The 41,206-nt window shown below is 46.0% G+C and carries 38 protein-coding genes and 1 pseudogene; 21 read left to right on the top strand and 18 right to left on the bottom strand.

Annotation, left to right across the window (positions count from 1 at the left end; genetic code table 11):
* Positions 1 to 184: 184 nt before the first annotated feature.
* Both cidR and J7E78_RS25485 read left to right on the top strand, forming a co-directional pair.
* A complete protein-coding gene (gene cidR / locus J7E78_RS25490) occupies positions 185 to 1,069 on the top strand; it encodes a cidABC operon transcriptional activator CidR (RefSeq protein WP_215079134.1) in 885 nt (294 codons plus the stop codon).
* Positions 1,070 to 1,125: 56 nt separating this feature from the next.
* Positions 1,126 to 1,389 (top strand): annotated as a pseudogene (locus tag J7E78_RS25485) (nitrilase-related carbon-nitrogen hydrolase); the annotation flags it as partial.
* A gap of 269 nt (positions 1,390 to 1,658) precedes the next feature.
* Here the strand turns inward: J7E78_RS25485 and J7E78_RS25480 are convergent.
* Positions 1,659 to 2,516: an alpha/beta fold hydrolase gene (locus J7E78_RS25480; RefSeq protein WP_215079132.1), complete on the bottom strand. Its 858-nt coding sequence runs from the start codon at positions 2,514 to 2,516 to the stop codon at positions 1,659 to 1,661.
* Between the two features lie 197 nt (positions 2,517 to 2,713).
* Between J7E78_RS25480 and J7E78_RS25475 the strand changes: the two genes are divergently transcribed.
* Complete coding sequence (locus tag J7E78_RS25475) at positions 2,714 to 3,607, top strand: LysR family transcriptional regulator (protein ID WP_215079130.1); 894 nt, start codon at positions 2,714 to 2,716, stop codon at positions 3,605 to 3,607.
* 36 nt (positions 3,608 to 3,643) lie between these two features.
* Here J7E78_RS25475 and J7E78_RS25470 read toward each other — a convergent pair whose 3' ends face one another.
* From J7E78_RS25470 to J7E78_RS25455, 4 genes are all read right to left on the bottom strand, one after another.
* On the bottom strand, positions 3,644 to 5,617 hold the full coding sequence (locus J7E78_RS25470) for an LTA synthase family protein (protein ID WP_251035266.1): 1,974 nt from the start codon (positions 5,615 to 5,617) through the stop codon (positions 3,644 to 3,646).
* Between the two features lie 169 nt (positions 5,618 to 5,786).
* Positions 5,787 to 6,284 (bottom strand): antibiotic biosynthesis monooxygenase family protein, encoded by a 498-nt coding sequence (locus J7E78_RS29745; protein ID WP_215079128.1) that lies wholly within the window; start codon positions 6,282 to 6,284, stop codon positions 5,787 to 5,789.
* A gap of 92 nt (positions 6,285 to 6,376) precedes the next feature.
* Complete coding sequence (locus J7E78_RS25460; protein ID WP_215079125.1) at positions 6,377 to 6,691, bottom strand: hypothetical protein; 315 nt, start codon at positions 6,689 to 6,691, stop codon at positions 6,377 to 6,379.
* Positions 6,681 to 6,893 carry a helix-turn-helix transcriptional regulator gene (locus tag J7E78_RS25455; protein WP_036612923.1) on the bottom strand — a complete coding sequence of 71 codons (213 nt, stop codon included), beginning with the start codon at positions 6,891 to 6,893 and terminating at the stop codon, positions 6,681 to 6,683. The genes J7E78_RS25460 and J7E78_RS25455 overlap by 11 nt, the downstream gene beginning before the upstream one ends.
* Positions 6,894 to 7,062: 169 nt before the next feature.
* Between J7E78_RS25455 and J7E78_RS25450 the strand changes: the two genes are divergently transcribed.
* The 3 genes from J7E78_RS25450 to J7E78_RS25440 all read left to right on the top strand — a co-directional run bounded on the left by J7E78_RS25450 (position 7,063) and on the right by J7E78_RS25440 (position 12,114).
* On the top strand, positions 7,063 to 9,372 hold the full coding sequence (locus J7E78_RS25450) for an ATP-dependent DNA helicase (RefSeq protein WP_215079123.1): 2,310 nt from the start codon (positions 7,063 to 7,065) through the stop codon (positions 9,370 to 9,372).
* 301 nt (positions 9,373 to 9,673) lie between these two features.
* Positions 9,674 to 11,155 (top strand): alpha-amylase, encoded by a 1,482-nt coding sequence (locus tag J7E78_RS25445; RefSeq protein WP_215079121.1) that lies wholly within the window; start codon positions 9,674 to 9,676, stop codon positions 11,153 to 11,155.
* A 326-nt stretch (positions 11,156 to 11,481) separates the two neighbouring features.
* Positions 11,482 to 12,114: a hypothetical protein gene (locus J7E78_RS25440; RefSeq protein WP_215079119.1), complete on the top strand. Its 633-nt coding sequence runs from the start codon at positions 11,482 to 11,484 to the stop codon at positions 12,112 to 12,114.
* Between the two features lie 73 nt (positions 12,115 to 12,187).
* Here J7E78_RS25440 and J7E78_RS25435 read toward each other — a convergent pair whose 3' ends face one another.
* A complete protein-coding gene (locus J7E78_RS25435; RefSeq protein WP_215079117.1) occupies positions 12,188 to 12,931 on the bottom strand; it encodes an MBL fold metallo-hydrolase in 744 nt (247 codons plus the stop codon).
* A gap of 203 nt (positions 12,932 to 13,134) precedes the next feature.
* On the opposite strand from J7E78_RS25435, the gene uxaC reads away from it, so the two are divergent.
* The gene (gene uxaC / locus J7E78_RS25430; protein ID WP_215079115.1) at positions 13,135 to 14,577 is read left to right on the top strand and encodes a glucuronate isomerase; all 1,443 of its coding nucleotides are present in this window, start codon (positions 13,135 to 13,137) and stop codon (positions 14,575 to 14,577) included.
* 361 nt (positions 14,578 to 14,938) lie between these two features.
* On the opposite strand, the gene J7E78_RS25425 is transcribed toward uxaC, so the two are convergent.
* The 3 genes from J7E78_RS25425 to J7E78_RS30125 form a co-directional block, all read right to left on the bottom strand.
* Positions 14,939 to 15,616: a hypothetical protein gene (locus tag J7E78_RS25425; protein ID WP_215079112.1), complete on the bottom strand. Its 678-nt coding sequence runs from the start codon at positions 15,614 to 15,616 to the stop codon at positions 14,939 to 14,941.
* A gap of 31 nt (positions 15,617 to 15,647) precedes the next feature.
* Entirely contained in the window at positions 15,648 to 16,475 is an 828-nt protein-coding gene (locus tag J7E78_RS25420) for an ATP-binding cassette domain-containing protein (RefSeq protein ID WP_215079110.1), read from the bottom strand.
* Between the two features lie 61 nt (positions 16,476 to 16,536).
* Entirely contained in the window at positions 16,537 to 16,791 is a 255-nt protein-coding gene (locus tag J7E78_RS30125) for a helix-turn-helix domain-containing protein (RefSeq protein ID WP_397330617.1), read from the bottom strand.
* Between the two features lie 506 nt (positions 16,792 to 17,297).
* Here J7E78_RS30125 and J7E78_RS25410 point away from each other — a divergent pair.
* Genes J7E78_RS25410 through J7E78_RS25400 form a run of 3 tightly spaced genes read left to right on the top strand, consistent with a single transcriptional unit; the run spans position 17,298 to position 21,438 of the window.
* Complete coding sequence (locus tag J7E78_RS25410; protein WP_215079106.1) at positions 17,298 to 17,840, top strand: MarR family winged helix-turn-helix transcriptional regulator; 543 nt, start codon at positions 17,298 to 17,300, stop codon at positions 17,838 to 17,840.
* The gene (locus J7E78_RS25405) at positions 17,837 to 19,564 is read left to right on the top strand and encodes an ABC transporter ATP-binding protein (RefSeq protein ID WP_215079104.1); all 1,728 of its coding nucleotides are present in this window, start codon (positions 17,837 to 17,839) and stop codon (positions 19,562 to 19,564) included. The genes J7E78_RS25410 and J7E78_RS25405 overlap by 4 nt, the downstream gene beginning before the upstream one ends.
* The gene (locus J7E78_RS25400) at positions 19,561 to 21,438 is read left to right on the top strand and encodes an ABC transporter ATP-binding protein (RefSeq protein WP_215079102.1); all 1,878 of its coding nucleotides are present in this window, start codon (positions 19,561 to 19,563) and stop codon (positions 21,436 to 21,438) included. The genes J7E78_RS25405 and J7E78_RS25400 overlap by 4 nt, the downstream gene beginning before the upstream one ends.
* A gap of 103 nt (positions 21,439 to 21,541) precedes the next feature.
* Here the strand turns inward: J7E78_RS25400 and J7E78_RS25395 are convergent, their stop codons facing one another.
* A complete protein-coding gene (locus tag J7E78_RS25395; protein ID WP_215079101.1) occupies positions 21,542 to 22,135 on the bottom strand; it encodes a YcjF family protein in 594 nt (197 codons plus the stop codon).
* Positions 22,136 to 22,455: 320 nt separating this feature from the next.
* On the opposite strand from J7E78_RS25395, the gene J7E78_RS25390 reads away from it, so the two are divergent.
* A complete protein-coding gene (locus tag J7E78_RS25390; RefSeq protein WP_215079099.1) occupies positions 22,456 to 23,352 on the top strand; it encodes a diacylglycerol/lipid kinase family protein in 897 nt (298 codons plus the stop codon).
* Between the two features lie 40 nt (positions 23,353 to 23,392).
* Here the strand turns inward: J7E78_RS25390 and J7E78_RS25385 are convergent, their stop codons facing one another.
* Both J7E78_RS25385 and J7E78_RS25380 read right to left on the bottom strand, forming a co-directional pair.
* Entirely contained in the window at positions 23,393 to 23,983 is a 591-nt protein-coding gene (locus J7E78_RS25385; RefSeq protein ID WP_215079097.1) for a GNAT family N-acetyltransferase, read from the bottom strand.
* Between the two features lie 91 nt (positions 23,984 to 24,074).
* Positions 24,075 to 24,701: a TetR/AcrR family transcriptional regulator gene (locus J7E78_RS25380; RefSeq protein ID WP_215079095.1), complete on the bottom strand. Its 627-nt coding sequence runs from the start codon at positions 24,699 to 24,701 to the stop codon at positions 24,075 to 24,077.
* A gap of 178 nt (positions 24,702 to 24,879) precedes the next feature.
* Here J7E78_RS25380 and J7E78_RS25375 point away from each other — a divergent pair, with 178 nt between their 5' ends.
* Positions 24,880 to 27,111 (top strand): MMPL family transporter, encoded by a 2,232-nt coding sequence (locus tag J7E78_RS25375; protein ID WP_215079093.1) that lies wholly within the window; start codon positions 24,880 to 24,882, stop codon positions 27,109 to 27,111.
* Positions 27,112 to 27,379: 268 nt separating this feature from the next.
* On the top strand, positions 27,380 to 28,333 hold the full coding sequence (locus J7E78_RS25370; RefSeq protein ID WP_017691781.1) for a nucleoside hydrolase: 954 nt from the start codon (positions 27,380 to 27,382) through the stop codon (positions 28,331 to 28,333).
* A gap of 1 nt (position 28,334) precedes the next feature.
* Here J7E78_RS25370 and J7E78_RS29550 read toward each other — a convergent pair whose 3' ends face one another.
* The 3 genes from J7E78_RS29550 to J7E78_RS25355 form a co-directional block, all read right to left on the bottom strand.
* Positions 28,335 to 28,655 (bottom strand): hypothetical protein, encoded by a 321-nt coding sequence (locus tag J7E78_RS29550; protein ID WP_251035265.1) that lies wholly within the window; start codon positions 28,653 to 28,655, stop codon positions 28,335 to 28,337.
* A gap of 289 nt (positions 28,656 to 28,944) precedes the next feature.
* On the bottom strand, positions 28,945 to 29,676 hold the full coding sequence (locus tag J7E78_RS25360; protein ID WP_215079091.1) for a DUF3105 domain-containing protein: 732 nt from the start codon (positions 29,674 to 29,676) through the stop codon (positions 28,945 to 28,947).
* Positions 29,677 to 30,055: 379 nt separating this feature from the next.
* The gene (locus J7E78_RS25355; RefSeq protein WP_215079089.1) at positions 30,056 to 30,970 is read right to left on the bottom strand and encodes a hypothetical protein; all 915 of its coding nucleotides are present in this window, start codon (positions 30,968 to 30,970) and stop codon (positions 30,056 to 30,058) included.
* Between the two features lie 366 nt (positions 30,971 to 31,336).
* On the opposite strand from J7E78_RS25355, the gene J7E78_RS25350 reads away from it, so the two are divergent.
* From J7E78_RS25350 to J7E78_RS25320, 7 genes are all read left to right on the top strand, one after another.
* The gene (locus tag J7E78_RS25350) at positions 31,337 to 31,681 is read left to right on the top strand and encodes a Na-translocating system protein MpsC family protein (RefSeq protein ID WP_017691786.1); all 345 of its coding nucleotides are present in this window, start codon (positions 31,337 to 31,339) and stop codon (positions 31,679 to 31,681) included.
* 249 nt (positions 31,682 to 31,930) lie between these two features.
* Entirely contained in the window at positions 31,931 to 33,001 is a 1,071-nt protein-coding gene (locus tag J7E78_RS25345; protein ID WP_215079138.1) for an ABC transporter substrate-binding protein, read from the top strand.
* Between the two features lie 141 nt (positions 33,002 to 33,142).
* Positions 33,143 to 34,081 (top strand): nucleoside hydrolase, encoded by a 939-nt coding sequence (locus J7E78_RS25340; RefSeq protein ID WP_215079087.1) that lies wholly within the window; start codon positions 33,143 to 33,145, stop codon positions 34,079 to 34,081.
* A gap of 221 nt (positions 34,082 to 34,302) precedes the next feature.
* Positions 34,303 to 35,124 (top strand): ABC transporter permease, encoded by an 822-nt coding sequence (locus tag J7E78_RS25335; protein ID WP_036612869.1) that lies wholly within the window; start codon positions 34,303 to 34,305, stop codon positions 35,122 to 35,124.
* Positions 35,125 to 35,128: 4 nt separating this feature from the next.
* Positions 35,129 to 35,920 (top strand): ABC transporter permease, encoded by a 792-nt coding sequence (locus tag J7E78_RS25330; RefSeq protein WP_215079085.1) that lies wholly within the window; start codon positions 35,129 to 35,131, stop codon positions 35,918 to 35,920.
* Positions 35,921 to 35,938: 18 nt separating this feature from the next.
* Positions 35,939 to 36,997, top strand: coding sequence for an ABC transporter ATP-binding protein (locus J7E78_RS25325; protein ID WP_215079083.1), 1,059 nt, complete (start codon positions 35,939 to 35,941; stop codon positions 36,995 to 36,997).
* Between the two features lie 175 nt (positions 36,998 to 37,172).
* Positions 37,173 to 38,912 carry an adenine deaminase C-terminal domain-containing protein gene (locus J7E78_RS25320; RefSeq protein WP_215079081.1) on the top strand — a complete coding sequence of 580 codons (1,740 nt, stop codon included), beginning with the start codon at positions 37,173 to 37,175 and terminating at the stop codon, positions 38,910 to 38,912.
* A gap of 178 nt (positions 38,913 to 39,090) precedes the next feature.
* Here the strand turns inward: J7E78_RS25320 and J7E78_RS25315 are convergent, their stop codons facing one another.
* Both J7E78_RS25315 and J7E78_RS25310 read right to left on the bottom strand, forming a co-directional pair.
* Positions 39,091 to 39,522, bottom strand: coding sequence for an SMI1/KNR4 family protein (locus J7E78_RS25315; protein WP_215079079.1), 432 nt, complete (start codon positions 39,520 to 39,522; stop codon positions 39,091 to 39,093).
* 153 nt (positions 39,523 to 39,675) lie between these two features.
* On the bottom strand, positions 39,676 to 39,939 hold the full coding sequence (locus J7E78_RS25310; RefSeq protein WP_251035264.1) for a hypothetical protein: 264 nt from the start codon (positions 39,937 to 39,939) through the stop codon (positions 39,676 to 39,678).
* Positions 39,940 to 40,225: 286 nt separating this feature from the next.
* Here J7E78_RS25310 and J7E78_RS25305 point away from each other — a divergent pair, with 286 nt between their 5' ends.
* Complete coding sequence (locus J7E78_RS25305; protein ID WP_215079076.1) at positions 40,226 to 40,963, top strand: HAD family hydrolase; 738 nt, start codon at positions 40,226 to 40,228, stop codon at positions 40,961 to 40,963.
* Positions 40,964 to 41,093: 130 nt separating this feature from the next.
* Here the strand turns inward: J7E78_RS25305 and J7E78_RS30120 are convergent, their stop codons facing one another.
* On the bottom strand, positions 41,094 to 41,189 hold the full coding sequence (locus J7E78_RS30120) for an IS3 family transposase (RefSeq protein WP_215079136.1): 96 nt from the start codon (positions 41,187 to 41,189) through the stop codon (positions 41,094 to 41,096).
* Positions 41,190 to 41,206: the final 17 nt, after the last annotated feature.

Below are 41,206 nucleotides of genomic sequence, written 5' to 3'. Positions count from 1 at the left end.
AAGCTCAAATTACTTCATTACCGGAATGGCTCCTTATATAATCAACGTAATCGTTTAAGTTAAAATGAAAATGAATGGAAACGTTGTTTGCTATCATAAATTTTACATGGCATTCTTTCATGAGTAAAATGCATATTAAGAATGTTTACTATTCCATTTATCTATGAGAGGTGGGGATCAGCCGATGGATATCCGCCATTTGCAATATTTTCTGGAAGTTGCCCGGCAGCAGAGTTTCACAAAAGCCGCCGAAGTTTTATATATCACCCAGCCCACGATCAGCAAGACGATCAAGAGTCTTGAAGAGGAATTAGGGATCACGTTGTTGGACCGTTATGGTAAAAAGGTGGAGCTAACCGATGCAGGCCATGTGTTTTTTCGGCAGGCGCTTGAGATTGAAAAATCATTCCGCAGTCTGTCATCCGAATTGGACGATCTGATGAACTTGAAGAAAGGCCATCTGCGGATTGGCTTGCCGCCGATGGTAGGATCAAGCTTTTTCCCCATGATCATTGGCGAATTTCACAAAGCCTACCCGCAGGTGACCATTCAGCTGTTTGAGGATGGTGCCAAAAAAGTGGAGGCTGATGTGATCAGTGGTGCACTGGATATTGGCGTTGCCGTACTGCCAACCGTGGATGAGCTTTTGGATCATTTTGTGTTTGTCAAAGAGAAACTGAACCTTCTCGTACACCCTTCACATCCACTTGCGGGAAAAGAGTCGGTTGCGCTGCATGAACTGGAAAACGACGCCTTTGTGCTGTTTCGGGAAGATTTTGCATTGCATGACCGGATTATTGTGGCCTGCCAGCATGCCGGGTTCCAGCCTCGGGTGGTATATGAGAGCTCCCAGTGGGATCTGCTCAGCGCGATGGTTGCCGCCAATCTGGGTGTAGCCTTATTGCCGGAGACGATCTGTCGTGAGGTGGACCATATGCGCGTACGCATCATACCCGTGGTGGAACCGGTGATTCCATGGCAGCTCGGGATGATCTGGCGGAAGGACCGCTATCTTTCATTTGCCACGAGAGAATGGATCGGATTTACACAGTCGATGCTGGGTGAGTAAGGGAGCCAAATAGAAATATCCCCATGGAAGCACAATCATGGTGGAGGTGTACGAACATGAAACTGCGGGTATCCGCTGTACAATACCAATTGCAGACAATCAGATCATTTGAGCAGTTCGCCGCTCAGGCTGAGCATTACATACGGACAGCGAGCGAATACGGAACCGAATTTGTACTTTTCCCGGAATTTTTCACAACACAATTAATGTCCATTGGAGACAAACAAGGCAATGCACTGACGATTGAGGATCTGCCGAACTTTACGCAGCAATATGAACAACTATTCACATCACTTGCTGCCAAGTACGGCATGCACCTGTTCCTGAATCGATATTATGCGGTGTTACCGAACAAACCGCAGGAGTGGCTTGCCATGGTAGATCAATTGGATGCTTGCAAGTCGGTTGCACTACTGCCGTTGTAAAAGGGAGCAGGATAGAACATTAGAAAATGGTGACGTCGCAAGTACCATGACGAATGATAACAGTAATACAAAAGCCCGTAGAACAGGCCATTATTGGACCTGCTTCTACGGGCTTTTTCTATTTCACTAGTTCAAGGTTGAGATTGAGCCCATTTAAGTTTGTCTTAAAATATCTTTTTTAAGAATTGGTGAATGAGCTCATGGATCTCGGTAACATGTGTTTCGAGAGCAAAATGCCCAGTATCAAGTAAATGCACTTCTGCAGATGGGATATCGCGCTTATAAGCTACAGCTCCAGCAGGAAGAAAGGCAGGATCATTTTTACCCCATACAGCTAGAAGATGAGGTTGATAATGGCGGAAATAGGTCTGAAAGTCAGGATAACGATCCAAATTTGTTCTATAATCAAGGATCAAATCCAGTTGGATTTCTTCAGCTTCCGGACGCGACATGTAGGCAATATCCAGTGAATATCCGTCTGGTGAAACAAGGCTGGGATCAGTGCCATGAAAATACTGAAAGTTACGGATAGTTTCGGGGGTCAAGGAACTACGACATGCTTCACGGTTTTCAGGTGTTGGAGAGTGCCAATAAGTCTCCCAGGATCCCCATGCGTCACTAAACCCTTCGATATATGCGTTACCATTCTGACTAATAATTGCTTGAACCTGTTCCGGATGAGCCACTGCCAAACGATAACCAACAGGTGCCCCATAATCAAACACATACAATACATACTTTTTGAGAGCTAATACTTCAGTAAAACCTTCAATAACTCGGAACAGGCTGTCAAATGTGAAGTCAAATTGACCAAGCGGTGGAGTCGTTGTGAGACCAAACCCGGCAAGATCAGGGGCAATGACGCGGTACTGCTCAGCCAGTTTGGGAATTAGGTCGCGAAACATATGACTTGAGGATGGGAACCCGTGTAATAGTAAAATAACCTGACCATCTTTAGGACCAGCTTCGCGGTAAAAAACTTCGACATCTCCAACCTGCTGTTGCTGATAACGAATCCTCATTTGCACATCTCCTTCTGGATTGAATAAGTGGCCAAATACAATGCCTCTCATTTTTTTCAAATTCAAAGCGTTATATTTTTATTGCGATGGCACTCGTAAAACGGGTGATGATTTTATAGTATAATTGAAATGTTTATGTGACTAACGAATAGATTAGATGCTAGCTATTTCAAATTAAAATACAAAGGGTGAAAGATGTGATCAATTCCTTAGAGGGTCGTTTTTTTCAGGCATTTATTGCGTTGCTTGAAGAGAAGAGTTTCAGCCGAGCTGGGGAGCGCTTAGGTTATGTCCAGTCCACAGTAACAACTCATATTCAACAGTTGGAGAAGATCTGCGGACAGAAATTGTTCCATCGATTTCCACGAGGGGTAGAACCTACGGAAGCTGGAAAAGTATTTTCCAAATATGCGTATCAGTATGTCCACTTAAGTGAATCCCTTAAAGAAAGTATGAACGAAATGAATCAGCCCTGTGGAACAATAAATATTAGATTACAGGAATCCTTTTTTCTTACACGGATGCTTCCATTTGTACAGGAATATACGAGAAACGTTCAAAGCGTAAATTTGCGGATTGAACAAGGGACGCATCAAGATATTCTGAAAGGTGTGCTGGATTATGCGCTGGATTTTGGCATTGTTCCGCAAAACCCTGAGCGACATGACATTCTCTTTTATCCGATTATGGAAGAGACTATTGTTTTTGCTGCATCCGAGGATTTGGCTCGGAAAGTGGAAAGTGCAGGGGCGCAGATTCTAAACGAAGAGGTTTTTATCAGCAGTGGCACGTCTTGTTTGTATCATACGACTGCTGTTGATGTTTTAAAGAATCAAGGGGTTGTGGTTAAAGATGCCTTAGAGCTATCAAGTCTTGAGATGATCAAGCAACTTGTATGCTGCGGTAAAGGTTTTGTCTTGGTCCCTGAAATAGCGATTAAAAACGAACTAAAGATGGGTAGCCTAAACATTCTTCCTTTTACTTCTAAAATAAGTTTTACACATGGTTTGATTGTTCATAAAAATCGTGAGCGTAGTTTTACTACCCAAAATTTTCAATCGGAACTACTGAATTATTTTAAAGAATATTGATCGATCAGCTCTTGTAGTCTCTGAAGTGACTTCGCGTCATTTTCGGTCCGGTAGCTGGCTTAAATAACTGTTGGACAAGTGTGCAAGATCCAATGCCCGATCATATTGTTCCTTCGTTATAAACCGCGAAGAGGACACCACACTGTTATTGGGCGTGGCTAGTGTAGGATATCCCTTTTCTCCCGAATTCTTCGGCATCTTGTCTGAAGGAACATTCATCTGCTGTTGCCCGGCATTCTGTCTGCCCGCATCAGCCAGGGAATAATGCGTTCCGTCCCCGTATCCTTTCGCCGGAATGAAGAGAGAAGCATCGTTTAGCACCGACCCGGAAGGAAGGTAATAACGTTCGGGTAGGAGATTTCCCCCTTCACGCAACAAATCCTGTCCAAAGTGTAATTGGTCATCTAACGATACTCCGGTTAGACCGGCAATCGTTGGCAGAATGTCCACCTGGCCTCCGATCTGTTCCAGTTGTACACCCGGGGTAACGCCCGGGGCCGAGATAATGAGTGGAATATTAATCATATCTGCTGAAGTGTATTCCCGACCATACAACTCTTTCATAAGGACTTTGTCATCCCGATCCAGTGAGTAGATGGGAAGCCCCAGGTGATCCCCGTACAAGACAAACACGCTATTTTCCCATAATCCCCGTTCTTTCAATCCAGCAATCAACTGTCCAACTGCCTGATCTGCATAATGCTGTGATACCAGATAGTCACCGGGCAACGTATCCTTGTAACGCTCAGGCAGGGTCAGCTTCACCTTGTTTTTAGGCAAAGTGTACGGGTGATGGGCTGACATGGAGATGATATGGGCATAGAAGGGATCACCCGAAGAATGCATGGATTCCAGCTTATCCAGTGTTTTGGAATACAGTACTTCATCCGAGGCCGAAAAGGCGATAGAGTCCTGTGTGCCGAAATAATCGATATCATAATACTGGTCGAATCCAAGTGCCTTGTATAACTGATCCCGATTCCAGAATCGAACATCATTTGTATGGAATGTGGCTGTCTGATATCCGCTCGCTGACATTAGCTTGGGTAGACTCGGCAGAGCTTTATCCGCATATACAGTCGTTGCTGCCCCGTTCGGTGGGGTGTAGAACGATGTATTCACTACAAATTCTGCATCTGATGTATTTCCTTGTCCCACTTGCTGATAAAAGTTGGGAAAATACAGGCTCTGTCTAGCCAATTCATTCAGGTTTGGCGTGATCTCCTGTCCATCGACCTCTAATCCAATCAGGAAGTTCTGGAACGATTCCAACTGGAGCATAATCACGTTGCGTCCGCTTGCCGCACCCTGCTCCACAATCGCAGGAAGTTCGGTCGTTTGCTTCAACTGGTCGATGTCAGCCTGATCAATGTGAGCGATGGGCACAGGTTTATCAGGTCGATCCAGGATCGTGTACGCCTCGTAACCGAGGATGCCCATCTGTTCTGCTTGTGTAAGCTCACTCATGCTGGCCCGATTGGGATAGATGTTGAGCATGCACAGGATCATGGACAGGGTCAGAATGACCGAGGCAACCCGTCTTCTGGCACGTCGTTCAAGTGGAATACGGTTCGGGCGTTCTGTACTCCCGAGCTTGATCCGGCGACGTATGAGTATCCCCCCAATGATCAGAACGTCTGCAAAAATAAACAAATAATAGGGGTCAAGCAAAGAGAACATGCTGCTCTTGACCGAGGTCACCTGATTCACTTGTGCCAACGCGTGATAGTTAACGATTACACCATAATATTTGTAGTACATGATGGCTGCAAAGAAAATCCCTGAGAGCAGTAGATCCACGGCAAGGTACATCCACATCCGTCGCTTGGCAGCAAACCACTCAATCAGACAGAAGCCGATCCAGATGAGCGGCAATTCGGTCAGCAGTGGTTTCCAGACAGGGATGTCATCGAAGATAACGATCCAGGCCAGTGAACTTTTGATCATCATGATAATGGTAAAGAATATAAATGGTCCGCTTAGAAATCGGGTGAGTGAACTGCGTGACAAGGTACCGCCTTCCCTTCCGAAGTTTCATTTAACAAGTATTATCCTATCTCAGCAAGGCTGTGTCAAAAATGAGAGCATTCAACAATTGACGGCAAAAAACCTCTTCCATGCAGGAAGAGGTTTGAAAGACATGGGCTACTGCGATAAAAGCCAGATGTGACCCATTCCGTTATTCTATAGTGTACGTTGTGACGTAAGAAGGTCTGGGGAACATGGTAGGCTTCTGTGCGGTCAGCCCTTCGCTTGTACTGCGGTTTCGGTGAGCGTGACTATATGCTTGGGATTCCTGCCAGCCTTTGAAGTGTTCTTCCGACTGCCAGAGTGTAAGTACGACATACGTGTCATCCTTCAAAGGACGAAGCACACGAATACCGACAAAGCCAGGCTCGTCTTCTACCTTGCGGGCACGGTTCTTAAACCGTTCTTCAAAATCGTTACGACCATCTTCTGTGACAGGGATATTGTTGAGAACAGCGTAACCACCGCCAGTCCAGGAACCTGCGGCATCGAAAGCTTCATATGCGGCTATTTTATCATCAGACTCGATATTCATCAGGCGTTCAGCGGATTCAATAGCCAGGCGCACCTGATCTTCGCTTCGCAAAGTTAGATGCGGGTATGCAGCAAGTGCATCCGGAATCGGTGAAGGAACCAAATAGATATACATAGAAGCTGCCTCCTTATTAAGTACATTCTATTTCAAGATAGCATATGGGATTGTGCGAGTCCAATCGGTTTCATGTGTATCGGACAGATGGGCTAATTCCGAGCTGAGTAGTATAGGTTTGCCGCAATAGAAGATAAACAATGAATGACAAACACTGCAGTAATAATGAAAAAGGAAAGCGATATTCCGTCTAGCATAACTACGAGGATCCAAGCCAGAGCAAGACTGATGGTTGTCGCATTCCAGGAGAAGGCCTTTGCTCTCGTGATACAATAGAGATACCGCTCATCCAGTCCGTTGTGCTTTTTTGCAATCAACCTTGTGAAAAAAATAATGAGTATTGCAATTAACAAACCAGCTACAATTCCACCAATCCCGATCATCCGATTCAGTAATTCAGAACTCAATATTCTCATCTCCTTCAAAAATAAATAATTCCTCGATCTGACAGCCAAATAATTGGGCAAGCTTGTGAGCAAGCACAAGAGAAGGTTTGTACTTTCCGGATTCCAACGATATGATGGTCTGCCTTGAGACCTTTAGCCGTTGAGACAGTTCTTCCTGTGTGATGTGCATATGTATTCGTTTGTCTCTGATTAGATTTTGCAAGTATATCCTCCCGTAAGTAAAGTTCGCTTTACGTAAAGTTAACTTTACTTATGCGACGATGGGATGTCAATCTCTCCTTGTAATATTTTTCGCTTCTTGAGGGTGGTGCTGTGTCCAAAAGCATATTTCATGATAAAGTATAGTCACTACAAACAGAACGGGTGATCGTATGACAACAATTCGGATATCAGTCAGACCGCTGGTGGAGTATGTGTACCGCAGTGGCAGCATACGTCCAGGGTTCCGGACCAATGCCACGATGCAGGAGGGAACTCGAATTCATCAGCGGGTACAGAAGGAGTACACGGAAGAGGATTTAAAAGAGATTGTGCTCGAAGCTGAGATCCAACATGGGGAGCTGACCTATGTGGTGGAGGGACGATGTGATGGCCTGATCCGGTTGGAGGGCCAGTTGACGGTGGATGAGATCAAATCAACTGCGGGCAATCTGGATGATCTGGGAGAGGGTCTACCCGTACACTGGGCGCAGGCCATGATGTATGCCTACATGTATGCCGTTCAGCAAGATGAACCACGCATGCAAGTGCAGTTGACGTATGTGCATTCGGTGACCCATGAAGAAAGACGGTTTCGCCGAATGGCAGAACGACAGGAGCTGGAGCAGTTTGCGGCAGAAGTGATTGCCGGTTATGCGCCTTATGCAGAGATGATCGCTGCATATGAAGAAAAGCGTGATATCAGTGTGAAAGAGCTACCGTTTCCTTTTCGCAAATACCGGGAGGGGCAGCGGAAGCTGGCAGGAGCCGTATACAAGACGATCCGTGAGGGGCAGGGATTGATGGCCAAAGCACCAACAGGCATTGGTAAAACGATGTCCGTGCTGTTTCCCACAGTCAAAGCGATTGGTGAAGGCGAAGCGAGCCGATTGTTCTATCTGACGGCGAGGACGACGACACGGGTGGCGGCAGAAGAAGCTTTTGCCCGGATGCAATCGGAAGGATTGAAGATGCATGTGATCAGTCTGACCGCGAAGGACAAGATATGTTTTAAGGAAGAGGAAGCTTGTGATAAGGGGCAGTGCGGCATGTGTGAAGGTTATTATGACCGTATTAACGGGGCCGTGCTGGACATGCTGGAACATGAGACGTTGATGACACGTCCGGTCATTGAGCAGTATGCGCGCAAACATCGGGTGTGTCCGTTTGAGTTTTCCCTGGATGCGGCGTATGCAGCCGATGCGGTGATCTGCGATTATAACTATATTTTTGATCCACGGATCTCTCTGAAAAGAATGTTGGAGGAACAGAAACGCAAGACGGTGTTACTGGTGGACGAGGCCCATAATCTGGTCGATCGTGGCCGAACGATGTTTTCCGCCGAGCTGGAGAAGGCAGTGTTCCTGGATGTGAAAAGGGAGTTCCAGTCGCTGGACAGCAGTGTGCCTGCTGCCAAAGCCATTGTTGACTACACCGGGGCTATTGATAAGTATCTGATTACTCTTCGGAAAAACGGTGGAGAAGAAGGGAAGATCATCCAGCAGGAAGCGCCGGAGGAACTGATTGAACGGCTGGAGCCTTTTGTCATGGTTGCGGAGCAATGCCTGGTCGAAGGTGGTTCGGGGAATGCCGAGACAGATCAGTTGCTGCTCGATGCCTACTTCACGGCACAGAATTTCTTGCGTATTGCCAAGCTGTATGATGAACGTTTTATTACGTATGCAGAGTGTGTTCGAAGTGAAGTGAGAGTGAAGTTATTCTGTCTCGATCCTTCGGTACTGCTTCGTCAGACGGCCAAAGGATTCCGATCCCTCATTCATTTCTCGGCTACATTGTCACCCCTTCGCTATTATCGGGATATGCTGGGTGCAGAGGAAGAGGATTATACATTGCAGATTCCATCGCCGTTTCAGCGCGAACAATTGGATGTGAGACTCCTGCCCTTATCCGTGCGATATAAGGACAGGGAACAGTCCCGGCAACCCATTGCGGAGATGCTTCAACAGCTGGTAAGTGAATGGCCGCGCAGCAATCTAATGGTGTTCTTCCCTTCTTATCCCTACATGCGCGAGATATACGAAACCTATGCACAGCTTCCAAGTGAAGCGGATACGGTCATACAAAAGCAAGGCATGAACGAACTGGAACGGGAGCAGTTTTTGGATGGTTTCCAGCCCAATCCTGAACGAACACGATTGGTATTTGCCGTCATGGGTGGCGTATTCTCGGAAGGTGTCGATCTGCCGGGAGACCGCTTGAATGGCGTCGTTGTGGTAGGTGCGGGGCTGCCGCAGATTGGTCTGGAGAACAACGTATTACGTGATTACTATGATCGGACAGGACGCAACGGATTCAATTATGCCTATATTTTCCCGGGTATGAACAAGGTGCTGCAAGCGGGTGGACGGCTGATTCGGACGGAGGAAGACAGGGGAGTGTTGGTGCTGGTCGACGATCGATTTATCCAAGAACCTTATCGTTCCCTGCTGCCAGAGGAGTGGCGGGACTATAAACGAATTTGATAAACGAACTACGAATGAAATGATGCATGTATATCAGTTGAACTAATCATTTGCATGATAACGGAGAGGACAAAAAAAATCTGGAAATAACAGCGATTGGAAGGTTATTCTGTCATCGTAGTGTCAGTGTAAATAATTTTTAGTTCAACATATATAGCAGATATTTTTCGATTTTCTTTCCTTTATATGATTGAAGGGTAGGGTGAAAGGGTTATAACTTGGTTAGCAACGAACGAACAACGGCGAATACCCTATCCGTTCCGAGGTCCGCTTCGAAAGCAATCAAGGAGGTCAGTTTGTAATGAAGAGAAATCACACCATGATGCAGTTTTTTGAATGGCATTTGGCTGCAGACGGAGACCATTGGAAGCGACTGGGTGAAATGGCCCCGGAATTGAAAGCCAAAGGCATTGATGCGGTATGGGTGCCTCCTGTGACCAAAGCCGTGTCGGCTGAGGATACAGGTTATGGTGTATATGATCTGTATGATCTGGGCGAGTTTGACCAAAAGGGTTCCGTGCGCACCAAATATGGCACCAAGCAGGAACTGGTGGAGGCCATTGCCGAGTGTCAGAAGAGCGGGATTGCTGTCTACGTGGATATGGTCATGAACCACAAGGCGGGGGCAGATGAGACGGAAGTTTTCAAAGTGATTGAGGTTGATCCGAATGATCGGACGAAGGAAATATCCAAACCGTTCGAGATTGAGGGCTGGACCAAGTTCACATTCCCGGGTCGGGGGGATCAATATTCCTCTTTTAAGTGGACCTCTGAACACTTCAATGGCACGGACTATGATGCCAGGGAAAAACGAACCGGTGTATTCCGCATGGCAGGAGAGAACAAGAAATGGAATGAGAATGTTGATGATGAGTTTGGCAACTATGACTATCTGATGTTCGCCAATATAGATTATAACCACCCGGATGTTCGGCGCGAGATGATCGATTGGGGCAAATGGCTGATCGATACGCTCCAATGTGGCGGGTTCCGGCTTGATGCCATCAAGCATATCAACCACGACTTCATTAAGGAATTTGCAGCAGAGATGATCCGCAAACGCGGTCAGGATTTCTACATCGTAGGCGAGTTTTGGAATTCGAACCTGGATGCATGTCGTGAATTCCTCGATACGGTAGATTATCAGATCGATCTGTTCGATGTGTCTCTTCACTACAAGCTGCATGAGGCTTCGCTTGCAGGTAGGGACTTTGATCTCTCCAAAATTTTTAATGATACCTTGGTGCAGACCCATCCTACACATGCGGTCACTTTTGTAGATAATCATGACTCCCAACCTCATGAAGCGTTGGAATCGTGGATTGGAGATTGGTTTAAGCCGAGCGCTTATGCGTTGACGTTATTACGTCGCGATGGTTATCCGGTTGTATTTTATGGGGATTATTACGGCATTGGTGGACCTGAACCTGTGGATGGCAAAAAAGAGATTTTGGACATTCTGCTGTCCGCCCGTTGCAACAAGGCATATGGAGAGCAGGAAGATTACTTCGATCACGCCAACACGATTGGCTGGGTGCGTCGCGGCGTAGAGGAAATCGAAGGTTCCGGTTGTGCGGTGGTCATCTCCAACGGGGATGACGGTGAGAAGAGAATGTTCATCGGAGAGCATCGTGCTGGTGAAGTCTGGGTGGATCTGACGAACAGCTGTGATGATCAGATTACCATTGAGGAAGACGGCTGGGCCACCTTCCATGTGTGCGGTGGAGGCGTCTCGGTATGGGCTTTTCCTGAACAGAATGAGGACTGCGCTGACGCTGAGTAACGGCATGTGCGGGGCAGGGTAAGAAATGATACACCGATTGATATGATAACAGTATATAAATAGATCGTTAAACCACCTGAACAGGAGAGCGAGTATACCTGTGTTCAGGTGGTTTTTTGCATGGGATTCGTTAGCTTAACGTGAGTTAAACCTACCATATGTACTCGAAATACTGCTACAAGTAAAAACATGAAATGAGAAAGAAACAGTTCGTTTTCATATCTTAATACATGGTACAATAATCCAAATATGAAGCGTTCGAAAACCAAATGAGACAATGTAATAAGCGATATTATTACAGAGGATTGGAGAAGAGGAGGGATGGCATGAGTCCCAAAAGAGAGATGAACCGTTTCTTCCCGTTAGTCATGTACCTATGTGTAATAGCCGTGTGTCTGGGGGCTTGCAGTTTGGGAACAAACCAGGGGCCAGCGGGTGAACCGAAGCGAACTGATGAGTATACGCAAAATTCGGAGCGAAGAGATTTGATGGAGCAGGTTACGAAGAGACCTGAGTCTTTTCAGACGAACTCGCCAGATGAATATACTTTGACAGCAACGGTGGATGTGAGTCATGAATCCGGAGTTGACCGGATTTCTTATGAGATTTTGGTAAATGAGGCTCGGGTGCCCATGGATAATGTCATTCAGTCCTTCACTCTCAATTCCAACATGATAAATCGAATAGATGCCGGAGAGTTATTTCATTCCAATGTGAGCAATACACACGAGATTAGTTTAGGGCCTGACAAGGAACCGCTTGGTTTGAGTTTGAGCAGGAGTTATGTCTTGAAGCCAAAGGCGGAGATCGATAGCAATATCCTCCAGCGTTATGCGGATATGTATATCAAAATTTCCTATGGGCCAAATGATCAGCGAACCGAAGAATATTTTTATATCCAGGCCGAGCCGTCCCCGAGGACGATAGAATATATGAAGTCATGGGGGATAGAAAAATAGGAGAAAGCAGCGCCCACTAGTTCCATCTGAGGAATCTGAGTAGACGCTGCCTGTTTATTGGACCTCCGTTTACCTACTCCAACTCAAATGATTCCAACGTGCCAACCATTCGCAGATCATGCTCGCGGTTGAACTGTTCCCGTTTGTCCGCATCGGCGTACTCGTCATGATAATGCATCAACACCGTCTTTTGTCTCACTTCTGTGGGTAACTGCTCCAGATCCTTCAATGAAGTATGGGATTTGATCACCAGATCATGCATATGACATTCATGGAAAATCAGCTGCACATCAGTGGCAATCTGCTCCACCCGTTCTTGGTCGAGTGTACTGTCTGCACTGTAATAGAAGTAAGGCTTGGCGAGTAGCCCATTGCTGACCATACCGGGAACATGCTGTGTTCGAAACGTCTCAAACGTCACGCCGCCCAGTTCAAATGTGCCTCCATCTGGCAGGGCAACGACATCGTAGTAATCGCTCATGGTACGTTCACCATCCGTTGTGTAGCGCATGCCGGGGGATAGAATGTTCCAGAGCGGATCTACTAATTGTTCGTGGATGAACAGACGGGGTTTGCGGTCGCCCACAATCTGTGCGTAATAACCCAGCATCTGTACACCGTTAATATGATCTTCATGCAGATGCGTAATGAAAACGTTGTGGATATCGGTCATGGGGAATCCATATTCCTTGAGTGCTTTGGCATTTGATTCCGGAAAATCAATGACCAGATGCGTGTCACCGAATTCAGCCAACATACTATTGTGGTGCTGCTCTACGCTGAACATATCTCCTGTGCCGAGAAAAGTAATTTTCATTCAATTTCATCTCCTTGTGTGATCTTCAGATCAGCATCCTTGCGTTAAATCCAGTATACCTTGTTCCCGAATATATGCCTAAATCAACCTTTTTTGATAACGCTATCATTTTATATTGAACTTTGATGGTAAACAGTGTAGCGTAAAGATGGGAAGTGAACCCATATGAACGTAAACTCACCTAAAGGGAGCGTGCGAGGCGAATGAAATCTTTTCTGGACGAACAATTTTTGCTGCACAATGAAACGGCGATCAAATTATATGAGGGTTATGCCAAAGACATGCCCATTATTGATTATCATTGCCACCTCAGTCCTCAGGAGATCTACGAGAACAAAACCTTCGGCAATATTACAGAAGCCTGGTTATACGGCGATCACTACAAATGGCGGCTTATGCGCGCAAACGGAATTGAAGAGCAATATGTGACCGGCGGCGAAGGTGTGACCGATTACGATCGTTTCCTGGCTTACGCCAAAACGGTCCCTATGATGATTGGTAATCCGCTGTACGCCTGGTCTCACTTGGAATTACAGCGATACTTCGGTGTCTACGAAGTATTGAATGAGACAAGCGCACCGACCATCTGGGACAAAGTAAATGCCAAACTGAACAGTGACGGTTTCGGTGCACGTGATCTGATTACCAAATCCAATGTCACTGTTGTGTGCACAACCGATGATCCAACGGATTCTCTGGAGTATCATCTGAAGATTCAGGAAATCGAAGGCTTTGATACAGCCGTATTGCCATCCTTCCGTCCGGATAAAGGGCTCGAATTGAACCGCGATACCTTCACGGAATGGGTGGGCAAGCTGTCACAGGCATCCGGCACCGCGATTTCCGACTATGATTCATTCCTTGCTGCGCTGGAGTCCCGGGTGGAATTCTTCCATTCCGTAGGTGGTAGAGTCTCTGACCATGCACTTGATTATGTTCCTTACGGCATGGCTACACGCGAAGAAACGGCTGCCATCTTTGCAAAGGCGCTTGCGGGCCACAAGGTGAGTCGTGAGGAAGAGGAAAAGTATAAGACGGTGACGCTGACATTCCTTGGCAAACTGTATGCAGATCGGGGCTGGGTGATGCAGTTCCACATTAATGCCGCCCGTAATAATAACACGCGGATGTTTGCCAAACTGGGGCCGGATACGGGTTACGATGCCGTGAATGATACACCGCTGTCGTCAGCGATGATTGGATTACTTGATGCGTTGGATGAGCAGCAAGCACTGCCCAAAACGATTCTGTATTCTCTGAATCCAAGGGACAACGAAGTGCTTGCGGCGATCATCGGCAGCTTCCAGGGCGGGGGTATTCCTGGCAAAATCCAGCTTGGTGCAGCATGGTGGTTCAATGATACGAAGGACGGCATGCTCGCTCAGATGAAGGCACTGGCGAATGTGGGTCTGCTCAGCCGATTTGTCGGCATGCTAACCGATTCACGCAGCTTCCTGTCCTACACCCGGCATGAGTATTTCCGTCGTCTGGTCTGCAACCTCATCGGTGAATGGGCCGAACAAGGGGAGGCACCGCAGGATATGGAGTTGCTCGGTCAGATCGTGCAGGGCATTGCCTACAACAATGCAAAAGAATATTTCCCGTTTGCTTCAGCGCTCAAGACGGTCTCTGCTTCGAAGTCCTGATTATTTTTGCTAATTATTCGTTTTGTGTCCTGTTAGAGACAGACGAATAGATACTTAAAAAGATAAATACCGTTCCTTATCAAAACAGTGGACGGTATTTATCTTTTTATTTTCTTATTCTAAAACTTAAAACTATATAATCAGCTTAACATCATAAATTTAATGCTCATCATTGTTTTCTTTTTTTCGTGATTTGAAGATTGAAAGAAAGGCCCAAAAAATAAGTGCGAAAACAAGAATGTCGAGAAAATTTTTTAAAATGGAATTTGAAATATTGAATGTTACATAGTGAATTAAAATACGAGAAATTACATATGAAATTAATAGTAAAATGATGTTTTTAAACACAGTATAACCCCTTTCAAAATGATCTTTTACTAATGATATTAATCCAGATAGTAGTGATGACAATAGCATATATACAAGGGAAAAATACATCGCTTAGATTGGGTTCGGTTATTGCTTTTATACTGAGGTGTACAGGCGGTAAAAGATATAGAATAAAATGCAAATAATCTGGAAGCATATTACGTATACCTGTTGCTGAGAGAGATAAGACCACAATCACAAAGGCAAAGATAATCGCTAGGATACGGTCCGATATCATCTTTTTACTAAGAAACATAGCCAGTACGCCGCCACTGATAGCAGTTGAAATTTGAATTCCTAGTGCTGTAATCATTACATCTGCTTGAAAATTTCCAAAGAGAAATATAGGACACAGGATATTGAGGACAATAAGCAGAGATGCTATTAGCCCTACTGTGAGAATTTTGGTTAAATAGAATTTTTTTAACCTTATCCTATAATGTAAAACAAATAATTTCTGTATAACGACAGGTTCCGAATCAATTATCACAAATCCAATAAAAAATGAACAAAGAAATATTGAAATCGTAGTTAGAATATACCCTTCTTGTAAAGGAATATTGCCAGAACCATATATAAAATATAAAAATATAAAATGTAGAACGAAAGGAACTAAATAACGATTAGTTTTAAAGTAGTAGTAAATATTAAATCGTATTAAGGCGTTCATGTCTATCCTTTCTAAACGAAGAGTTCGTTAGTCACTCAACTCTCAAAATAAGTCCATTCTGATTAATGATATTCAATATAAGTTTTTCCCGGTACTCAGAATTCAGAATTCCGTAATATTCATAATTATTTGTCTTTTCTAAAGATTCGAATTCATACATATTTAAGATATGTGAATCTGGTAATTGGAAATGAACTTTAGTAAAGTGAACCGCATTTAGCTTATGGATTAAGTCTACACTAACAATCTTCCCGGATTCTAAGACGAGTACTTTGTCAGATATTTCGTTGAGGATATATTCTTCATGGCTTGTAATTATGATTGCTGTACCATTATTCTTTACTTGTTTGATAAGTTGGATGAATTCTGATTGAGAATCTAGATCTAAACCAGTTAAGGGTTCATCTAGAAGCAATATATCCGTATGTTCAATTAGAGCCTGAATGATATTGATTTTTTGCACCATACCTTTTGAAAAATGTGACATCGGAGTATCTAAATCCTCTTGAATTCGTAAGGCTTTGGTAAGGTTGATTAGTTTTGAGTCGATTTGAGAAACAGTGAGACCCGACGTACTCCCCATAAATCTCAGTAATTCTTTAGGAGTCAAAATAGTTCTTGGAAATTGATCATGTACATAATTGATAATCAGTGAGTTGTTTTTTAATAATCGTTGCCCTCTATTAAAAGTAGAGAGCCCAGCTATTACATTAAGTAGAGTGCTTTTCCCTGCTCCATTAGAACCCTTTATTGCAATGGCCTCTCCTTGATGGAGTGAAAAAGTTATATTTTGTAGTATCTCTTTGTTTTTCCCTGTTTTATATAATTCTTTGAGTTCTAATAAAATATTATCTTTCATATGTACTACACCTCTATGAGCTTGGGATTTGTATTTAACATATATCCTGGTCTCATATTAATTAAAATTTTCGGTTTGGATGGATTATTTCTAATTTCTTTCTAATTCGGTTTATATGAACGTATATATTTTGTTCAGTGTATACCACTTTATCAGTTGAATTTTGTAAGTATTCTACTATGTCATAGGAATATACCCTTGTGTCATAGTTATTACAAAAAAAATAAAGTAGTTTATTTTCCGTCTGAGTCAAAAAAATCTTTTTCTCTTTTTTGATGATGTAGCTTCCAAGAATAGAAAATTTAATATCATTCATTAATATAAATTGTCTCGGATGTTCTAATATGTTTCTGGATATTTCAAGCATAAAGGTATCTCCTTACAAACTTAATAATGGAATATTTTCACTATTACTAACGGTATCATATTAATGATCATATGTAAACTTTACCTTAACCTCTCCTATAAATATCCATATAATTAGGATCTATTTATGTTCTTTTTCCATAATTGAGCGTTTAATAGGCTTATCGAATTCAGGAAGGTGGTGGATGGATATGCCATGGGTGCCGGTAGTTGGTGGTTATGTAATTGGTAAAATTATTGATTGGGCATTTTCTGCTACACCAGTTTATTAATCTTAAACACAAAAAAGCAGCGTTTCCTTAGTGGAACGCTGCTTTTTGTTTGAGAAGCCGCCTACTTACTTGTAATTTGACATTTCAACTCCGACGGAAATATAATTAGTAAACCTAATTAATCGATTAGCTATTTAATAGCAATCCTATATTAATTCAGATTGTGAATAAGGAGGAACCCATTATGACTGGTATAGATCCGGTCGCCCAGAAGCTTTTATACTCCATCATGCAGTTTAATAAAGGCAAATGGAAGCAGCATAAACCTCATGGGCGCAATCACAATGAAATTATGGTGCTGGGTTGTTTGCTCCACGGGGTGCATCCGGGAGAACAATTGAACTGGAAGGACAATCCGCCTGATTTCAATGACACGATCCAATCCAATCATCCAGGGATGAAAGTATCCGAAATTAGTGCATTGCTACGTGTAAAGTCACCGACCATTACACCGGTTATTCGGGGGCTTGAAGATGAGGGGCTAGTCAAGCGGACAATGGACCCGGAGGATCGACGTGCTGTTCGCATCACGATTACTGAAGCAGGCCGTGAAGTCATTCGGGTTGCTCATGAAGAGCGCATGGAGATTTTCAACAAACTCGTTAAACATCTGGGAGAAGAAGACAGTACTCAGCTGGCTGAGTTGTTGACTAAGGTATACACCTTTTTTGATACATTAACTTCCTTGCAAAAGGATGATTCGACAAGAGGAGATGATACGCCATGATGAAACTGTTTCGCATGCTGAAGCCATACCGAATTCCGATTATTTTCATTCTGGTTTTGGTACTGTTTCAGTCGCTTGCTGAATTGTACCTGCCTACACTAATGGCAGATATTGTGAATTACGGCATCATAAAAGGAGATATCCCGTATATCTGGCAGATTGGTGGATGGATGCTGGTTATCGCGATTGGCGGAACAGCGTGTTCGGTGATTGCCAGTTACCTCTCATCTCGAACAGCAGGTGGATTTGCCAAACAACTGCGTAGTAGAGTTTTCCGCCATGTGGAGAACTTCTCGCTCCAGGAGTTCGATAAGATGGGGACTGCTTCACTGATTACGCGTACGACGAATGACATCACGCAGGTACAGAACGTACTTACGATGATGCTGCGTATGATGATTATGGCTCCGCTCATGTGTATCGGGGGTATCTTCATGGCGGTATCTCAGGACGCCAAATTATCTACGATTTTCCTGGTCGTGCTTCCGATACTAGGTGGAGCCATTGCGCTGATTGGTGCCAAGGGTTTACCTTTGTTCAAAACCATTCAGAAAAAGCTGGACCGTCTCAACTTGGTGCTGCGTGAGCAGTTAACAGGGATTCGGGTTGTTCGTTCCTTTAACCGTGGGGAGCATGAGAAAGTGCGCTTTAACGGGGCCAATACAGAACTGAGAGATTCATCGATCAAAGTTAATGTGCTCATGGCGACCATCATGCCTGTGATGATGCTTGTTATGAACTTTTCGATGATTGCCATCCTTTATTTTGGTGGAATGCGGATCGACAGCGGCAATATGAACATCGGTGCATTGATTGCCTTCATTCAATATGCAATGCAAATCATGTTCTCACTGATTATGGTTTCGATGATCTTTGTCATGATTCCAAGAGCTTCAGCATCGGCAGAACGGATCAACGAAGTGCTTGATATGCAGCCGGATCTTAGCAATCCCGAGCAGCCTCGTGGTATGAAATCCATGCAGGGTATGATTGAGTTTGACAATGTAACCTTCCGTTATCCGGGCGCAGAGAATCCAGCTTTGTCCGATATCTCCTTCACGGCTCGCTCAGGTGAGACAACAGCCATCATTGGTGGTACGGGTTCTGGGAAATCGACATTGCTCAGTCTTATTCCACGATTTTATGATGTGACCGAAGGCAGTGTTAGGGTGAATGGTACGGATGTGCGTGAAATTAGGCAGGAAGATCTACGTGCCAAGATTGGCTTTGTACCCCAAAAGGCAGTCCTCTTCACGGGTACGATTACGGAGAATATCCGTCACGGGAAAGACGATGCCACAATGGATGAAGTTGTTCATGCGGCCCGTACGGCTCAGGCTGAGAACTTCATTACCGAGATGAAAGATGGATATGACAGCCTTATCGCGCAAGGTGGTAACAACGTATCTGGTGGACAAAAGCAACGTCTGTCCATCGCTCGCGCACTTGTTCGCCGTCCGGAAGTTTATATCTTTGATGACAGTTTCTCTGCTCTCGATTTCAAAACGGATGCTAAACTTCGTGCTGCGCTGAAGTCGGAAACGACAGAAGCGGCTGTGCTAATTGTTGCGCAACGCGTAAGTACAGTAATGGATGCCGATCGCATTCTGGTTATGGATGAGGGCCGAATTGTCGGTTCAGGAACACATAAAGAGCTGCTGGAGCACAATGAAGTGTATCGCGAGATTGTATCCTCCCAGCTGACAGAGGAGGAGATCGCATGAGTGAACGTACAGAACGCAAGTCGCCTCGTCCCCATGGTGGGCCGGGTCCAGGTCCCGGAATGGGCATGCGACCTCCCGCTGAGAAAGCAAAAGATTTCAGAGGTACACTGCGGCGTTTGATTCGTTATCTCCAGCCCCATAGTTCTCGTCTGTTAGGTGTGCTGGTTGCAGCCACTTTGAGTACCGTATTCAGCATCATCAGTCCAAAAGTTATGGCAGAAGGAACGGATATTCTCAGTAAAGGCGCCATTGCCATCCTTCAGGGTGTACAGGGAGCCGGGATTGATTTTCCTGCATTGATGAAAGTATTATACCTGCTTGGCGGACTCTATCTGTTCAGTGCTGCATTTATGTATGTTCAGCAATACTTGATGGCTGGTGTGGCTCAACGTGTTGTGTATGACATGCGTGAGCAGATCAGTGCGAAGGTTGGACGTCTCCCTTTGAAATATTTTGACTCCCGCACAACTGGGGAGACACTTAGCCGTGCCACGAATGACGTGGACAATATCAGTAATACACTTCAGCAAAGTTTGGCACAGTTCATTACGTCTATCGTCACAATTGTCGGCGTAATTATCATGATGCTGACGATTAGTCCATGGATGACGCTGATCACGATTTTGACGCTGCCACTCAGTGTGGTTGTTGTCATGCTGGTCGCTTCCCGTTCACAAAAACACTTTGCCGGTCAACAGAAATCCCTGGGGGAACTGAACGGTCATGTCGAAGAGATGTACACGGGACACAAAGTCGTCAAAGCATTTGGACGTGAAGAACAATCCGTACAGCAATTTGAGAAGGTCAATGAAGAACTGTATGAATCTGGCTGGAAAGCCCAGTTTATCTCGGGTATTATTATGCCGCTCATGAGTTTTGTGGGTAACCTGGGTTATGTGCTGATCTGTGTGGTTGGTGGGATTTTCGTTACACGCGGATCTATCTCTATCGGGGATATTCTGGCCTTCACACAGTACTCCCGTCAATTCACACAACCGATTAACCAGATTGCAAATATCTCCAATATCATTCAATCAACGATTGCTTCGGCAGAACGGGTATTCGAGTTGCTGGATGAAGAGGAAGAAGTTCCTGAGTCCAAACAACCCGTGCAATTACAGCAGCCTAAAGGTGCGGTTGCATTTCAAGGTGTTAATTTTGGATATAAAGAAAATGAACTGCTCATTCATAACATGAATATTGACGTAAAACCGGGACAGACGGTAGCCATTGTTGGACCAACGGGAGCCGGTAAAACCACCCTGATCAACCTGTTAATGCGTTTCTACGAAATTCAGGATGGTCGAATTTCGATTGACGGTACCGACATTAAGGACATGGAGCGTGGCAAGTTGCGTAGTCTGTTCGGCATGGTGCTTCAGGATACCTGGTTGTTCAACGGAACAATTCGGGACAACATCGCTTATGGTCGGGAGGGTTCTACGGAAGAGGATGTAATTAAGGCAGCCGTTGCGGCACATGCGGATCACTTTATCCGTACACTGCCTGATGGTTATGATACGGTGCTGAATGAAGAGGCGTCGAACATCTCTCAAGGGCAGAAACAGTTGCTGACCATTGCAAGAGCGATTCTGGCGAACCCGGCCATCCTCATTCTGGATGAAGCGACGAGTAGCGTGGATACACGAACCGAAGTGTTTATCCAGAAAGCAATGAATGATCTGATGAAGGATCGCACGAGCTTTGTCATTGCACATCGTTTGTCCACCATTCGCGGCGCCGATCTGATCCTGGTGATGGATCATGGTAACGTGATTGAACAGGGCAATCATGAGGAACTGATGGCAAGTCAGGGCTTCTACGCGGATCTGTACAATAGTCAGTTTGCGGAGCAGCAACCGCAGGCGATCTGATCCTTAGATTGAATTAAAAAGAATAGCCGGGAGCACCCTTAGGGATGCTTCCGGCTATTTGTCGTATATCCAGAGGATTGACACTATAAGATGAATTATTTATTTACTGATCCTTAGACTCTTTCGCAGGTTCATCTGCGCCGTTGCTAGAGATCGACTTCGCTTCTATCTTCACGTCGTCGCTGTTAGCTTCGTCCAGTGCAGATGGAGCAGGCTCCCCTGGGATCAATTCGCGCTGCTCAATCATGCGTTTCACAACCTCATAACAGTCATCCACATGTTTGTTCCCCACATAGCGCATGGCTGTGAAGCTGAGTGCGGCAGCCAGTCCTTGTCCTGCAAATGGAACAAATTTGGCGACGGATTTGGTAGCTACGCGTACGCCCACTCTTTTCAGAACCTGTACCACCAATTCCTTGGTGATCATACGACCAATGACTTTACTTCCGATGGACATGACGAATCCATAGATCATGGATTTGGTCTCGGGGTCCATGCCGTCCAGCTGTTTTTGCGATAATCCGAATTTATTGTTAATGGCAGGCAACAGCTGCATCAGCATCCCCACATCAGCCAGTACGTCTGTACCGGGCAGCGGAACGAGTGTTGTACCGGCAGATGCGGTAGCTCTTTTGCGAACCATGGTACGGCATTCCTTGCGAACTTGCTCCAATTGTTCCAACGTTGCCGGAATCATAGGGAATCCCTCCATTCGTATATGGTATAGATATAACCGTTTTGAATCGATTTGAATGGGTTCTCACCAGCAAAATTTGCGGCCTTATGACATTAAGGTGCGGAGAAACCCTTTTTCTCATGCATACATTCTGGTTAAACAAGGAAATAAGTAGGTATTCTGTCTTGAACGTATATAGCTATTACGAATGAATGACGATTAGGATGCATACTTGATGGGGGAACCTATTCTGGATCATGATGAGTACTTAGCGAAAGGCCTGTTTACGGCTTCAACCTTTGTGGGTAAAGGGTAACAAGCATTGGAATGGAGGAAGAGGGATGGAGTTTAACAAAGCGTTGTTAATTCATCATCATCATTCGGGCAAGGCCAATCGTGAGAATACAGTGGGCCTTGTGGCTGGTGTGCTGGCTCCCGCTGTCCACGAACTCGTCATTGTACGTACAGATGAACCGGGTGAAGGAGAGAAGTTGTGTCTTGAACGCGGAGAACAATTCGATGTGGTGTTTATCCTGGGCGGGGATGGCACGGTGCATGAATGCGTGAATGGACTGGCTGATCTGCAACATCCTCCGTTGATTGGTATATTACCTGGGGGTACCTGTAATGACTTTGCGCGTTCGCTCGGTATTTCACCCGATGCAGAGACTGCGGCACAAGAAATGCTGGCGGGTCGTGTGGTGTCCATTGATGTTGGACGGGCTAATGATCGGGTGTTCACGAACTTTTTCGGTGTTGGCTTGATCAGTGATGCATCGCAGAATATTAACGAGAATCTGAAAGGCGCGCTGGGTAAGATCAGTTATTTTATCAGCACCTTACAGACAATTAGTCATACAGAGCCGTTTCGTTACCAACTGGAGGCGGATGGGAAAGAGATGGAAGGCAAAGCGGTGATGATCTATGCAGCCAATGGTCGTTTTCTGGGAACAAATGCATTACCCTTTGCACCGAATGCATTGCAGGATGGGGAGCTGGACGTGCTCATAATTCATGAGACAGGGATTCCGCTGCTGCGAGAGATTCTGTCGCACAAGCCGGAGGGAGATTGGCAACCTCAGAGTGAGAGCATTTCATACTTTAAGGCATCTACGTTAAAAGTGAAGACAGATGCGCCGATGTCAGCTGATACGGATGGCGAATTGTATATGAAGACACCCGCCGAGCTTTCGGTGCTGACGGGTCATCTGAAGTTTCTAACCGGGGAAGGGTGCTAAATCCCCCGGTTTTTTGGTTTGAGTTTGGCTGATTGGAAACTCAATCATTCCCTGCCTGATCTTTCATATGACGTTGTCTGAACTCTTTCTCCAGCATGCTCATCTGAATCGCATCATGATATTGATGGTTGTAGAACAAAGCATCCCGCTTCACACCCTCGCGCTGGAAGCCGAGCTTCTCATACGTGCGAATGGCTCGCTCGTTGAAGGCGTACACCTCAAGCTCGATTCGATGCAGGTTACAGATGCCGAAGCCGTAGTCCAGCATAAGTAGCAACGCCTCACTACCATAACCTTTTCCTTGATGCGCCGCCTGATCAATGGCCACACGAATATGTGCACTGCGATTCTTGGCATGCATGTCCATCAGGACGACATCTCCGATGATCTGGTCATTTTCCTGTAAAGCAATCAGTAGCATCAATCTGGAGTCATCCTGTGCTGCATTCTCAACATAACGTTCAACCTGAGCACGTGTGAAACTGTTCTGTGTTCCCGTCAGCCTGCGCATCTCGGCGTCAAACAGGCCAGGGAAGTAAGCATCCACATCTGTAATCTCGAAAGGGCGCAGATATATGCGCGACGTTTCTAGCAGACGAGGGATACGTGGGAATGGTTTTGAATGTGACATGGTTGTTTCCTCCTAAAATGTGATGGGAATAAGGGGCCAACATTCCGTATATCATCTTGTGCTGCTCATAGACAAACGTATAGAAGGGGCTTTAGTTCCGCTTAACCGCGCCACCCAGAAATAGCGCCACAAGTTCCCGTGCAAGTTCCTCAATGCTGCCGCCATTCATGTTGCGCACATCTTCGCGGTTCGCGAGCATCAGCAGTGACGTAAACGCATGGGCAAGCAGCATGGGGTTCCCGACACGTAAATAACCATTGTCCATCTCCTGCTGGAAGTGGGTTGCAAGCACTTCGAAGAGCTGAACCTCAGCTTCTCGAATCTGGCTGAGTTGCTCCGTATTCAGATGCTTCTCGGCTTCTCGCATCATGGTCTCCGTCTCAATATGGGAGTGTTGCATCTTCGCTTGCGCAACCTTGATCAGCCGCTCTTGTAATGTGCCGGGTTCATCCAGGCGGAGTGAAGTCTGCTGCATGCTCATCGTCATTATGCGGGTAATGGCAACGGTGAACAGATCGGCTTTGCTGGTGAAGTGATAATAGATTGATGCTTTGGTTACATTGCATAATGAAGCAATCTGCTGGAGAGAGACGGGTTCATACCCGTATTCCATGAACAGACGTGACGCGGTCATCAATATGTTGGTTTGGACAGATGCTTGATCGACACCTGTTTTGGGTCTACCCGGTGAACGGGGAATGTTTGTTTTTTTGCTCATAGGTACATACCTCTTTACGTATTTAATTGCTTGTTAGACGTGTTCACAAAATTAGGCATTGCAAAATTAACCTTCCGGTATATATAATTAACTCGATTATACTATGACCCGTGGTTCATTACTACACCATCATATATATTAGGGCTTCATAGAAACATAATAGGGAGATGAAGAGACAATGCAGGAAGGTTCGGGTTACGGCCGCTGGGTTGCCGGCAAACGAAGCAAATGGATTACGCTGTTGGTATGGATCATTATCGCCGTTGTGCTTGGCATGGTATGGCCTGCTGTAGGTGATCGTGAAACCAACAACGCACAGGATCTGAGTGAATCTAAACCATCGGTTCAGGCAGCTGCACTTGCCGAGAAGGAATTCCCTGGCGGTGAAGGACTGCCCGCGCTGATCGTATGGCGTCAAGCCGGCGGTCTGACGGATGAGCAGATTCAGAACATTCAGGCATTAACGGAGCGACTGGATCAAGATCCGGTAGAACAACAACAGTCCGTTGTGCCACTCTATCAATTACCACCACAGGCATTGAAAGGCCAGCTTTCGGAAGATGGTAGCACCATGGTTATGCCACTGTTCTTCAATCAAGGTGCCGATGCAGAACAATTAAAGGAAGCTATTGAAGCGCTTGAGCAAAAAACACAAGACATCTTCGGGGCAAACCCGTTCGATGTAGCCATAGATGATACCAATACACTGATTGCCCGTGTAACAGGGCCAGTAGGGATATCCATTGATGCGAGCGGGCTATTCTCCTCCGCCGATGTATCCTTGCTGATCGCTACGGTTGTACTGGTATTAGTACTGCTGCTGTTGATCTATCGCTCGCCTGTACTGGCAATTATCCCGATCATTGCCGTTGGATTCGCGTATATGGTGACAAGCCCCATTCTGGGATTCATGGCGGATCAGGGCTGGATTACGGTGGACGCACAGTCGATCTCGATCATGACGGTATTGTTGTTTGGAGCAGGAACGGATTACTGTCTGTTCATGATCTCCAGATACCGCCAGATTCTCTATCATGAGCCTGACAAAAAGAAAGCCATTTTCCAGGCAATTACCGGGTCTTCCGGCGCTATTGCCATGAGTGGATTTACGGTCGTTGCAGCACTGCTCGTATTGTTGCTGGCTGAATATGGTGCATATCATCGCTTTGCCGTACCATTCAGTCTGTCCATCTTTATTATGTTTATTGCAAGTCTGACACTGGTTCCAGCGCTCCTGGCGATCTTCGGTCGGGGTTCATTCTATCCATTCGTACCGCGTACACATGAGATGGAAGTGGAACGTGCGAAGAAAAAGGGCAAACCGGCTCCGGCCCCGCGCAAAATCAAGGAAAGCTGGATTGGCCGTGTTGTAGTAACAAAGCCATGGACCGTTCTTGCAATTACATTGGTACTGCTGGGAGGACTGGCGGCATTCTCTACTCAGGTTAAATTCACGTATGATCTGTTGTCTTCCTTCCCCGAGGATGTGCCTTCCCGCGAAGGTTTCACGGTCATTGGCGAACAGTTCTCCCAAGGGGAGCTGGCTCCTGTCAAAGTGATCGTTGATGCCGAAGGCAAAGAAACTGATCTGAAGCAGCGGCTCGAATCGCTGGATTACATTAGCAAAGTAGGCGTTGCTCAGCAGGGTGCCGAGAATGCCAACATTACCGCCTTTGATGTGGAATTTAATCTGAATCCATATTCCATGGAGGCGATGCAGCATATTCCAGATCTGCGGGCTACAGCGGAACAGGCGCTTCAAGATGCTGGTGTAACTAATGTGGACAGTCAGGTCTGGATTGATGGTCAGACGGCTGAACAGTATGACATTGAAGTAACCGGAGAACGGGATGCCAAGATCATTATTCCCGTGGTCATCGGCATGATTACATTGTTATTACTATTATACCTGCGTTCAGTTGTAGCTACGGCGTATCTGATTGCAACGGTTGTTCTGTCGTATTTCTCTGCATTGGGTCTGGGTTGGATCATTATTCACTACGGACTTGGCGCAGATGCCATTCAGGGAGCGATTCCGCTGTACTCCTTCGTATTCCTCGTGGCACTGGGTGAGGACTATAACATCTTCATGATCTCTAGCATCTGGCAGAAACGCAAAACGATGCCGCTCCGTCAAGCGATCAAAGAAGGCGTTGGCGAGACAGGTTCCGTGATTACCTCTGCGGGTCTGATTCTGGCAGGAACATTTGCGGTACTTGCTACATTGCCAATTCAGGTGTTGGTGCAGTTTGGTATTATCACCGCCGTTGGTGTGATGTTGGATACCTTCCTGGTTCGTCCGTTCATGGTACCGGCGATCACCGCATTGCTGGGCAAATGGGCCTTCTGGCCAGGCAAGTATGTTCCGATTGCAGAGAAGAATGAGGAGAAACAGAACCAGTCCATGTAATGCATGGATTGGAGGAAATGGACGGCGGGGCTTCAATCCTGCTGTCCATTTCTTTATTTTCCGAACGATGATGACCTCTACCAGTTGTCCTCCTGAGATGGAATGGTGGAACTGTAAAATATCCGCAGGATGAGGCGTGATCCTTGTTTTCTTTGCATGGGGAAGGTTTACGTAACCAACGGTTATGGGACATAATAGAGAGAGCGTCGGCCTTGGGCAGACGATGATCAACATCAATGGGACAACCAGGGGAAGGATGAAAGCAAGCATGACGAACCAACTTAATGTGTATTTCAACCATGACGGCGGCGTGGATGACCTCGTATCGCTGTTCATGCTTCTGCAAATGGACAATGTACATGTAACCGGCGTATCGGTTATTCCGGCAGATGGATATCTGGAGCCAGCAACAGATGCCAGTCGTAAAATTATCGATCGTTTCGGTACATATTCCGTAGAGGTATCCAAATCCAACTCCAGAGGGAAAAATCCATTTCCTGCGGCGTGGAGACTGCATTCCTTCTATGTAGATGCACTTCCTGTACTGAACGAATCCGGCAAAATGGAAGCTCCACTCTCTGCCGTTCCGGCACACCAGCATCTAATCGAGAAAGTGCGCAATACCGAAGGCAAAACGTTGCTCCTGTTCACAGGTCCACTGACTGACCTTGCGCGTGCACTGGACGAAGCACCAGACATTGAAGAGAAAATCGACAAGCTGGTATGGATGGGCGGCACATTCGAGCGTGGTAACGTAGAAGAGCCTGAGCATGACGGCACAGCTGAATGGAACGTATTCTGGGACCCGGAAGCGGCTTATCGTGTGTGGCAGAGCGGCATCCAGATCGATCTGGTTGCACTGGAAAGCACCAACAAAGTACCTCTGACTCCAGCTGTTCGTAACCGCTGGGCAGCAGAGCGTCGCTTCGAAGGCGTTGATTTCCTGGGTAACTGTTACGCAGGTTGTCCGCCACTGGTGTACAGTGAGACAAATTCCACATACTATCTGTGGGATGTGCTGACAACGGCTTCCGTTGGACGCGAGGACATCGTGAAGAAGAAAACTGTCAACTGTATTGTCATCCCGGATGGTCCTAGCCAGGGCCGCACGGTGGAGCAAGCAGACGGACGTCCAGTACAACTGGTATATGATACCGATCCGGAAGCGTTCTTTACGTACATGACGGATTTGGGTAAAAAAGCTGCTCCGCAGCGCTACTAATTCAGGCAGCCTTAGGGCTTGCCATTCTTAAAGGTACAACAAAATTAAAGCCGCAGGCAGTGTCCGGAAATGGGGGGTAAACCCCATAATCCCGTCCCTGCCGTGCGGCTTTTTTGTTGTGGGCTGAACTATATAACAATCTAGCTGCCCCATCCACAACATAGAAATATGTATTTGTTCCATTTTCTTCGCGTGTACCAAGGGTATACAGATATTTGAGCCCATTGGCCTCGCGCAGTTGAGCCGATGAACGATACATGGTAATGCCAAGAACCGCACCCGCGGCCAGCATCAGACAGGAAAAAAATAAGAAGATCCGCATAAACAAACTGTTTATTGCTAAAAATGTTCCCCCTTGATCTGTTGAATCGATCGTCTCTTTGTCTCTTTACTTGGTGCTTGTCGTTCTTCTTTGGTTCGTATGTATTGTATATCAAATATACAGTTTTCTACTTGAAATATCGGCATCTGGTCCATAAAGAATTAGCCCCCGAGTCAATTTGATCCGGGAGCCAGTTTCGTTTCAATCCGATATTGACCATGCCCATTATTGGAAGAAACCTACTCCTTAAAGGGGCTTCATATGACTGAGTGAATGAGTGATTAAGTCATTACATTGTTCCGCCTCCCTGGCGAATGGAGGCAGGAATCTTTTCAGGTCCCTGATTAATATATTGATTGATAAAAGTACCTACTTTGGCATCGTCGAATTGGTCGAGCTTCATCGTTTTGGTCCATGCGGTCACCACGACTTCACTGCCTTCGGGAATATCCTTGTTGGGTACAGCGAGAATACCTGCTCCGGCTTCCCGGAATTTGGCTAGGTATTTCAGATGTTCCTTCGAATCCTCGCTTGCGTTCTCCCGATAATAGATGATGATATCCCCGTGCTCCAGATTGTGTACCAGGTAATTGTAGCCCGGGAAGTTGGTGTAAAATCCAAACTTGATATCATGCGGATTATGCGGCCCAGAAGTCGGAATCTTCATCTCATACTGAATAGGGTCCTCCGTATGGTCAGCCCCATAATATTTATCGTCAGTCACATCGATTGTCGCGTTGGATTCCAGATCAGCTACATTATATGTTTTACCTGCTCCTTGCATGAAGAACAGGCCAAACGTAATAATCGACACAGCCATCATTACATGTGCAGCCAGCCGAAGGGATCGACTTTTTTTCTGGGTGTCCGCCCGTTCTTTCTTTTTCATGTGGCCCAGGATTTTTCCCTGTGTGCGTGATGCCCAGATATAGGCGGCGATGGAGAACAGCAACACGATTGCACCTCCGATGAGCCACAGGTAGGATGTACCAGCCTCGTGCTCCATTTGTATATGATTCATATGAGTCATTTCCATAGAGAGTTCCTCTGCTTTCTTTGTAAAATGGAGTGATTAAAACACTACATAATGTAGTGTTGGCGGCAACGATAAATCCTCTCATCACGTAACAGGAGTTTCTGGATAGGTTTATTACGTAAATAAGAATATACCTGTTACACTACACATTATAGTGTATGAATCATGCTCAGTGCAATGCTGCCTTGGAAAACCAAAAAAAGACCTTTCCCGCGCGCCAGCAGGGAAAGCCATGCTTCGCCTTTATCGCTAGATTTTCACCTTTGTAAAAGTGAATTAATAAAATCTGGAGATAACAGCGATCGGAAGGTTATTCTGTCATCGAATTAACAAGTGTGAATAACTTTATTCCGACTGAACTATTTTACAGACGACCAAACGGCGAAAGCATGAGCCGGATCAGTCCAATAACAATCTCACCCAACAATCGATACAGAATAAAGAACACGACTGCATTGGCGATCAACACGCTGTACATGCTGTCGATGGCTGCTTTGGTGCGATTCAGTGGATATTGGAACAGCACCGAGTTCAGAGCAACAAAGATAATGATATACGAGACAGCGAGCAATGAGATCGCGATGGAATACGAGATAATAATAAACAGATTGGCCAGAACAAGGGATACGACAGCAGGAACAAGTAATGTACCAAACTGGGCAACCATAGTTTTGGGACGGAATGTAATTTTTTCAATCTTCAGAATAGCGTACATCAGTGCAATAGAGGCAATCAGGATAATGACGGTGAACAATAGCGGCCGGATAAATCCACTAATGAACAAGCCATCCATACCTATGCGACTAAAGGTAATTAAGAAGTATGTAGAAGATAGAATTGCAATCAGCGCCATCGTTAGCCATCCGTTTAGGGAATGCTGGTCGCCAACGGTTTTCATCGTCTGATAAGGACGGGCCAATACACTGAGGAAATAGGATAGATACTGTTTACTTACTTCTTTGGCTTGCTGAACTTTCTCATTCTGCACAATATTATTCCACTGATTGGAGCTATTGTCTCCTGCAGAAGCCTGGTCATTGGTGCCTGTTGATTCTCTAGCCTGTTCCTTGTGAATGGAGACGGATGGTGTGTTGGATGGAACGGATGCCTGGGAAGATGTAGCCTGCGTGCTGGACCAACGGGTATATTCGGGTTCGGAAGCAGCAGATTCAGGGTTTGGTACAGGAGTGGGTGAAGAGGTTGTTTGCGTTAGATTAGAGCCGCACCTCTCGCAAAAATGGGCATCTCCATTTTCATGATTACATACTGGACATTTCATGGGTTAAGCCTCCAATTTCTAGAAAATAAAAACATGTCAACATTGTGTCTCATTTTAACGGTTAATGACGAAGTTTGTCTATGTTTCGCAGGAATTAGTACCCATTTAGGGAAAGTTGAAACAAAGCCTGTGTATTAAACCGGAGTGCAGAAGCAACAATAGTATAGGAATGACATGCAGGCATATTAATGTAAATTAACTGTGGTTTAAGACGAATTGTTTAAGGCGGTTAATGTCTTATCGTTCGCTTTTATGTGTTATTCTCATGTTAACTATATCTTTTGGGTTGCCTATGATCGTATATTTATGTATAATCAATCGTGTTAACACGTCGAATGTACGGTAGTAAGAGATGTGGGTGAGTTCATGGAACTACTGGACAGCAATGAGAGCAAGAAGAAGATGTGCCAGTATTATAACGAAATCTCGAAGGAACTGTTCGGATTTGGCACCACTCTCCTGAGAGTGACCATTGACCAGAATATTGTGACCTTCTACGCCAAGCACCGACGTTCACCGCGCTCTGACGCCCTGGAAGGGGAGGCCCCCGGCTTAAAGCTGGAAGTGGACTTCCGCATGTCTGTCTTATATAAAAAGAAATTCCGGGAGAAGCTCGAGCAACACATGGGTTTGCCAATTGAAGCTATATTGCGGGATTATGATGCGTCCACTCAGTGGGCGATCACGAATGTGATTCTGGAACAGGCCTAGGATGGATCGGCAGGATTGATTCTTGTTGATGTATACGGAGGTTATGGCCCGGATTCATGATCAGGTTCCGTACAATTTCATATGATGGCGTCTGTCTTCGGATTGATTCTGAAGCAGAAACCGATGATGTACCGGCAGCGGGTGTCGCTTTCCTTTGTTTACGAAGAAAAGTGTTCTTGTTTATACAAGAGCACTTTTCTTTTTGTTTTTTCATACACATCACATATATTAGGAGGAATCAGGATCATGATGAAAAAGTGGATTAGCGGTTTGGCAGCAGTGGCAATGACATCGGTATTACTTGCAGGTTGTGGCAGCAGCACGGATGATGCGACAGGCGGATCAGGCAGTGGGGGGACCGCAGCGAACAAACTGGTGATCTCGACTTGGGGTTTCTCGGAAGATTTCTTCAATGAATCGGTATTTGGTCCTTTTGAAAAAGAACACAACGTAGACATCGTGCTCGAAGTTGGCAATAACGCTGAACGTCTGAATAAAATTCGTCAAGGTACATCCAATGTCGATGTTATCTACCTGTCTGATTATTATGCACAACAAGGTATCGATGAAGGTCTGTTTGAGAAAATCGACCGTTCCAAAATTCCAAATGTAAATGACATTTATGATATTGCCAAAGCACCACTTGGTGAAGATTATGGCCCGGCCTACACGGTTGGACAGCTCGGTATTGCTTATAACCCGGATCTCGTATCCAAAGAAGTGACTTCATGGGGTGACCTGTGGGACCCGGCGTTCGAAGGTAACCTGACCATTCCGAATATTACGGCAACAGCAGGCCCAATGGTTGTGGATGCAGCTTCCCGTGTAGCTGGAAACGATACGTTTAATGAAGATGCGGCATTTGCTGAACTGAAAAAACTGAGTGGCAATGTGGTGAAATTCTATAGCCAAACGTCCGAGTTCGTGAACATGTTCTCCCAAGAAGAGATTGCGGGCGGACCGATCATGGAAATGTATTTCAAAGATCTGAAAGCAGCCGTGCCTAATGCAAAGTTTGTTACACCTAGCGAAGGTGCATATGCCGTGATGAACACAATCAATGTCGTGAAGGGCAGCAAAAACAAAGAGCTGGCTGAAGAGTTCATCAACTGGCAGCTTAGCCAGGATGTACAAGCAAAATCTGCTAAAGCCAAAGTCGATTCCCCGGTTAATACCAAGGTTGAACTGACTGCTGAAGAAGCAGAAGGCGTAACATACGGCGCTGAAGTTGTTGAGAAGCTGAACAAGCTGGATATGGAATTCGTGAATCAACAGGTTAAAGGCTGGACAGATCGCTGGAACCGTGAGATTGCACAATAAACGTGACGCAAGCGATAGCGTAAGCACGTTATATAAGGAAGCATGAACAAAACAAGTTACAGATTAAAGCTTTTTTCGACAGATATGATCCAAAACATTTGCAGCAAGCAACCATATCACGGCAATAGGAGTTGAGAATGGATGAGTGAAGCGGGAAATCGTATCATTCTGGATGTCGATACAGGCATCGATGACGCGCTGGCGATTTTGCTGGCTGTCAAAAGCCGGAAGTTGAACATCCTCGGCATTACCACGGTCTGTGGGAACGTATCGCTCCAGCAGGCAACAGAGAATACATGCAAAATTCTCGAACTCGCGGGTGCACCAGCGATACCGGTCATTGCCGGAGCAGCTGGACCGCTCACTCGCAAGTCGCATTATGAACACCGGGTACATGGACAGGATGGATTGGGCGGTGCGCTGCCTGATCCGGCCGTGTCTAAGAAAGCCGAGGAAGGTTTTGCGCCAGACTTGATCGTGGAACAAGCCAAGTTATATCCGGGCGAACTGACATTAATCATGACCGCCCCCTTAACCAACTTGGCCCTCGCGCTGATGAAGTGTCCTGAATTGCCTTCTTTATTGAAGGAAGTCATCTTCATGGGTGGTGTGGTTCGCGGACATGGCAACATTACGCCAACAGCAGAGTACAACACGTACGCTGATCCAGAGGCCGCACGCATTGTACTGCATGCAGGCATCGAGAAGCTTACGCAAGTGGGACTGGATGTCACGCGTCAAACGCTGCTAAATGAAGCAACGATTGAGCGTCTCACTGATCCTGCACTGCGCGCGTACGTTGCTCAAAGCACGGAGATTTACATCAACCGTTACGAACAAATGAACGGCGTCCGCGCTTGCGCGTTGCATGATCCGCTAGCCGTGGGTGTAGCCCTTGCCCCTGAACTGGTAGGACGCAAATCATATTACGTCGATGTCGAAACCGCCAGCCGCCTGTGCGATGGCCAGATGGTATGTGACTTCCAAAACCGTTTGGGCGAACAGCCCAACACACTCGTCTGCGAAACCGTAGACGCGGAAAGCTTTCTTGAACTATTTATTAACGCGTTAAATGCGTAGCTATGATAGTTAAATTCATGTTTTACACAATAACGTAGTGACAGAAGAAAGCTGTAGAAGCGAAGCGTTCGCCTTTATCCCCGGATTTCACCTTTTCAATAAGAATCAAAAAAATCTGGGGATAACAGCGATCGAAAGATTCTTCTGGCACGGAGTGAGCTAGTGTAAAGTTGTGCTTTTAACGTGTGAATACAACCATTTTACAAGTCAGGAGTATCGCGATGAAAAAATCAGTAATCTACTGGCTATTGCTGCCGGGATTCGTGTTTTTGGCGGCATTTATGATCATTCCGATTGTCCTGACGATCGGGTCGACGTTTTTCCAAGAAAACTCCTTCACGTTTGAAGGATACATGCATTTTTTCAGAGACCCATACTTTTTGAAAATATTGCTTACGACGCTGCAAGTCAGCGTGGTCACCACCATCGTCTGTGTGGTGCTCGGATTCCCGACAGCTTATTATATTTCGCAGAAAGCGCCGCGCCGCAAAGGCATTTTGCTGGCACTGGCGATCTTCCCGTTGCTGACAAGCCCGGTCGTGCGTTCGTTTAGCTGGATGATCATTCTTGGACGCAAAGGGCTGATCAATAATACCCTTGTTGGCCTGGGCATCGTGGACAAGCCGCTGGATATTCTGTACACGCCGGCAGCCATGATGATTGGTCTGACGCATCTGTTCCTGCCACTGATGATTATCTCTCTGGTGGGCGTGCTGGAGAACATTGACGGTGACCTGCTCAAAGCAGCACAAAGTCTGGGTGCATCGCGCATTACGGCATTCCGCCGGGTCGTGTTCCCACTGGCTGTGCCAGGACTTGTGATCGGAGCCGTGCTTGTTTTTGTCGGAAGCCTGACGGCGTATACCACACCTGCCCTCCTTGGAGGCAAGCAGCGCGTGATTGCTACGTTCCTGTATCAGAACGCCATGACCCTCAACGACTGGTATCTGGCCTCGGTTGTTGCCGCGATTATGATTGTAATTACATTTGTCGTGGTGGGTGTCATGAACAAAATGGCCAAAACTTTAAATCCGAAGGGGTAGACATATGCGGGAGAAACATATCGGGCTGGGCCTGTTCAGTCTGCTGGTCTTTATCTTTCTGCTGGGCCCGCTTCTGATCATATCGGTCACTTCGTTTGAACCGGGAACGGTACTCAAATTTCCGCCGGAAGGGTTCTCCTTCCGCTGGTATGAGAATATTTTCAACACAGGCGGTTTCCTCCGCACATTCCAGACGTCCATCATCATTTCCTTGCTGGGAAACCTGTTGGCGCTGGTGCTCGGAGTTCCGGCTGCGTATGCACTCAGTCGTTACGATTTCAAAGGCAAATCTGTGCTGAACGCACTGTTCCTGTCCCCGGTACTGATCCCGGGAATCGTGCTTGGTTTTACATTGATGAAATACCTGATCGTAATCTACCATCTGCCGATGTATGTTGGACTGTTGATTGGTCATACGATTATCATGCTTCCATTTATCATTCGGGTTATCGCGTCGAGTCTGTCGAGCTTTGACTTTGCAGTGGAAGAAGCTGCGCTGAGTCTTGGTGCGGGACGGGTAAGAACGTTCTTCACGATTGTGCTACCTAACATCCGCTCAGGAATTATCGCTGCCGTGCTGATTGCCTTCTTGGAGTCCTTCAACAACGTGGACATCTCGGTGTTCATGACCGGTCCAGGGGTAAGCACATTACCGATTCAAATGCTGACGTATGTGGAGAATTATTTTGACCCAACGATTGCAGCGATTTCTGTGCTATTGATGGTACTGACTGGACTCTTAATGTTCGTGATCGAACGGATCATGGGCGGATTTTCATACTTTACTAAACGTTAATTGGAGGCGCAGAACGCTATGGCATTGCTGACATTAGACCACGTATCCGTGGCATACGATAAGCAGACAATCCTGAAGGATTTTCAGTTGGAGCTGGAAAAAGGTAAACTGCTCTCCCTGCTCGGACCGAGCGGTTGCGGCAAAACAACTACGCTGCGCCTCATCGCCGGATTTCTGGAAGCATCACAGGGCAAGTTTATGTTCGGCGGCAAGGATTATACGAAGGTTCCGGCAAACAAGCGGAACTTCGGATTTGTATTTCAGAGTTATGCATTATTCCCGCATCTGTCTGTCTATGACAACGTGGCCTTTGGCCTGCGGATGCGCAAGGTGAAAGACAAGGATATCTCTTCCCGTGTGATGCGAATCCTGGAAGTCGTTAACCTGAATGGATTTGAGAAACGTTTTCCACAAGAACTGTCCGGTGGACAGCGTCAGCGTGTAGCCATTGCTCGTGCATTGGTCATTGAACCTGACCTGCTCTTGTTCGACGAACCGCTCAGTAACCTGGATGCCAACCTGCGCCTCAACATGCGGGTGGAGATTCGCCGCATTCAGCAAGAGCTGGGTATTACAACGCTGTATGTCTCTCACGACCAGGAAGAGTGTTTCTCGATCTCGGATCAGGTAGCGATTATGAACAAAGGCGTGGTTGAGCAGCTCGACCGCCCGGAAACCATTTTCAAATATCCCGCAACGGAATTTGTCGCACGGTTTATCGGGTTCCATAATTTCATTGAATTCGCAGAGCGTAGCGATGCAGATGAATTGATTACACTGAGCGCAGGTGGACGAACATTTACTGCAACAGCACATCCCGGAACAGCCCGTCCCGGTGCCCGCAAAGGCGCAATTCGCCCGGATGATCTGATCGTTAGTGGAGATACCTCTGCGGATGTCGTGAACGCCTTGCCGGGGATGATCAAAGTCAGCACGTATCTGGGACGCAGTTATCAGTATGTAATCGAGACGGAACTGGGTGACTTTACAGCCAATCAGGAGATGGAAACACCGTACCTTAGCGGGCAGCGTGTTAGTCTGATCTTCCCGCAGGACAAGCTTGTACTGGTGGAGTAGCCGAGAATTTAGAGAATAGCTTGAAGAAATAAGATCAGTAAAGAAGGCAATTCATACGATGATTCCGGACGAGGGTAATGGTGCGCAGTCATGTGCAGTATAGCAGATTAAAGTGCAGGTTTATTGTCCGGTTCGCATCGCGGTGAAATGTTTGTGAAGAAGGAGATTATGCCCCATGCGTGCAGATCAACTGATTGTGAATGTACATGTGTATAACAGTTATTATAAACGGTTTGAAATGAATAACGTTGCTGTGTTGGACGGCAGATTCCTATATGTTGGACCCGGCGGACTGCAGATGATTCAGGCAGACGAAGTTATTGATGCGCGGGGAAGATACATGATTCCTGGCTTGATCGATATCCATCTGCATATCGAAAGCACGATGGTGACACCGGAAACCTTTTCCCATGGTCTGATTGGCTGCGGGGTAACGTCCATTGTCGCAGAACCGCATGAGATGGCGAATGTATTCGGGCTGGAGGGTGTGCAGGAGATGATGGCTGCGAGTCGGGAGACGACGGTGGACATGTTCTATGCGATCCCAAGTTCCGTTCCGGCAACTCCGATGGAGACAACAGGTGGTTCGATTGAGATCGAAGATATGGACGTGCTGCTTGCCACTGGCGAGATTATCTGTCTGGGCGAGATCATGAACTATGTCGATGTCATCCGTGATCCGGAGTGCAAGACCAACCAGATTTTACAGCATATCCGCAATAACTATCCCGAACTCGTGATCGAAGGACATACACCGAAACTGCTTGGACTTGATCTGCATCGACTGATCTACGCAGGTATCGATTCCGATCATACCCATCAGAGCATTGAGGGATTACAGGCGCGGATTGCAGCAGGTATGTTTATTGAAATTCAGGAGAAATCGATGACCCCGGAAGTCATGGAGTACCTGATTCAACATGATGTGGCGCAGCATTTCTGCTTTGTTACGGATGATGTGATGCCGGATTCACTGGTGGAGCGTGGTCATCTGGATCATATCGTACGCAAGGCAATTCAGATGGGGATGCGTCCGGAAGACGCGATCTATGCAGCAACATCTATACCTGCTTCCCGGATGAAAATGACCGATCGTGGCAGCATTGCACCAGGCAAAGTGGCCGATTATGTGTTGGTATCCAACTTGGATGATCTCTCTATTGATCAGGTGTACAAAAATGGCCGCAAAGCTTATGACGATTACGAACCGTATAAGCAGGAACGGATAACCGGGCAGTTCCCACCTCACTTCTATAAGAGCGTACAGTTGGAGAAGCTGGGCGTAACAGATTTTGCAATTCAGTTGTCAGATCCAAAAGTCAGTGGATCAGGGGTTGATCTCGCTAATGAAGGTGAGTACCAATGCCGTGTCATGATGGTGAAGGATGGTTCTACTTTTGTGGAAGAATATATTGCACCGATTCAGTCTGCGGATGGCGAATTGTTATGGGAAGAAAGCGGATATGCGCAAATCGCTACCTTTGAACGTTATGGTGTGAATGGCAATCGTGCACATGGTCTGATCGGTGGAGACACCATCAAACGCGGCGCCATTGCAACGACATATTCGCATGATAATCACAACCTGCTGGTTGTAGGACGTAATCGTGAAGATATGATACTGGCAGCTAACAACGTGATTTCGAGCCAGGGTGGATTCTGTGTGGTGGAAGACGGCAAGGTGCTGTCCCATCTGGAACTTCCCGTAGGTGGCATTTTGACGGAAGAACCACTTGCAGTGGTGTCCCATCAAGTGAAGGAACTGAGAGCAGCGATGTTGTCTCTTGGGTATGTGCATTACAACCCGATCATGTCGATCAGCACCCATTCCCTTGCGGTAAGTCCGGCACTGAAGATCACAGACCATGGTCTGATTGATGTGAATGCAGGTAAGGTTGTAACGTTAGTAATCTAATTAGAATACACACATTCTGTGATGTACCTCCAATTAGATTGTGTGATAGTGGAGTATATCTACTATAAGAAGTCTTTTACCCCGTTTCGCCATGATAAGTGGTGTGACGGGGTATTGTTTTCTAAGCAAGGATTGAAATAATGTTTCTGTATGCTTAATCTTGCAAGAAAAACATGAGCTAGATTAAGATTTTCCCTTGTAATGACCACTCCACATATTTGGACACCGACGGTGCAAGCCACTTTCGGCTATCATTCTCATGATTCCACACAAATACGTCGTTTCTGCAGATTCCTTCTCCTGTCACTGGAAACGCGAATAAATCACCAATACCACTTTCCCCGAAGAAAATCAGGTTATCAAATGGCATATAATATTCTTGAAAGTGGTCATCCCGATAGTGTCTGTTTTCATTCTTGATTTGGTCTGCTGACCAGATTAGTCCTAAATCATAAATGGCTCTTACCCCATTAGTTTCCAGTAGTATTTCCTTTAGTTCTTGAGGCAGAGTGACATGAAACAAGCTCTCAATCTTTGCAATTTCATCTCCAGATGCAGGGGGACTGAACGTATACTCTTTTGAAATCCCCTGAAGGTGCTCTCTCCACATGATCAAAAGTCCTCCTCACTATATTTTATATGAATTCATTTTTGCTAAATGATAGGTATTCTATTGAAAAAACAGTCCTCCACAATCGTGTCCTACTATTCATCTTAAATAGCAGGACACGATGATGTAAGGACTAATCTTTCTATCTTTGATTTACCAGGTAAGCCGACCGCTTGTACGTTTATAGTTGTAAAGAAGATCATATTGCTCATAGTACATGAGACGCTTCATTTTGGTTCTATACAGACGATAATCCTGTTTACGAGCGGGTTTACATTCTTTGTTGTAATGCGTGCTCTTGATTCCTTTACGGTGATCTTTCAGCTTTTCATTTCTTGGATCAATGAACTTCTTACTGTTTTTCAGTTCAAGCAATTGTTCATTTTCCCAGATTGGAATCTCTTCGTGTGTAAACATCTTCATCCCCGTTGTGCCGGGTTAGATTTTGGCTTCGAGAGCCATGGCCTTAGACACAACTAATAGAAGAAGACTTTTGGATTGAACATAAGCATCACCTCTGATGTTATTCATCCTAATTTTAACATAATTACAATGTGTCTTCCCGATGTCTTAATCTGATTTGGGTCCTAATCGTCCCATTGAAGATACACAGCCAGAAATCCTCCTTTGGACGGGACAATTAAATACATATATAGTAACAAGAGAATGTTTGGATGCAAAAGCAGGAGGATAGACAACCATTATGGATAAAATATATGATGCTAAAACTATATTTTTCGACGTAGATGATACCTTATATGATCACTTACAGCCACTTCGTGGCGCGTTGCAGGACGTTCTCGGCCTGCCGGATGATTTCCCTTATGCTCAGGCCTATCATCGTTTTCGTTATTATAGTGACTGGCTGTCTGCACAAGAAGATCTGTCTGCTGTACCGGAGCCAGATGCGGTGGAGCGAATGCGCCGTCGTAGGTTTGAGTTGACGATGGAGGAGTTTGGACTCCCCTTACAGTTTGGACAGGCTGAAGAACTGCAAGCTCAGTATCTGAGCAGACAGTTCGAGATTGTGCCTTTTGAAGGAGCATATGATCTGATTAGAAGGCTTCAGGCAGAAGGCCATACCGTTGGTCTAATCACCAATGGAGAAGGAGAGCATCAGCGGCGCAAGCTTGAAGCACTGGATGTGCTCAGTCTCGTGGACGAGCATCTGATCTTCATTTCCGGTACGACTGGTTATGCCAAGCCGGATCGCAGACTGTTCGAATATGTGAGTAAGCAGACAGGGACAGATGCTCGTTCAAGCTATTACATTGGAGACTCGTGGCGTAATGATGTGATAGGTGCAGTGGTTGCAGGCTGGACAGTTATCTGGTTTAATCATCGAGAGGCATCGCCGGAGTCCGATCATCAGCCCCATTTTGTAGCATCGAGCTATGAAGAGATCAGTCGTATTCTGACATTTGAGTTTGTTCAAGCTTAAGGAGATTTATGTTTAAAGGAGCAGTCTTGTTCCCGTCTGAACCGCTCCCTGTAAAGTAGACAGTTAAAAAAACAAAAATTAGTTCATTGAGATACCTTAGCCCGGATGACGTGCTAAGGTATCTTTCTTGTTATACAGCTCTTCGGTATTCGTTCGGAGACAAGCCGCCCAAACACTCCGTGTAACGGTAGTTGTTGTAGTAGCGCATATAATGACGGACTGCGATTTACCTATCTTCATAAG

This window comes from Paenibacillus polymyxa (genome assembly GCF_018614975.1).
Classification (GTDB): domain Bacteria; phylum Bacillota; class Bacilli; order Paenibacillales; family Paenibacillaceae; genus Paenibacillus; species Paenibacillus polymyxa_E.
Note: the sequence above shows the minus strand (reverse complement) of the source record. Positions and strands in the feature narration are given on the sequence as shown.

Coding starts and splice junctions, on each gene's coding strand:
- cidR (WP_215079134.1), top strand. CDS start 185: ATGGATATCCGCCATTTGCAATATTTTCTGGAAGTTGCCCGGCAGCAG.
- J7E78_RS25480 (WP_215079132.1), bottom strand. CDS start 2,516: ATGAGGATTCGTTATCAGCAACAGCAGGTTGGAGATGTCGAAGTTTTT.
- J7E78_RS29745 (WP_215079128.1), bottom strand. CDS start 6,284: ATGTATATCTATTTGGTTCCTTCACCGATTCCGGATGCACTTGCTGCA.
- J7E78_RS25450 (WP_215079123.1), top strand. CDS start 7,063: ATGACAACAATTCGGATATCAGTCAGACCGCTGGTGGAGTATGTGTAC.
- J7E78_RS25445 (WP_215079121.1), top strand. CDS start 9,674: ATGAAGAGAAATCACACCATGATGCAGTTTTTTGAATGGCATTTGGCT.
- J7E78_RS25440 (WP_215079119.1), top strand. CDS start 11,482: ATGAGTCCCAAAAGAGAGATGAACCGTTTCTTCCCGTTAGTCATGTAC.
- J7E78_RS25435 (WP_215079117.1), bottom strand. CDS start 12,931: ATGAAAATTACTTTTCTCGGCACAGGAGATATGTTCAGCGTAGAGCAG.
- uxaC (WP_215079115.1), top strand. CDS start 13,135: ATGAAATCTTTTCTGGACGAACAATTTTTGCTGCACAATGAAACGGCG.
- J7E78_RS25425 (WP_215079112.1), bottom strand. CDS start 15,616: ATGAACGCCTTAATACGATTTAATATTTACTACTACTTTAAAACTAAT.
- J7E78_RS25420 (WP_215079110.1), bottom strand. CDS start 16,475: ATGAAAGATAATATTTTATTAGAACTCAAAGAATTATATAAAACAGGG.
- J7E78_RS30125 (WP_397330617.1), bottom strand. CDS start 16,791: ATGAATGATATTAAATTTTCTATTCTTGGAAGCTACATCATCAAAAAA.
- J7E78_RS25410 (WP_215079106.1), top strand. CDS start 17,298: ATGACTGGTATAGATCCGGTCGCCCAGAAGCTTTTATACTCCATCATG.
- J7E78_RS25405 (WP_215079104.1), top strand. CDS start 17,837: ATGATGAAACTGTTTCGCATGCTGAAGCCATACCGAATTCCGATTATT.
- J7E78_RS25400 (WP_215079102.1), top strand. CDS start 19,561: ATGAGTGAACGTACAGAACGCAAGTCGCCTCGTCCCCATGGTGGGCCG.
- J7E78_RS25395 (WP_215079101.1), bottom strand. CDS start 22,135: ATGATTCCGGCAACGTTGGAACAATTGGAGCAAGTTCGCAAGGAATGC.
- J7E78_RS25390 (WP_215079099.1), top strand. CDS start 22,456: ATGGAGTTTAACAAAGCGTTGTTAATTCATCATCATCATTCGGGCAAG.
- J7E78_RS25385 (WP_215079097.1), bottom strand. CDS start 23,983: ATGTCACATTCAAAACCATTCCCACGTATCCCTCGTCTGCTAGAAACG.
- J7E78_RS25380 (WP_215079095.1), bottom strand. CDS start 24,701: ATGAGCAAAAAAACAAACATTCCCCGTTCACCGGGTAGACCCAAAACA.
- J7E78_RS25375 (WP_215079093.1), top strand. CDS start 24,880: ATGCAGGAAGGTTCGGGTTACGGCCGCTGGGTTGCCGGCAAACGAAGC.
- J7E78_RS25370 (WP_017691781.1), top strand. CDS start 27,380: ATGACGAACCAACTTAATGTGTATTTCAACCATGACGGCGGCGTGGAT.
- J7E78_RS29550 (WP_251035265.1), bottom strand. CDS start 28,655: ATGCGGATCTTCTTATTTTTTTCCTGTCTGATGCTGGCCGCGGGTGCG.
- J7E78_RS25360 (WP_215079091.1), bottom strand. CDS start 29,676: ATGAATCATATACAAATGGAGCACGAGGCTGGTACATCCTACCTGTGG.
- J7E78_RS25355 (WP_215079089.1), bottom strand. CDS start 30,970: ATGAAATGTCCAGTATGTAATCATGAAAATGGAGATGCCCATTTTTGC.
- J7E78_RS25350 (WP_017691786.1), top strand. CDS start 31,337: ATGGAACTACTGGACAGCAATGAGAGCAAGAAGAAGATGTGCCAGTAT.
- J7E78_RS25345 (WP_215079138.1), top strand. CDS start 31,931: ATGAAAAAGTGGATTAGCGGTTTGGCAGCAGTGGCAATGACATCGGTA.
- J7E78_RS25340 (WP_215079087.1), top strand. CDS start 33,143: ATGAGTGAAGCGGGAAATCGTATCATTCTGGATGTCGATACAGGCATC.
- J7E78_RS25335 (WP_036612869.1), top strand. CDS start 34,303: ATGAAAAAATCAGTAATCTACTGGCTATTGCTGCCGGGATTCGTGTTT.
- J7E78_RS25330 (WP_215079085.1), top strand. CDS start 35,129: ATGCGGGAGAAACATATCGGGCTGGGCCTGTTCAGTCTGCTGGTCTTT.
- J7E78_RS25325 (WP_215079083.1), top strand. CDS start 35,939: ATGGCATTGCTGACATTAGACCACGTATCCGTGGCATACGATAAGCAG.
- J7E78_RS25320 (WP_215079081.1), top strand. CDS start 37,173: ATGCGTGCAGATCAACTGATTGTGAATGTACATGTGTATAACAGTTAT.
- J7E78_RS25315 (WP_215079079.1), bottom strand. CDS start 39,522: ATGTGGAGAGAGCACCTTCAGGGGATTTCAAAAGAGTATACGTTCAGT.
- J7E78_RS25310 (WP_251035264.1), bottom strand. CDS start 39,939: ATGTTTACACACGAAGAGATTCCAATCTGGGAAAATGAACAATTGCTT.
- J7E78_RS25305 (WP_215079076.1), top strand. CDS start 40,226: ATGGATAAAATATATGATGCTAAAACTATATTTTTCGACGTAGATGAT.